This is a genomic window from Oceanicola sp. 22II-s10i, assembly GCF_002210105.1.
GTDB lineage: Bacteria > Pseudomonadota > Alphaproteobacteria > Rhodobacterales > Rhodobacteraceae > Pseudooceanicola.
On sequence record NZ_AQQU01000015.1, the window covers coordinates 1 to 57,671 of the forward strand.

At 66.9% G+C, this 57,671-nt stretch carries 47 protein-coding genes, 1 tRNA gene and 1 pseudogene (1 of these 49 running past the window's edge); 29 read left to right on the forward strand and 20 right to left on the reverse strand.

All coding sequences use genetic code 11. The features are described from left to right. The first annotated feature begins 832 nt into the window (after positions 1 to 832). On the forward strand, positions 833 to 5,419 hold the full coding sequence (locus tag ATO6_RS25340) for a Hint domain-containing protein (RefSeq protein ID WP_141102056.1): 4,587 nt from the start codon (positions 833 to 835) through the stop codon (positions 5,417 to 5,419). Between the two features lie 214 nt (positions 5,420 to 5,633). Here ATO6_RS25340 and ATO6_RS22190 read toward each other — a convergent pair whose 3' ends face one another. From ATO6_RS22190 to xth, 3 genes are read right to left on the reverse strand one after another with little or no spacing between them, the layout of a single operon-like run. Beyond that, positions 5,634 to 6,335, reverse strand: coding sequence for a gamma-glutamylcyclotransferase (locus ATO6_RS22190; RefSeq protein WP_176441061.1), 702 nt, complete (start codon positions 6,333 to 6,335; stop codon positions 5,634 to 5,636). Beyond that, the gene (locus ATO6_RS22195) at positions 6,332 to 6,922 is read right to left on the reverse strand and encodes an NTP transferase domain-containing protein (RefSeq protein WP_254919243.1); all 591 of its coding nucleotides are present in this window, start codon (positions 6,920 to 6,922) and stop codon (positions 6,332 to 6,334) included. Before ATO6_RS22195 ends, ATO6_RS22190 begins: the two co-directional genes overlap by 4 nt. Then, entirely contained in the window at positions 6,919 to 7,701 is a 783-nt protein-coding gene (gene xth / locus ATO6_RS22200; protein ID WP_088626215.1) for an exodeoxyribonuclease III, read from the reverse strand. Before xth ends, ATO6_RS22195 begins: the two co-directional genes overlap by 4 nt. Before the next feature lie 353 nt (positions 7,702 to 8,054). Between xth and ATO6_RS22205 the strand changes: the two genes are divergently transcribed. From ATO6_RS22205 to ATO6_RS22215, 3 genes are all read left to right on the forward strand, one after another. Then, positions 8,055 to 8,702 carry a DUF6749 family protein gene (locus tag ATO6_RS22205; protein ID WP_141102057.1) on the forward strand — a complete coding sequence of 216 codons (648 nt, stop codon included), beginning with the start codon at positions 8,055 to 8,057 and terminating at the stop codon, positions 8,700 to 8,702. Between the two features lie 66 nt (positions 8,703 to 8,768). Beyond that, positions 8,769 to 9,857: a hypothetical protein gene (locus tag ATO6_RS22210; RefSeq protein ID WP_088626216.1), complete on the forward strand. Its 1,089-nt coding sequence runs from the start codon at positions 8,769 to 8,771 to the stop codon at positions 9,855 to 9,857. Continuing rightward, on the forward strand, positions 9,854 to 10,783 hold the full coding sequence (locus tag ATO6_RS22215; protein ID WP_088626217.1) for a DMT family transporter: 930 nt from the start codon (positions 9,854 to 9,856) through the stop codon (positions 10,781 to 10,783). The genes ATO6_RS22210 and ATO6_RS22215 overlap by 4 nt, the downstream gene beginning before the upstream one ends. Positions 10,784 to 10,908: 125 nt before the next feature. Here ATO6_RS22215 and ATO6_RS22220 read toward each other — a convergent pair whose 3' ends face one another. Next, the gene (locus ATO6_RS22220) at positions 10,909 to 11,232 is read right to left on the reverse strand and encodes an iron-sulfur cluster assembly accessory protein (protein WP_088626218.1); all 324 of its coding nucleotides are present in this window, start codon (positions 11,230 to 11,232) and stop codon (positions 10,909 to 10,911) included. Positions 11,233 to 11,336: 104 nt separating this feature from the next. Between ATO6_RS22220 and ATO6_RS22225 the strand changes: the two genes are divergently transcribed. The 7 genes from ATO6_RS22225 to ATO6_RS25210 all read left to right on the forward strand — a co-directional run bounded on the left by ATO6_RS22225 (position 11,337) and on the right by ATO6_RS25210 (position 18,511). Next, complete coding sequence (locus ATO6_RS22225) at positions 11,337 to 12,530, forward strand: deoxyguanosinetriphosphate triphosphohydrolase (protein ID WP_088626219.1); 1,194 nt, start codon at positions 11,337 to 11,339, stop codon at positions 12,528 to 12,530. Between the two features lie 321 nt (positions 12,531 to 12,851). Continuing rightward, positions 12,852 to 14,597 (forward strand): arginine--tRNA ligase, encoded by a 1,746-nt coding sequence (gene argS / locus ATO6_RS22230; protein WP_088626220.1) that lies wholly within the window; start codon positions 12,852 to 12,854, stop codon positions 14,595 to 14,597. Positions 14,598 to 14,757: 160 nt separating this feature from the next. After that, positions 14,758 to 15,732 carry an SPOR domain-containing protein gene (locus ATO6_RS22235; protein WP_176441062.1) on the forward strand — a complete coding sequence of 325 codons (975 nt, stop codon included), beginning with the start codon at positions 14,758 to 14,760 and terminating at the stop codon, positions 15,730 to 15,732. Positions 15,733 to 15,738: 6 nt separating this feature from the next. Next, complete coding sequence (locus ATO6_RS22240; protein WP_088626222.1) at positions 15,739 to 16,734, forward strand: glycoside hydrolase family 3 N-terminal domain-containing protein; 996 nt, start codon at positions 15,739 to 15,741, stop codon at positions 16,732 to 16,734. Between the two features lies 1 nt (position 16,735). Beyond that, positions 16,736 to 17,536 (forward strand): ScpA family protein, encoded by an 801-nt coding sequence (locus ATO6_RS22245; RefSeq protein WP_088626223.1) that lies wholly within the window; start codon positions 16,736 to 16,738, stop codon positions 17,534 to 17,536. An 88-nt stretch (positions 17,537 to 17,624) separates the two neighbouring features. Beyond that, the gene (scpB, locus tag ATO6_RS22250; RefSeq protein ID WP_254919244.1) at positions 17,625 to 18,314 is read left to right on the forward strand and encodes an SMC-Scp complex subunit ScpB; all 690 of its coding nucleotides are present in this window, start codon (positions 17,625 to 17,627) and stop codon (positions 18,312 to 18,314) included. Between the two features lie 56 nt (positions 18,315 to 18,370). Then, positions 18,371 to 18,511 carry a hypothetical protein gene (locus tag ATO6_RS25210; protein ID WP_176441063.1) on the forward strand — a complete coding sequence of 47 codons (141 nt, stop codon included), beginning with the start codon at positions 18,371 to 18,373 and terminating at the stop codon, positions 18,509 to 18,511. Between the two features lie 3 nt (positions 18,512 to 18,514). On the opposite strand, the gene ATO6_RS22255 is transcribed toward ATO6_RS25210, so the two are convergent. Together ATO6_RS22255 and ATO6_RS22260 are read right to left on the reverse strand one after the other, a co-directional pair. Next, positions 18,515 to 19,636, reverse strand: a complete 1,122-nt coding sequence (locus ATO6_RS22255) for an MFS transporter (RefSeq protein ID WP_088626224.1) — start codon at positions 19,634 to 19,636, stop codon at positions 18,515 to 18,517. Between the two features lie 79 nt (positions 19,637 to 19,715). After that, on the reverse strand, positions 19,716 to 20,789 hold the full coding sequence (locus tag ATO6_RS22260) for a 2'-deoxycytidine 5'-triphosphate deaminase (protein ID WP_088626225.1): 1,074 nt from the start codon (positions 20,787 to 20,789) through the stop codon (positions 19,716 to 19,718). Between the two features lie 158 nt (positions 20,790 to 20,947). Between ATO6_RS22260 and ATO6_RS22265 the strand changes: the two genes are divergently transcribed. Further along, positions 20,948 to 22,105, forward strand: coding sequence for a thiolase domain-containing protein (locus ATO6_RS22265; protein WP_088626226.1), 1,158 nt, complete (start codon positions 20,948 to 20,950; stop codon positions 22,103 to 22,105). Next, positions 22,105 to 22,500 carry a Zn-ribbon domain-containing OB-fold protein gene (locus ATO6_RS22270; RefSeq protein ID WP_088626227.1) on the forward strand — a complete coding sequence of 132 codons (396 nt, stop codon included), beginning with the start codon at positions 22,105 to 22,107 and terminating at the stop codon, positions 22,498 to 22,500. Before ATO6_RS22265 ends, ATO6_RS22270 begins: the two co-directional genes overlap by 1 nt. A gap of 983 nt (positions 22,501 to 23,483) precedes the next feature. Here the strand turns inward: ATO6_RS22270 and ATO6_RS22275 are convergent. Then, positions 23,484 to 24,719 carry an MFS transporter gene (locus ATO6_RS22275; protein WP_088626228.1) on the reverse strand — a complete coding sequence of 412 codons (1,236 nt, stop codon included), beginning with the start codon at positions 24,717 to 24,719 and terminating at the stop codon, positions 23,484 to 23,486. Between the two features lie 176 nt (positions 24,720 to 24,895). Between ATO6_RS22275 and ATO6_RS22280 the strand changes: the two genes are divergently transcribed. Then, positions 24,896 to 26,686 (forward strand): cell envelope integrity protein TolA, encoded by a 1,791-nt coding sequence (locus ATO6_RS22280; RefSeq protein WP_088626229.1) that lies wholly within the window; start codon positions 24,896 to 24,898, stop codon positions 26,684 to 26,686. Between the two features lie 63 nt (positions 26,687 to 26,749). On the opposite strand, the gene ATO6_RS22285 is transcribed toward ATO6_RS22280, so the two are convergent. From ATO6_RS22285 to ATO6_RS22315, 7 genes and pseudogenes are all read right to left on the reverse strand, one after another. Then, positions 26,750 to 26,826 (reverse strand) — tRNA-Pro (locus tag ATO6_RS22285). Between the two features lie 977 nt (positions 26,827 to 27,803). Next, positions 27,804 to 28,064: pseudogene (locus ATO6_RS25625) on the reverse strand (MerR family transcriptional regulator); the annotation flags it as partial. Positions 28,065 to 28,073: 9 nt separating this feature from the next. Then, complete coding sequence (ihfA, locus tag ATO6_RS22295; protein WP_088626230.1) at positions 28,074 to 28,379, reverse strand: integration host factor subunit alpha; 306 nt, start codon at positions 28,377 to 28,379, stop codon at positions 28,074 to 28,076. 97 nt (positions 28,380 to 28,476) lie between these two features. Next, positions 28,477 to 29,451 (reverse strand): beta-ketoacyl-ACP synthase III, encoded by a 975-nt coding sequence (locus tag ATO6_RS22300; protein ID WP_088626231.1) that lies wholly within the window; start codon positions 29,449 to 29,451, stop codon positions 28,477 to 28,479. Next, complete coding sequence (plsX, locus tag ATO6_RS22305; protein ID WP_088626232.1) at positions 29,448 to 30,545, reverse strand: phosphate acyltransferase PlsX; 1,098 nt, start codon at positions 30,543 to 30,545, stop codon at positions 29,448 to 29,450. Before plsX ends, ATO6_RS22300 begins: the two co-directional genes overlap by 4 nt. Positions 30,546 to 30,565: 20 nt before the next feature. After that, positions 30,566 to 30,772, reverse strand: a complete 207-nt coding sequence (gene rpmF, locus ATO6_RS22310) for a 50S ribosomal protein L32 (RefSeq protein ID WP_088626233.1) — start codon at positions 30,770 to 30,772, stop codon at positions 30,566 to 30,568. 201 nt (positions 30,773 to 30,973) lie between these two features. Beyond that, on the reverse strand, positions 30,974 to 31,522 hold the full coding sequence (locus ATO6_RS22315) for a DUF177 domain-containing protein (RefSeq protein ID WP_088626234.1): 549 nt from the start codon (positions 31,520 to 31,522) through the stop codon (positions 30,974 to 30,976). Positions 31,523 to 31,605: 83 nt separating this feature from the next. Between ATO6_RS22315 and ATO6_RS22320 the strand changes: the two genes are divergently transcribed. Then, a complete protein-coding gene (locus ATO6_RS22320; protein WP_088626235.1) occupies positions 31,606 to 32,064 on the forward strand; it encodes an outer membrane protein assembly factor BamE in 459 nt (152 codons plus the stop codon). Positions 32,065 to 32,191: 127 nt separating this feature from the next. Next, a complete protein-coding gene (locus tag ATO6_RS22325) occupies positions 32,192 to 32,929 on the forward strand; it encodes a GNAT family N-acetyltransferase (RefSeq protein ID WP_088626236.1) in 738 nt (245 codons plus the stop codon). Positions 32,930 to 33,105: 176 nt separating this feature from the next. On the opposite strand, the gene phaZ is transcribed toward ATO6_RS22325, so the two are convergent. Continuing rightward, positions 33,106 to 34,374 (reverse strand): polyhydroxyalkanoate depolymerase, encoded by a 1,269-nt coding sequence (gene phaZ / locus ATO6_RS22330; protein ID WP_088626237.1) that lies wholly within the window; start codon positions 34,372 to 34,374, stop codon positions 33,106 to 33,108. 109 nt (positions 34,375 to 34,483) lie between these two features. Here phaZ and ATO6_RS22335 point away from each other — a divergent pair, with 109 nt between their 5' ends. The 4 genes from ATO6_RS22335 to ATO6_RS22350 all read left to right on the forward strand — a co-directional run bounded on the left by ATO6_RS22335 (position 34,484) and on the right by ATO6_RS22350 (position 38,635). Continuing rightward, positions 34,484 to 36,316, forward strand: a complete 1,833-nt coding sequence (locus ATO6_RS22335; protein WP_088626238.1) for an alpha/beta hydrolase — start codon at positions 34,484 to 34,486, stop codon at positions 36,314 to 36,316. 127 nt (positions 36,317 to 36,443) lie between these two features. Then, entirely contained in the window at positions 36,444 to 36,887 is a 444-nt protein-coding gene (locus ATO6_RS22340) for a phasin family protein (protein ID WP_088626239.1), read from the forward strand. Positions 36,888 to 37,093: 206 nt separating this feature from the next. Further along, on the forward strand, positions 37,094 to 37,663 hold the full coding sequence (phaR, locus tag ATO6_RS22345; protein ID WP_088626240.1) for a polyhydroxyalkanoate synthesis repressor PhaR: 570 nt from the start codon (positions 37,094 to 37,096) through the stop codon (positions 37,661 to 37,663). Between the two features lie 6 nt (positions 37,664 to 37,669). After that, a complete protein-coding gene (locus ATO6_RS22350; RefSeq protein ID WP_088626241.1) occupies positions 37,670 to 38,635 on the forward strand; it encodes a LysR family transcriptional regulator in 966 nt (321 codons plus the stop codon). A 3-nt stretch (positions 38,636 to 38,638) separates the two neighbouring features. Here the strand turns inward: ATO6_RS22350 and ATO6_RS22355 are convergent, their stop codons facing one another. After that, positions 38,639 to 39,853: a DegT/DnrJ/EryC1/StrS aminotransferase family protein gene (locus ATO6_RS22355; RefSeq protein ID WP_088626242.1), complete on the reverse strand. Its 1,215-nt coding sequence runs from the start codon at positions 39,851 to 39,853 to the stop codon at positions 38,639 to 38,641. Between the two features lie 317 nt (positions 39,854 to 40,170). Here ATO6_RS22355 and ATO6_RS22360 point away from each other — a divergent pair, with 317 nt between their 5' ends. Together ATO6_RS22360 and ATO6_RS22365 are read left to right on the forward strand one after the other, a co-directional pair. Then, complete coding sequence (locus ATO6_RS22360) at positions 40,171 to 41,355, forward strand: TAXI family TRAP transporter solute-binding subunit (RefSeq protein ID WP_088626260.1); 1,185 nt, start codon at positions 40,171 to 40,173, stop codon at positions 41,353 to 41,355. Positions 41,356 to 41,470: 115 nt separating this feature from the next. Further along, on the forward strand, positions 41,471 to 43,438 hold the full coding sequence (locus tag ATO6_RS22365) for a TRAP transporter fused permease subunit (protein WP_254919246.1): 1,968 nt from the start codon (positions 41,471 to 41,473) through the stop codon (positions 43,436 to 43,438). 242 nt (positions 43,439 to 43,680) lie between these two features. Here the strand turns inward: ATO6_RS22365 and ATO6_RS22370 are convergent, their stop codons facing one another. Together ATO6_RS22370 and ATO6_RS22375 are read right to left on the reverse strand one after the other, a co-directional pair. Then, positions 43,681 to 44,076, reverse strand: coding sequence for a hypothetical protein (locus ATO6_RS22370; RefSeq protein WP_088626243.1), 396 nt, complete (start codon positions 44,074 to 44,076; stop codon positions 43,681 to 43,683). Beyond that, positions 44,073 to 44,444, reverse strand: a complete 372-nt coding sequence (locus ATO6_RS22375; RefSeq protein WP_088626244.1) for a nuclear transport factor 2 family protein — start codon at positions 44,442 to 44,444, stop codon at positions 44,073 to 44,075. Before ATO6_RS22375 ends, ATO6_RS22370 begins: the two co-directional genes overlap by 4 nt. A 153-nt stretch (positions 44,445 to 44,597) precedes the next feature. On the opposite strand from ATO6_RS22375, the gene ATO6_RS22380 reads away from it, so the two are divergent. Together ATO6_RS22380 and ATO6_RS22385 are read left to right on the forward strand one after the other, a co-directional pair. Then, on the forward strand, positions 44,598 to 45,365 hold the full coding sequence (locus ATO6_RS22380; RefSeq protein ID WP_088626245.1) for a helix-turn-helix domain-containing protein: 768 nt from the start codon (positions 44,598 to 44,600) through the stop codon (positions 45,363 to 45,365). Positions 45,366 to 45,452: 87 nt separating this feature from the next. Then, positions 45,453 to 46,481 (forward strand): Atu2307/SP_0267 family LLM class monooxygenase, encoded by a 1,029-nt coding sequence (locus tag ATO6_RS22385; RefSeq protein WP_088626246.1) that lies wholly within the window; start codon positions 45,453 to 45,455, stop codon positions 46,479 to 46,481. 9 nt (positions 46,482 to 46,490) lie between these two features. Here the strand turns inward: ATO6_RS22385 and ATO6_RS22390 are convergent, their stop codons facing one another. Next, positions 46,491 to 47,978, reverse strand: coding sequence for a PAS domain S-box protein (locus tag ATO6_RS22390; protein ID WP_088626247.1), 1,488 nt, complete (start codon positions 47,976 to 47,978; stop codon positions 46,491 to 46,493). Further along, positions 47,975 to 48,688, reverse strand: a complete 714-nt coding sequence (locus tag ATO6_RS22395) for a response regulator transcription factor (protein ID WP_088626248.1) — start codon at positions 48,686 to 48,688, stop codon at positions 47,975 to 47,977. The genes ATO6_RS22390 and ATO6_RS22395 overlap by 4 nt, the downstream gene beginning before the upstream one ends. A 74-nt stretch (positions 48,689 to 48,762) precedes the next feature. Here ATO6_RS22395 and ATO6_RS22400 point away from each other — a divergent pair, with 74 nt between their 5' ends. The 5 genes from ATO6_RS22400 to ATO6_RS22420 form a co-directional block, all read left to right on the forward strand. Continuing rightward, positions 48,763 to 49,473: a response regulator transcription factor gene (locus ATO6_RS22400; protein WP_217899050.1), complete on the forward strand. Its 711-nt coding sequence runs from the start codon at positions 48,763 to 48,765 to the stop codon at positions 49,471 to 49,473. Between the two features lie 54 nt (positions 49,474 to 49,527). Continuing rightward, positions 49,528 to 52,242: an ABC transporter substrate-binding protein gene (locus ATO6_RS22405; protein ID WP_088626249.1), complete on the forward strand. Its 2,715-nt coding sequence runs from the start codon at positions 49,528 to 49,530 to the stop codon at positions 52,240 to 52,242. A 191-nt stretch (positions 52,243 to 52,433) separates the two neighbouring features. Beyond that, positions 52,434 to 54,599 (forward strand): calcium-binding protein, encoded by a 2,166-nt coding sequence (locus ATO6_RS22410; protein ID WP_176441065.1) that lies wholly within the window; start codon positions 52,434 to 52,436, stop codon positions 54,597 to 54,599. Between the two features lie 191 nt (positions 54,600 to 54,790). Continuing rightward, positions 54,791 to 56,500 carry a type I secretion system permease/ATPase gene (locus ATO6_RS22415; protein WP_088626251.1) on the forward strand — a complete coding sequence of 570 codons (1,710 nt, stop codon included), beginning with the start codon at positions 54,791 to 54,793 and terminating at the stop codon, positions 56,498 to 56,500. A gap of 30 nt (positions 56,501 to 56,530) precedes the next feature. Next, on the forward strand, positions 56,531 to 57,671 hold the 5' portion of the coding sequence (locus ATO6_RS22420; protein ID WP_088626252.1) for an HlyD family type I secretion periplasmic adaptor subunit. 188 nt of this gene lie beyond the right edge of the window; the window shows 1,141 of its 1,329 coding nt (coding positions 1–1,141); the start codon lies at positions 56,531 to 56,533; its stop codon lies beyond the right edge, outside the window.

Genomic DNA, 57,671 nt, shown 5'->3' on the forward strand with positions numbered 1-57,671 from the left:
CCTTCTCGCTCCGCGGCGGAACCCGCGAAATCCTCCGCGGCATCATCGCGCGCGGGCTGGGACTGCGATAGGCGGCACCGGACCGGGCTGTCGCAGATTGCCGCAGCAGCCCGGTCCGCGGTCCGGATCGGGCCGGAATCCCCGCCTTGATTCGGCCCGATTCGGGATCGGGCCCTTTCGTTAACGCCCTAAAATCGCATCAATTTCACACGTTAACCTCCATTGGTTCCTCTGCAAGAACAGGTATTTGGCGGGGCAATGCGCGTTGGTGGTGAAAAAATGGCACAGTGTCGTCGGGTGCCTGAGTTTCCGGTTTGGAAACCAATCTGTGGATAACCGCCGTCGGATCGGCCCTTCGACCCGGTGTTTCGCGAATATTAACGTTCCGGCGCCTGGTTCGCTTCCTCAGAACGGAAACAGTGCACACGCTCCGGTTGCATATTGATGACCGCAATCAGCCCAGATTTGGGCGGCCAGGGACAGCATCGTGCCACCTTTTCGTCCTTTTCCGCTTTGTTGCGAGGGGCCTCAAAGGTAAACCAGAGATGCCCGACTGGGGGGCACCATTAAGACTGCTGGCCATGGGGCGGCCACCTGAATGTGAAACATCCGAAGGATGTGGAACCTGCCGATCGGACGGGGCGTGTGCCTTGATGTCCACGGCCCAACCGATCGTGTGCCGGGTCCAGTTGGCCCGGAAACCCGGTCGCGCAGGTTCTGTGTTTTCGAGTGTCCATGTTCGGTGATGAAATTTCCGGTTTCGCGATGCTGCGATCCCGGGCCGCAACATCGGAAGGACCGGAAGGTCCCGACGGCTAAGAGGGTGAGATAGATGACGTTCTTTTTCCTTAAGCAAGGCTGCACCAGCCACGATTCCACGTCCGGCGGGTCCAAGCCCGACGGGATCGTCTCGGGAACGACGGGTAACGATACCATCGTCGCCGGTTACACCGACACGGATGGGGACAAGATCGACAGCAACGACGCGCTGCTGCCCGGCGAGACCGGCGACGACGACATCGTCGACGCAGGCGCCGGCGACGACTTCATCCAGTCGCTGAACGGAAATGACGAAGTCTACGCAGGCGGCGGCAACGACACCGTCGAAGGCGGCACCGGCGACGACATCATCTACGGCGACAGCTCGCTCGGCACGACCGAGACGAAAGCCGGCATCTCCCAGGTCTTCAAGTGGTCCAAGCTGCCCGATCCGAACTCCTCGGGTTCGATCGACGACAACGACCCGCTGACCGGCACCCTGACGCAGAACACGGGCGAGGTGAACGTCACCTTCGAAACCGTCTCCACGACCTACACGCCCGAAACCACCTTTGCGGACAACCAGCAGAAGGTCCACTCGATCGACACCGGCACGCTGCCGGAGGCGAACAAGTATTCCTCGCTGGAATCCAACATGAACAAGAGCGGCGAGAGCGCGTCCTACAAGTGGACCTTCTCGCAGCCGGTCGCCGACGTGTCCTTCCGCGTCAACGACATCGACTTCGACTCCAAGGTCGTGGTCACCGCCTACGGCGCTGACGGCAACCCGGTGAACATCTCGGTCCACATCGGCAAAGAGATCAACGGCAACGACCTCGACGGTTCGGACGGCTCGATCACGGTCGAAGCCAAGAGCGGCTCCGCGGGCGGCGACACCAGCCCCGAGAACTCCGCTCTGGTCAACATCGACGGCCCGGTCGCCTACTTCACCGTCACGCACATCCAGAACGGCGGCGAGTCCTCGCAGGTCAACATCACCGACATCTACTTCGAAACCGCCGCTGACGCGGGTGCCGAAGCGGAAGGCAACGACCTGCTCGACGGCGAGGAAGGCAACGACATCATCTTCGGCGAAGGTGGCGACGACACCATCCTGGGCGGCGAAGGCAACGACACGCTCTATGGCGACTACGGCGACGGCGCGTCCAGCATGACCCGCGAAAGCTTCGAATGGAGCAAGGCGCCCGATCCGAACGGCCCCGCGCCGATCGAGCACGGCGACCCGCTGTCCGGCTTCACGCAGGACACCGGCAACGTCGACGTCAAGTTCAGCTACACCACCAACGAGTCCCCGGAATCCACCTACGCGGTCGACAACCAGCTGGTTGACGGCATCATCGGCGAGGGCGGTTCGGTCTACAAGAACTCCTCCATGGCATCGCGCCTCAACTCGGACGACGAGAGCGCAACCTACAAGTGGGAATTCTCGGACGAGGTGAGCAACGTCTCCTTCCGCCTGAATGACGCGGACGAAGACTCCAAGGTCACGATCACGGCGTTTGACGCGGCGGGCAACCCGACCACGATCACCGTCACCCTGGGCAGCCAGATCGACGGCATCGACCTCGACGGCACCGACGGCGTCGTGTCCTTCGAAGCCAAGGACGGCTCGAACGGCAACGACGACACGCCGTCCAGCTCGGCCCTGGTCCACATCACCGGCCCGGTCGCCTACTTCACCGTGACGCACCTGCAGAACGGCTCGGAAACCTCCGAGATGAACATCACGGACATCTTCTTCGATGCTCCGGACGCGCTGGCCGACAAGGGCAACGCGGGCAACGACTACATCGACGGCGAAGAAGGCGACGACGTCATCTACGGCGAAGCCGGTGACGACACGCTGATCGGCGGCGAAGGCGTCGACTCCATCGTCGGCGGCGACGATCAGGACCTGATCGTCGGTGGCAACGTCGGCGACTTCGTCGACGGGTCCGAAGGCGGTGTCGACAACGACACGCTGGACCTCTCCGGTTCCGGCCCACTCAAGGTCGTCTACGACAGCGAAGACCCGAACGCACCGACCAACAACCCGGAAAACGGGGTCGTCACCTTCTTTGACGGCGACGGCAACGCAACCGGCACGATGCGCTTCATCAACATCGAGAACGTGATCCTGCCCGACAACGCGGCCCCCGTCGTCACCGACGAGACCGCAACGATCGACGAGGACACCACGCTCGAGAACTTCGACGTCCTGTCGAACGACTTCGATCCCGAAGGCGGCGACCTGTCCTTCGACGGCACCCCGACGGCCAACAACGGCACCGTCACCGTCAATGGCGACGGCACGATCAACTACACGCCGGATGCGAACTTCAACGGCACCGACACGATCACCTACACGGTCCAGGATCCCGAAGGGAACACCACGACCGGCACCGTGACCGTGACGGTCAACCCGGTGAACGATGATCCGGTGGCGAACCCCGACACGGCATCGACCAATTTCCAGACCGCGGTGACCACCAACGTTCTGGCAAACGACACCGACGTCGACGGCGACACGCTGACCATCTCGGAAACGCCGACGCTGATCTCGGGTCAGGGCACGATCTCCTACGATCCGGCCGGCAATGTCACCTTCACCCCGGCCAACGGTTTCTCGGGCGAAGCGGTGATCGAATACACCGTGTCCGACGGCAACGGCGGCACCGACACCGGTCGCCTGACCGTTATGGTCGGCAAGGCGCCGCTGGACGGCATTGTCGAAGGCGATGACACCGACAACCTGATCGACGTCGACTACGAAGGCGATCCGGAAGGCGACAAGATCGACAACAACGATGCGATCCTGCCGGGCGAAGAGCCGAACGACGACATCGTGACCGCCGGCGGCGGCGACGACACCGTCATTTCGGGCGAAGGGTCGGACGAGGTCTATGGCGAAGACGGCGACGACTACATCGACACCCGTGGACCGGGTGCCGCACTGGATGGCGTCAACATCCTCGGCCAGACGCCGGACCCGGATGAAGAGAACGACCGCGATTATGTCGAAGGCGGCAACGGCAACGACACGATCCTGACCGGCGACGACCGTGACACCGTCTATGGCGGCGACGGCGACGACGTGATCAACGCGGGCATCGACGACGACCTCGTCTATGGCGGTGCCGGCAACGACACGATCACCGACGATCAGGGCTCCGACACGATCTACGGCGGCGACGGCGACGACTCGATCATCGCGGGCATCGACATCCTGTCCGACTACGACGGGGATCAGCCCGGCACGCCGTTCTTCGTCCCCGGCTTCGGTCTGGTCACCTCGGATCCGCTGCCCGATGACAACCGTGACTACGTCGACGGCGGTGCCGGCAACGACACCATCTTCGGCGGCGACGACAGCGACACGCTGATCGGCGGCGACGGCGACGACTCGATCAACGGTGGCATCGACGACGACTACCTGATGGGCGACGACGGCAACGACACGATCATCGGCGGCCACGGCTCCGACACGATCGAAGGCGGCGCTGGTGACGACTTCATCCACGGCGGCGATCCGGCGTTCGAATGGGGCTACGGTGACGACGACACCACCGACATGCACCCGGACAACGGGCGCGACCTGATCAACGCGGGCGACGGCAACGACACCGTCTATGGTGACGACGACGACGACACCATCTTCGGTGACGCGGGCGACGACGAACTGCACGGCGGTCTGGACGAGGATGAAATCCACGGCGGCACCGGCAATGACCAGCTCTTCGGCGACGAAGGCATGGACACGCTGTTCGGTGGCGACGGTCAGGACACGCTGGATGGCGGCGCCGAAGACGACATCATGTATGGCGAAGCTGACGAGGACCTCTTCGTCAACGTCACCTACACCGACGTCAACAACGGCGACCATGTCGACGGCGGCTCGACCTTCACGACGGGGACGGACTACGACACCCTCGACCTGCGCGGTTCGGCACCTGCCGGCGGCCGGCTCGAGATCGAGTACACCTCGGCCGACCGTGAAGACGGGATCGTGCACTACTTCGATGCCTCCAACACCGAAGTGGGCCGCGTCACCTTCGAGGAAATCGAGAACATCGTTCCCTGCTTCACGCCGGGCACCGTGATCGCGACCCCGAAAGGCGAGCGTCTGGTGGAAGAACTGCAGGCCGGCGACCGGGTCATCACCCGCGACAACGGCATCCAGGAAATCCGCTGGGTCGGCGCAAAGGCTCTGAACGGACGCGAACTGGCCGCCAACGCGCACCTCAAGCCGGTTCTGATCCAGAAGGGTTCGCTGGGCCACGGTCTGCCGGAACGCGACATGCTCGTGTCCCCGAACCACCGCGTGCTGGTGAACAACGACAAGACGGCGCTCTACTTCGAAGAGCGTGAAGTCCTCGTCGCCGCCAAGCACCTGACGGGGCTGGCCGGGGTGGATGTGGTGAACGCTCTGCACACCACCTACATCCACTTCATGTTCGACCGCCACGAAGTGGTCCTGTCGAACGGCGCATGGACCGAAAGCTTCCAGCCCGGCGAACAGACGCTGGACGGGATCGGCAACGCACAGCGGAACGAGATCTTCGAACTCTTCCCCGAGCTGAAGTCGACCAAGGGCATCCGCGACTACCACGCGGCACGCCGGACGCTGAAAAAGCACGAAGCGGCCCTGCTGGCCAAGTAATGCAGCGTGCCGGGCCCTCCGGGCCCGGCAACCCCGGCCAGAACGGTGGGGTGCTGGCCTAAGAACTCAGGACCAAGTTGGCCGACGGGGCGCGTCATCAGAACGCGGGTGTGCCGGCTTTTCCTGGGAATAGAAAAGCCCGTGCGGCATATGCACGGGCTTTTCTCTTGTCCGCAATTTCGAGGCGCGCAGGCGCGCGACAGGCTGGCCGACGTCAGTTCTGTTCGGGTGATGCAGCGTCGGGCGGCTCAAGCCGCTCCAGCCGTTCCGCGACCATCTCCTGCAGCCGCCAGATGTGCGGATCGTGGATTCCCGCCTTTTCCAGCTCGATCGCCGTGCGCAACAGGTAATCCGCCATCGTGCCCCGCGTCCCGACCGCATTGGCGAGGATGTCGGCCAGTTCTTCCGGCTCCGGCTCCTGGCAATAGCGGGGGAACGTCGGCTCCATGTGGAAGGCGATGCAGCGGATCGGTCCCTCATCGGTCATGGCGTCGACCCAGCCCGGCGGGTTCGGCGGTTCCTTCTTCAGAAGCTCCGGCAGAGCCTCGTGCCGGTCCTCGTGCCGCATCCGGATCGCGACGCCCCAGCATTCGCCCCCGGCCTCCAGCGCCAGCATCATGCCGGGCCGTTCCGGACTGCCGCGATTGCGCAGCGACGGGCCGAGGCAGAACGACCGCCGCCAGCCCTCCACGTAAGCGCTGCGCCGTTCGACATCGGGAAAGCGCGGGTTCCAGATCAGCGAGCCGATGGCGAAGACCCAGAGCGGTTCGTCAGGGCCAAGCTGGTCGAGGATCGCCGCCGCCGTCCGGTCATACCACGCGTCGTCGGGCGAGGAGATGGTGATCGGCCCCTCGCTGTCCACCGTCGGCGGCAGCCGGTCCACGAGGTCCTGCGTCAGCCGGATCGTCCGTTTCATGCGGTGCCACCTGTGCGCCATGCCGCCCAGTCTTCGGGCGTGTCCAGATCGGTGAGCGCGTGACGACCGGGCAGGGGGAACAGCCGCAGCCGCGCCCGGTGCCGCACGAGCACCTCGCGTGCGCCCTGATCGCCGGACAGTTGGGTCAGTTCCTCGAACAGGTCGGCGGGAAACAGCACCGGATGCCCCGGCGTGCCATCCTGACCGGCCCCGCGCAGGATCTCCGCCCCGTCCCAATCCGCGGCCATCGCGCGGATGTCGTCGGCATCCACCTCCGGCATATCGGCGGGCAGCACCATCAGTCCGGTCGTTCCCGGCGCCACGGCCCGCACACCTGCGCGGATCGACGCGGCCATGCCTTCGGCGGCATCCGGCACCTCGATCCGGGCGACCGGCATCTCGGTCAGCGCCGCGCCGCGCGGATGGGGCAGGGGCGGCAGCGTCACGATCACCGGCAGCCCGGCCCTCAGGCCCGCCGCCGCCTGACGTGCGATCAGGGGCCGTCCGTACACCACCTCCATCAGCTTGTCGCCGCCCCGCATCCGAGAGGCCGCGCCGGCGCCCAGAAGCAGCAGCGTCACGCTCACGCGTCGAGCTCCACCCAGACCGGCACGTGATCGGAGGGCTTGTCGCGTCCGCGCACCTCCTTGTCGATGCCGCAGTCGACCATCAGGTCGGCGCATTGCGGCGTCAGCAGCAGGTGGTCGATCCGGATCCCGTTGTTCCGCTGCCATGCACCCGCCTGGTAATCCCAGAACGAGTAATGCCCCGGCTCGGGGTGCCGCGTGCGAAACGCTTCGGTGAAGCCGAGGTTCAGGATCCGGCGGAACGCCTCGCGCGTCTGGGGCAGGAACAGCGCGTCCTCGACCCAGGCCTCGGGCTTGGCCGCATCCTCGGCCTGCGGGATGACGTTGTAGTCGCCCGCCATCATCGCGGGCTCCTCGGCCGCGATCAGCGCCTCGGCCCGCGCCTTGAGGCGCTCCATCCACGCCAGCTTGTAATCGTATTTCGGCCCCGGCACCGGGTTGCCGTTCGGGAGGTACAGCCCGCACAGCCGCACGGCTGCCTTGTCACCCACCACCGTCGCCTCGATCCAGCGCGCCTGATCGTCCTCATCGTCGCCGGGCAGGCCACGGGTGACGTCCTCCAGCGGCAGCTTGGACAGGATCGCGACGCCGTTGAAGCTCTTCTGACCGTGCGTGACGACGTTGTAGCCCTTGTCCTCGAACAGTTCGGCGGGGAAATTTTCGTCCACCGACTTGATTTCCTGCAGCATGACGGCGTCCGGCTGCGCCTCGTCCAGCCAGCTGAGCAGGGCTTCGGACCGGGCCTTGATGCCGTTGATGTTGAAGGTGGCGATCTTCATTGGCGTCTCCTTTGACCGAGTCCTGACCGAATCCCCCCCGACTCGCAAGACAGGCAGAGAATCGAGTTGACGCGAACCCGCACCCCCCAACTTTGCGATTTGGCACAATAGAGCGTCAGTCGCGATTGCTGCCTGAATCGCGATAGCGTCACATTTTAATACCCGTAAACACAATTCCGGACGGAGATGAAAAAAAATCGATCAGGTTAAAGTTGTTTTGACACAATTGTTTACACGGCATAGTTCAAGTTTGTTTTGCGATCGTCAACCCCCTCTTTCTCAAATTCCATTTTGCGGCTCAGGGGCTGCATGCAAGCGTTTCCTCATCGCAACCAAACCTGAGGAACACGACAATGACCGCTCTCAAGAAACAAACCCAAGCTTTTGAAAACGCTCAAAAGAAAGTCACGAGCCTGCTGGACGGCGAGCACGTGGATCTGTTCTCTTCGGGCTCCGCACCCGTCGCATCGGCTGACGCTCTTTCGGGTGACCTGATCGGCATGTTTTCGTCCGGTTCCGCACCGGTCGCCAGCTCCGCTCTGACCGGCGACCTAGTCGAAATGTTCTCCTCGGGCTCTGCACCGACCGCCTCCACCGCGATCACCGGTGACGCCGTCGAAATGTTCTCCTCGGGCTCTGCACCGACCGCCTCCACCGCGATCACCGGCGACGCCGTCGAGATGTTCTCCTCGGGCTCCGCGCCGACCGCCTCCACCGCGATCACCGGCGACGCCGTCGAGATGTTCTCCTCGGGCTCCGCGCCGACCGCTTCCACCGCGATCACCGGCGACGCCGTCGAGATGTTCTCCTCTGGCTCCGCGCCGACCGCGACCACCGCGATCACCGGCGATGCCGTCGAGATGTTCTCCTCGGGTTCCGCACCGACCGCGACCACCGCGATCACCGGCGACGCCGTCGAGATGTTCTCCTCGGGCTCCGCACCGACCAAGACCACCGCGATCGAAGGTGACGCGACCCACATGTTCTCGTCGGGTTCGTAAGCCTCAGGTTCTCAGGTGCGGTTTGGGGCGGGCAGCCGCCGCCGCTGGAAAAACGGAGATAATCCAATGACCAACGTCGTTCAGCTGACCTTCCCCAACCGCGCCCGGACCCGCGCCGACCGCCTTGCGGCGCTTGCCTCCGCCTTCGCCGACGACCGCCGCTCGCGTGGCGACGTCTTCTGGCTCAAGGAGAATGCGGAGTTCCTGAACATCATGGAATGCACCCAAGCCGCGCCCGACGACCGGGCCCTCGAGGTGCACCGTGATTTCTACGACACGATCGAGAAACGCCTCGCCTTCTTCCCGCAGTATTACCGCTTCCTGCTGTCGATCTGTCTCGATCTCGAGGACCTCGGGATCGGCGGCGACAAGGGCAAGCGGCTGGTGCAATGGACCGCCGATGAGGGCCTAGCCGAGGCCGAGATGTCGGACCTCCAGCGCGCCGAGGCCCGTCGCCTGATGCTGCGTCGCGGGGTCGATCCGCTGGCCAGCGACACCGGTCTGGGCGCCCGCCTGATGGCATTCGCCGGACGCGCCGCCACCTTCGCGATGCCGAACAAGAAGGCAGCTTACGAGCTGACGCACACGATCTTCTACCTGACGGAATATGGCCGGAAATCAATGACTTTCGGCCCAGACGTCACCCGCAGCCTGTCCTTCGCCGGAACGCTCGCCTACCTTGACCAGAACGCCGACCTGCTGGCCGAAGTCTGTGTCGCGATGCGCTTCGCCGGACTCACGCCGCCAGCCATCTGGGAGGCGTGGATCACGGATCACACCGACAGCTTCATCGTGGCCTCGGGCGACCGGGCCGAGCCGGGCCGCGACGACTATCACGAATTCCTGGTCTGCACCTGGGCCACCGCCACGGCAGGGGCCGATCCCTTCGCCCGGCCCGTGAGCTTCGATCGCCTCAGCTTCCATGCTGCGCCGCGCCGGTCGGCCCCACTCCGGTCGATGAGCCAGACCATGCTCGACCTCGACAGCCGCTCGGGCGACTGGACCCGGATGCGCGGGCTGATTGCCAACACGCTCGATCGCGACGCGATGGCAGTGCTGGAAGAGGCCGAGGCCGCCTGCACCGAATTCGACGCCTTCTTCGCCGGTTTCGCCCGCGCCGGAATGGCCAACCCATTGGAAAGGCTCACCGCATGAAGGCTCTCGCGATCAAGAGCGCGGCGCTGACGGGGATGGGACTCGTCCTCGTTTACACCGCGCTGATGTCCTCCGCCGATGCGATCACCAAGTTCCTCGCCGGCGGCTACGCGGCCCCGCAGCTCTACGCTGTGTCGGGGCTTCTCGTCGTCGCGATGAGCCTCGCCGCAGACCGTGCCCGCGGGCCGGATCGGCGTCAGGGCATGCGCACCGGTGTGCCGCGCGCCATGGCTTTGCGCAGCGTGATGACGGTGATCTCGGTCACCTGCTATTTCTACGCCTTCCGCCTGCTGCCCTTCGCGGAAGTCTTTGTTTTCATTGGGATGGTGCCGATCTTCGCCGGTCTCCTCTCGGGTCCGATCCTGCGCGAACACGTCCGCCCAACGGCCTGGATGGCGCTCGGTGCCGGTTTCGTCGGGGTGCTGTGCCTCTTCCCCGAGGGCCTCGCCAATATCCAGTCCGGCCACGCCGTCGCGCTCGCCGCTTCGCTGTCGGGGACACTCTCGATGGTGATCTCGCGCTACATCGGCCAGCGCGAGTCGAACACGCTGGCGCAGGTGCTCTACCCGAACCTGACGCTTGCCGTGGTCATGGCCTGCGCGCTGCCCTTCGTCTGGAAGCCGATGCCGCTGACGGATCTCGGTTGGGCGGTGGCCTATGCGGGCCTGCTGTTCCTCGGGCGCTGGCTGCTGGTGGTGGCACTGGCGCGGCTGGCGGCCTACGTGGTCACGCCGCTGATGAACCTGCAGTTCGTCTGGATGGTGGCCCTCGGCGCCGTGGTCTTCGGTGAAACCGTCAGCCTTCACCTGATCCTGGGGACGGCTGTGGTGATCGCATCCGGCATCTACCTCGTCTACGACCGTATCCTCGCCGACCGTGAAGAAGTGCAGCGCGCGCCTGACGGGAAAATCATTGCAGCGGAGTGAGTTGCCGCGCTGACCTGAGACAAGGCCCGTGTCAGGCGGGCCCTCTCCATTCGCCATGGACACTTCACGTGGCGATACGGATTGAACCTCGCGTCATGCGCGAGGTTTTTCCCGCATCCCATTGATCACATTGAGAAAGACGTCCCGCACCCGCACGAGCTGGTTGCGTTCGGATTGTCGATCACGAAGCGCGCGCCGATCAATTCGTCAGTGAAGTCGATCGTGGCGCCCGCGAGGAACGGCAGCGAAACGCTGTCGACCACGACCTTCTCGCCATGGCCCTCCAGCACCAGATCGTCATCCGCCGGTGCGTCCAGCGTGATCTCGTACTGGAACCCCGAGCAGCCGCCACCCTCGACGGCCACGCGCAAAGCCTGGCCCTTGGAGCCCGCTCCGATCTCGGAGAGGCGGTCATAGGCACGGTCGGTGACGCTGGGCGGCAGGTTCATGGCAAGGCTCCGTTAAGGCGCATCTGCTTTAATGTCTCACATCTGCAATATAAGAGAGGCACCAATGACCGGCAAGGAGGGGCGGAACGCCCCCGGGGACACATATGCGCGCGCGCTACGCCAGCCGCCCGGATCAGACGCGGGGACGCCTGATCGCGGAGGAGGAGAGCACGTTCCGGAGCTGCTTTCAGCGGGACCGGGACCGGATCATTCATGCCTCGGCCTTTCGCAGGCTGAAGCACAAGACGCAGGTCTTCGTGGAGCACGAGGGCGATTACTACCGCACGCGGCTGACCCATTCGATCGAGGTGGGGCAGGTGGCCCGCACCGTCGCGGGCGCGCTCGGGCTCGATCTGGAACTGACCGAGGCGGTGGCGCTGGCGCATGATCTGGGCCATCCGCCCTTCGGCCATACCGGCGAGGACGCGCTGGAGGAACTGATGGCGCCCTATGGCGGCTTCGACCACAACGCGCAGGCGATCCGCATCGTCACCCGGCTGGAGCGCCACTACGCGGAATGGGACGGGCTGAACCTGACGTGGGAGACGCTCGAAGGGATCGCCAAGCACAACGGTCCGGTTTCGGAACCGGTCCCCTACGCGCTGGCGGAATACAATGCGCAGCACGATCTGGAGCTGCACACACACGCCTCGGCCGAGGCGCAGGTGGCGGCGCTGTCCGACGACATCGCCTACAGCAGCCACGATCTGCACGACGGGCTGCGGGCCGAGCTGTTCTCGACCGACGAACTGGCCGAACTGCCGATACTCGAGGATTGCTTTGCCGAGGTCGACCGCCTCTACCCCGGCCTGAACTACTACCGCCGGCGCCACGAGGCGCTGCGCCGGTTCTTCGGGATCCTCGTGTCCGACGTGATCGACGTCAGCCGTGCCAACCTCGCCGAGCTCGACCCGCAGGACGTCTCGGACATCCGGGGCGCGGGGCGGATGATGGTGCAGTTCAATCCCGCGCTGTGGAAGGACCTCAAGGTCATCCGCGAATTCCTGTTCCATCGCATGTACCGCCACCCCGAGGTGGTCGCGGTGCGGGAAAAGGTGACGCAGGTGGTCCGCGACCTGTTCCCGCTGTTCATGGAGCGGACCGACCTGCTGCCCAAGCAATGGCGCAAGGATGTGGAGGCGGTGGCCCGCGACGAGACGGCACTGGCGCGGATCGTGTGCGACTACATCTCCGGCATGACCGACCGCTTCGCGCTGCAAGAACATGCGCGGCTTATCGGTGTCGATGTGCTGGGCCCGCTGCGCAGTTCCGGTCCAGGGCGTCCGGGATTCGGCTGACCTCAAACCGCATGCACGGGCGTGGCCTGCGGACGCCTCCGGCGGGAGTTTATCCGGCCAGCTGAAGCGTGGGGATCAGGGCTCCACCTCCAGGCTTCATCTTGCCAAAAATATGCCCGCCGGAGGCTCCCGCACGCTCCGCCCGCGCGGGGTCTGGCACGGGACCGATCCCCTGCTTCATCTGGCCGGATAAACTCCCGCCGGAGGCATCAAATCTGTTCTCCGACAGCCGCCGCCCTTCTGCGACGCCACGGCGATGCGCGGATTGTTGACCTTGCAGGGCGACGTGATACACCGCGCGCACTCGAAAAGGACATGGCCATGAACCTATTCACCGAGATCCGGGCGCTGGTGATTGCCGCGCTCGAGGACATGCAGGCGGCGGGCGATCTGCCCGGCGGGCTCGACTTTGCCAACGTGGCGGTGGAGCCGCCGCGCGATGCGCTGCATGGCGACATGGCCACCAATGCCGCGATGGTGCTGGCGAAGCCGGCGGGCGCCAAGCCGCGCGATATCGCCGAGGCCTTGTCGGGCCGCCTGTCGGGCGACGCGCGGATCGAGAGCGTCGAGGTGGCGGGGCCGGGGTTCCTGAACCTGCGGCTGGCGGCCTCGGTCTGGCAGGACATGGTGCGCACCGTGATCGCGGGCGGCACGGATTTCGGCCGGTCCGACATGGGTGCGGGACAGAAGGTCAATGTCGAATACGTCTCGGCCAACCCGACCGGACCGCTGCACGTCGGCCACACGCGGGGCGCCGTCTTCGGCGATGCGCTGGCGAGCCTGCTGGCCTATGCCGGGCATGACGTGACCCGCGAATACTATATCAACGACGGCGGCGCGCAGGTCGATGTCCTCGCCCGGTCCGTCTACCTGCGGTATCTCGAGGCGCAGGGCCGCGAGGTCGAGTTCGCCGACGGCACCTATCCGGGCGACTACCTGATCGACGTGGGCCACGCGCTCAAGGACAAGGTCGGCGACGCCTATGTCGACGAGCCGGAAGAGGTCTGGCTTGAGGAGGTCCGCGCCTTCGCGACCGAGCGGATGATGGACCTGATCCGCGAGGATCTGGCGGTTCTTGGCGTCAAGATGGATGTCTTTTTCTCCGAGAAGTCGCTTTACGGCACCGGCCGGATCGAGGCGGCGCTCGAGGCGCTCAAGGCCAAGGGGCTGATCTATCGCGGCACGCTGGAGCCGCCCAAGGGCAAGCTGCCCGAGGACTGGGAGCCGCGCGAGCAGACGTTGTTCCGCTCGACCGAACACGGCGACGACGTGGACCGGCCGATCATGAAGTCGGACGGCGCGTGGACCTATTTCGCCCCCGACATCGCCTATCACTATGACAAGGTCGAACGTGGCTTCGACGCGCTGATCGACGTCTTCGGCGCGGATCACGGCGGTTACGTCAAGCGGATGAAGGCGGCCGTCAGCGCGCTGTCGGACGGGAGGGTCCCGCTCGACATCAAGCTGACGCAGCTGGTCAAGCTGTGGAAGGGCGGCCAGCCCTTCAAGATGTCCAAGCGGGCAGGGACCTTCATCACCCTGCGCGACGTGGTGGACGAGGTCGGGCCGGACGTGACCCGCTTCGTCATGCTCACCCGCAAGAACGACGCGCCGCTCGATTTCGACTTCGACAAGGTGCTGGAGCAGAGCCGCGAGAACCCGGTGTTCTACGTGCAATACGCCCATGCCCGCGTGCAGTCGGTGATGCGCAAGGCCGCCGAGGCCGGGATCGCCCATGACGATGCCATTCTGACGGCCGCGGACCTCTCCGGCCTGACCGATCCTGCCGAGCTGACGCTGGCCCGCAAGCTGGCCGAATGGCCGCGCCAGGTCGAGATTGCGGCCCGGACGCACGAGCCGCACCGGATCGCCTTCTATCTCTACGATCTGGCCGGCGATTTCCACGCGCTGTGGAACCGGGGCAACGACGATCACGCGCTGCGCTTCCTGCAGGAGGGCGATCCTGCCGCCACACAGCAGAAAATGGCCCTGCCGCGTGCCACTGCCGTTGTTATTTCGGCGGGGCTTGGTATTCTGGGCGTGCATCCGGCGGAAGAGATGCGCTGACAATCGCACCGCCGCCGGGTCGAGCAGACGTCAGAAATGACCGAACCGGCACCGGGTCACTCCCGGCGAGCGAGGCGAGATGGCACAGATACAGGCAGACCCCCGTGACGCGGGGGTTGAGGCAATCCCGATTGGAACCATAGTCAATGCGACGGCCGCGGTGCTGTCCCTGGCGCTTGTCCTCGGGGTGGGTGTCTGGGGCTACAAGATGCTGGCGCGGGACGTTTCGGGGGTGCCGGTGATCCGGGCCGTCGAGGGCGACATGCGCATCCGCCCGCAGGAACCGGGCGGCGTGCCCGCCCCGAACCAGGGCCTTTCGGTGAACCACGTGGCCGGCGAAGGTTCGGCCCCGCTGCCCGACCGTGTCATACTTGCGCCGTCGGCCGCCACGCTCCGGGCCGAGGATCTGCCGATGGGATCGCTGCCCGAGCGCCCCGCCGTCAGCAAGTCGGCGGCCAAGGTCGCGACGGCCCCGGCCGCGGAAACCGCGACCGAGACGAAAGAGTCCACCGGAACCGTCGCCGAGGAAACCGATGGCGGGGACACGACAGTGACCCGCGTCGCGATGGAGAAACTGGCCGCGCAGCTCGCGCTCGGTGTCGCGCCGCTGAGCGACACCACCCCCGACGAGGAAGAGACCACCGCCGGGGCCGAGCTGGGTGATGTCGAGACGCCGGCCGAAAGTACCGCCTCGCTCGATGGGCTGTCCCGATCTTTGCGGCCCAAGATGCGGCCGGCCGGGCTCTCCGCGCTGCGACCCGCTGCGGTCACGGCGCAGGCTCTGCCGTCCGGTGGCAATTCGGCGATCGAAAACGCCGTCGCCGCCGCCGTCGCCACCAGTGCCGCGCCGGCCTCGATCGACGTGGACCCGGCGACGCTGCCGGTCGGCACCCGTCTTGCCCAGCTTGGCGCCTTCGACTCCGTCGCGGCGGCCAAGAAGGAATGGGACCGGCTGGACACGATCTTTGCCGACTTCCTCGAAGGCAAGGGCCGCGTGGTCGAAGAGGCCGCGTCCGGCGGCCGCACCTTCTACCGTCTCCGCGCCACCGGCTTCGCCGACCTCTCGGACGCCCGCCGTTTCTGCGCCGCCTTCGTCGCGCAGCAGACGGAATGTATCCCCGTCGTGTCCCGGTAGGCCGCCATGGCATTCGGTGCCACGATCCTTGACGCCGAGGGGCTGACCCTCACCGCCGCCGAAAAGGCGCTGTTCCGCAGCGCCGATCCCTTCGGCTTCATCCTGTTTGCCCGCAACATCGACACGCCTGACCAGGTCCGCGCCCTGACCGCCGAAATGCGCGATGCGGTCGGCCGCGATGTGCCCATCCTGATCGATCAGGAGGGCGGGCGCGTCCAGCGCCTGCGCGCGCCGCACTGGCGCGAGTGGCTGCCGCCGCTCGAACATGTCGAACGGGCAGGGGCCCATGCCGACGAGGCAATGTATCTGCGGTATCGCCTGATCGCGGACGAACTGCGCGCGGTCGGGGTCGACTGCAACTGTGCCCCGCTGGTCGACGTCGCCTCTGACGAAACGCACCCCTTCCTGAGGAACCGCTGCTACGGCACGGACCCCGAAGAGGTCGCGGCGATCGGCCGGTCCGTCGCCGTCGCACACCTGGCGGGCGGTGTCCTGCCGGTGGTCAAGCACATCCCCGGCCATGGCCGCGCCGTGGCCGACAGCCATCTCGAACTGCCGGTGGTCGATGTCAGCCCGCTGGACTGGGCGACCTCGGACGCGGTGCCGTTCCGCGAGTTGAATGACCTGCCGCTCGGGATGACCGCGCATATCACCTTCCCCGCGTGGGGCGATCTGCCCGCCACGCTGCATGCGCCCATGATCGAGACGATCCGCCGGGACCTCGGGTTCGACGGCCTGCTGATGACCGACGACATCTCGATGAAGGCGCTCAAGGGCACGCCCGCCGATCTCGCCCGTGCCTCGCTCGACGCGGGCTGCGACGTGGTCCTGCTGTGCAACGCCGACCTGGAGACGCGGACGGCCGTCGCGGATGCCTCCGGCCGCATGGGACCGGAGGCGCAGGCGCGCGCCGAGCGGGCGATGGCCGCCCGCCGTGAACCGGACCAGATTGACATTCCCGCCATGGAGGCCAGACTCGCGGCTCTCTTGAGCGGGGGCTGACGTGGCCGAGGACACATTCGAGGAAGACAAGCTCTCGGTCGAGGAACGCCTCGCCGCCGAGGCGCTGATCGTCGATGTGGACGGGTTCGAGGGGCCGCTCGACCTGCTCTTGACGATGGCGCGGACGCAGAAGGTCGACCTGCTCAAGATCTCGGTCCTGCAACTCGCGCGCCAGTATCTGGGCTTTGTCGAAAAGGCCCGCGAACTCCGCATCGAACTGGCCGCCGACTACCTCGTCATGGCCGCATGGCTCGCCTTCCTGAAGTCCCGCCTGCTGCTGCCGCCCGACCCGACCGAGGACGGCCCCTCGGGCGAGGAACTGGCGGCGCACCTCGCCTTCCAGCTCGAACGTCTCGCCGCGATGCGGGACGTGGCCGCACGCCTGATGGGCCGCGACCAGCTTGGCCGCGACTTCTTTCCGCGCGGCATCACCGAGGACGTGACCCGCGTCCGCAAGGTGACCTATACCGCGACGCTTCTGGATCTCATGCAGGCCTATGCCCGGATCCGCACCAAGGACGAATTCCGCCCCTTCGTCATGGACCGCCAGCACATCCATACGATGGAACAATCGCTGGAACGTATGCGCCGCCTGATCGGTTTTGCCGGCACATGGACCGATATCGCCACCTATCTGCCCGACGACTGGAAGACCGACCGCATGAGCCGCCGGTCCTCGCACGCCGCCACCTTCGCCGCTTCGCTGGAACTGGCCAAGGAGGGGCTGGTCGAGATCCGGCAGAGCGACACCTTCGGCGCTATCCAGCTGCGCCGCCGCGAACGCCCGCGTGGCGAGGGTTGATTAGGTGTGCGCTTCGGTGCAGACACGCGTTTCCGCGTCGGTGCGACAGGCCGATGCGTTTCCGACGTGATACCAGCGTGATACCGACGTGACAGATCGCCCCGAAACCGATGAAACGGCCGACCAGCCGATCCGCGACACGCTCTTCGAAGCGCCGCCCGAGGCGGAGCAGGAGCGCATGGTCGAGGCGATCCTGTTCGCGACCGCCGATCCTGTGACCGTGGCCGAACTGAACGCCCGGATGCCGCATGGCGCCGACGGTGCCGTGGCGGTTCAGGCGCTCAGGAAACGCTACGAGGGGCGGGGGATCAACGTGGTCCGCGTGGGCGAAGGCTGGGCGATCCGCACCGCGCCCGATCTCGGGTTTCTCATGCAGAAGGAAACGGTCGAGACCCGCAAGCTCAGCCGCGCTGCGATCGAGACGCTGGCCATCGTCGCCTATCACCAGCCCGTGACCCGCGCCGAGATCGAGGAAATCCGCGGCGTCTCGGTTTCGCGCGGCACCGTGGACCAGCTGCTGGAGCTTGACTGGATCCGCTTCGGCCGCCGCAAGATGACGCCGGGCCGCCCGGTGACATTCGTCGTAACCCCCCATTTTCTGAACCATTTCGGGCTGGAGAGCGCCCGCGATCTGCCAGGGCTCAAAGACCTCCGGGCGGCGGGTCTGCTGGACAACCGGCCGCCGCCGGGAACCGGCATGGAGGACGAGGAAGACGGCGACGACGCCGGGCAGGTGGACATGTTCCGGCCCGGAGAAGACCCGCAGGATGACGAATAAGGCCCTGAAAAAGGCGGGATCCTGCGTTATATTGTGATTTGAGACAGGAGAGCACGATGGACCTCAACCGCATCATCAACATGGTCATCAACCAGGTGATCCGCCGCATCGTCGGCAAGGGCGTCAATGCCGGCTTCGACAGAATGTCGGGCAAGGGCCGCAAGCAGCCCAAACAGCGTCAGCACGACGACTACTGACAATCAGCCCCTGATCCGGGTGGCCTCGACCGCGCCCGCAAGGGCGAGCGCGCAGGACCCGGCTGCGCAGGCGGCGAACCCGCCCGCGGCATAGGGCCACTGGAAAGCCAGCGCGCCCAGCATTACCGCCAGATATGTCTGGGCCGAGTTCAGACCCAGCACCGCGCCCCGCTGCCGGATGTCCAGCGCGGCAAGGCGCGAGATGGCGAAATTCAGCGCGGCGTGCTGCGTGATCCCCCAGAACAAAGCTATGAATAACAGGGCGGTATAGCCCGAACCTGTCACGGCCATCGCGCCGTAGGTCAGGGCGAGTCCCCCCATGCTCAGCGCCCCCGCAACCCGTCGCGGCAGGCGGTCGAGCATGTTGTCCAGGAGCAGCGACAGGCCGAACCCGGTGCCGTAGCACAGCGTCACCCAACCCGCCCCGTCCGCGCCCCGGCCCAGCACGTCGCCCACATGCGCGCCGAGGAAGGCGTAGGTGCCGTAGAAGGACAGCATCATGCAGAACGCGCCGAACAGGGCCGGCCAGATGCCCGGCACCTTGAGCGCGGTCAGGGGCGAGGTCGGCTGCCCGCGGGACACCTCCAGCGACAGGCGGCGGAGCAGCAGAAGCACCACGAGGTCGAGCGCGAAGAATGTCGCGTAAACTGTCCTCCAGCCGAGGTATTCCGCGACGAAGCCGGACCCGGCGACACCCGCCGTCAGGGCCACGACCCATCCGCTCAGCACCTTGCCGACGGCCCGGTTCTCCTGCCCCTTGGGCACCACCTGCGGTGCAAGGCCGTAGATTGCCGGCAACGCCATGCCGGAGCCGACCCCGGCGATGGCCTGCGCCAGCGCCAGCCAGACCACGCCCGGCGCGGCGGCCGACAGGCCCAGTCCCACGATCTGCACCACGAGCGCCTGCATCAGCGCCCGGTCCGCCCCTATCGCGTCCCCGCGCGGGGCGAGGAACAACGCCGAGAACATCGTCGCCAGCCCGAAGGCCGCGCCCGCGCGCACCACGGCCACCGGCGCGACGCCGAGATCGGCCGCCACGGCGGCCGTAATGGGCGCCAGCACCATCGACACGGCGCCGACGACCGCGATGGCCGCGATGAGCAGGGCAAGGGGGCTGAGACGCATGGGGGGCCTTGGAAAACGCGCGCCGCCCGACACTACGGGCGGCGCGCGGGAAAGGGAAGGCGGTGTCCGGCTGGCCCGGTTACGCCTTGAAATGCTTGGAAAGTTTCAGCCCCTGGCCCTGGTAGTTCGACGCGATCCCCGCGCCGTAGAGCGTTTCGGGCACCTCTTCCATCCGCTCGTAGATCAGGCGTCCGACCACCTGTCCGTGCTCCAGCACGAAGGGTGCTTCGTGGCACCGAACCTCGAGCACCCCGCGCGATCCCGCGCCGCCCGCCTCGGCCCAGCCGAAGCCGGGATCGAAGAAGCCCGCGTAATGCACGCGGAACTCGCCCACCATGGCGACATAGGGCGCCATCTCGGCGGCGTGGTCGGGGGGGATGCAGACGGCCTCGCGGCTGACGAGGATGTAGAACGCGCCGGGGTCGAGGATGATCTGGCCGTTCTTGCTGCGCACCTCTTCCCAGTAATCCGCGGGGTCGTAATACCCGATCCGGTCGAGGTCGATGATCCCCGTATGCGGCTTGGCGCGGTAGCCGACCAGATCGCCGCTCTCGGGGCGCAGGTCGACGGAGAATCCCAGCCCCTCGTCGATCACCGCCTCGCCGTCCACCAGTGGCACCTTGCCGTGCAGCGAGCGCAGCGCTGCATCGTCCAGCCGCGCCGCGCCGTCGCGGAAGCGGATCTGGTTCAGCCGCATCCCCGGCCGCACGAGGACCGAGAAGGAGCGGGGACAGATCTCGGCATAGAGCGGGCCGTTGTAACCCTCGGGGATCCGGTCGAATTCCTCGCCCCCGTCGGTGATCACCCGCGTCAGCAGGTCCAGCCGCCCGGTCGAGCTCTTGGCGTTCGCCGCCGCCTCGATCCCGGAGGAAAGCGCGAGGCTCTCCATCAGCGGCACGACATAGACGCAGCCCTTTTCCAGCACCGCGCCCTGCGTCAAGTCGACCTGGTGCATCTCGAATTCCGCCAGCCGCTCGGCGACGGTCCGTCCGTGCCCGGTCAGGAACGACGCCCGCACGCGCCACGCCCGTGTCCCGAGCCGCAGGTCGAGGCTGGCCGGCTGGATCTGCGCGTCGGTGATTCCGGGATCGGCCCGGATCTCGCCCGCGTCGATCATCCGCCGCAACCGCTGGCTTGCACAGATCCCGCTCATCCCGTCCCTTTCGCTGGCATCCGCCCGCCGGGCAGATCGGAAGCTGACACTAAAGCCATAACATATGGATGAAAAGTACGACCGGAATGGGCCAAGCGTTCTGGACATTGACCGATCGGCAAGTAGGATCGGCAGCGATCACGGGAAGAGGACAACCGATGAGTGATATCAAACGCAAAGCCTGCATCGTGGGCATTTACGAATATCCCCTCAGAAAGTGCCCCGACCAGTCCATCTGGCAGCTGCATGCCGATGTCGCGGACGGTGCGCTGAAGGATGCGGGGCTGAGCTGGGAAGATGTCGACGGCTACTTCTGTGGCGGCGACGCGCCGGGCGGGGCGATGGCGATGGCCGAATACCTGGGCCTGACCAACCAGCTGACCCATTACGACACGACGGACACGGGCGGGTCGTCCTACGTCATGCACGTCGGCAAGATGGCCGAGGCCATCGTGATGGGCAAATGCAAGGTCGCGCTCTGCACGCTGGCGGGCAAGCCCCGCACCGCGCCGCCGACCCCGCGTGTTCCGGGCTTCGAGCAGGGGTTCGAGACCGGCTACAACGGCTCTCCGCCGAACCTCTACGCGCTGGCGGCCCGCCGCCACATGCACGAATACGGCACCACGTCGGAACAGCTGGCGTGGATCAAGGTCGCGGCCTCGCAGCACGCGCAGTACAACCCGCATGCGATGCTGCAGGATGTCGTGACGGTCGAGGACGTGGTCAACTCTCCGATGATCGCGGACCCGCTGCACATGTTCGACTGCTGCGTCGTGTCCGAAGGCGGCGGCGCCTTCATCATGACCACCCCGGAAATCGCCAAGTCGCTGGGCAAGCCGATCGTGAACGTCCTCTCGGCGGCGCAGTTCCTCAAGGGGCAGGCCGGTGGCAAGGACATGGACCTGACCACATCGGGTCTGGCCGTCTCCGGTCCCAAGACGCTGGAACTGGCCGGCGTGACCACGGCGGATATCAAGTACGCCTCGATCTACGACTCGTTCACCATCACCGTGCTGATGCAGATCGAGGACATGGGCTTCTGCAAGAAGGGCGAGGGTGGCAAGTTCGTCATGGACGGCAACCTGATCTCGGGTGTCGGCAAGCTGCCGTTCAACACCGATGGCGGCGGTCTGTGCAACAACCACCCCGTCAACCGCGGCGGCATGACCAAGGTGCTGGAGGCCGTGCGCCAGCTGCGCGGCGAGGCGCATCCCAAGGTGCAGGTGCCCAACTGTGACATCGCCCTCGTCACCGGGATCGGCGGGACGCTGACCGTCCGCCACGGGTCCGCAGCAGCAGTACTGGAGCGTGGATAATGGTCGAGATCATTCACAAATACCCCAAGGTCGCCAAGAACGAGGAAACCACCTACTTCTGGGAGCAGGCGAAGGAGGGCAAGTTCATGGTCCGCCGCTGCCCCGAATGCGGTGAGATCCACTGGTATCCGCGCACGCTCTGCCCGCTCTGCCACAAGGCCGAGACCAAGTGGGAAGAGCATTCCGGCGATGGCGAGATCTACACCTGGACCGTCATGCGCAAGTCGCCGACCGGGCCGTTCGCGCTTGGCTATGTCAAGCTGGACGGCGGGCCGTATGTTTATGTCCGTTTCCGTGACGGCGTGACCGACGGGCTGGAGATCGGCAAGCGGGCCAAGATCGTCTTCGACAAGATCAGCGACGACGACGTCTACATGTTCGCCGACCTCGCCTGAGGGTTTGGAAATTCGAATGGAAAGGGCGCGCCTGCGGGTGCGCCCTTTTTTCGTCGGGCTGCCCGGGTCGGGTGAAGCCGTGGATGATGCGCCGCGTCCGAGGTCTGCCCTGGATCCAGCGGGTCGGTGGCCTGCGACCCCGGCCCGATCCAAGCGCCCCGCCCGGAACAGCCACGCAGTGGCCCGGGCAGCGCATGGCCGTCCCGGCGGCCGTGCGCTTCGTCACCGCCAGCGCGCGGATCGGACGGCGCGCGGGGCGTTGCCATAAAGCGCGGACCGGTGGCGTTGCGGCGCAAGGCCACGGCCATGCGATACCCTCTGTCAGTCTTTTCTCGAAGGTAGAGGGAGGCGCTTTCTCTTTCTCCGATCCAAGCACCCCGCCCGGAGCAGCCAGGCAGTGGCCCGGGCAGCGCATGGCCGTCCCCACGGCCGTGCGCTTCCTCACCGTCAGGGCGCGGATCGGACGGCGCGCGGGGCGTTGCCATAAAGCGCGGACCGGTGGCGTTGCAGCGCAAGGCCACGGCCATGCGATGCCCTCTGTCAGTCTGTTCTCGAAGGGAAAGGGAGGCGCTTTCTCTTTCTCCGATCCAAGAGCACCCCGCCCGGAACAGCCAGGCAGTGGCCCGGGCAGCGCACGGCCGTCCCCACGGCCGGGTGCTTCTTTACCGCCAGTGCGCGGATCGGACGGCGCGCGGGGCGTTGTCATAAAGCGCGGACCGGTGGCGTTGCAGCGCAAGGCCACGGCCATGCGATGCCCTCTGTCAGTCTGTTCTCGAAGGGAAAGGGAGGTGCTTTCTCTTTCTCCGATCCGAGCACCCCGCCCGGAACAGCCAGGCAGTGGCCCGGGCAGCGCATGGCCGTCCCGGCGGCCGTGCGCTTCGTCACCGCCAGCGCGCGGATCGGGCAGCAGGGGTGGTGTTGTCATTAAGCGCGGACCGGGGCCGTAGCAGCGCCCGACCACGGCCATGCGCTGCCCTCCGGCGTCACTCGGCGGCGACGCCGCCCGGTATGCCCGGTGCCACCCGTGCCCGCCCCAGCCGGGGATTCAGCCGTCCGGCAATGGCCCAGCCGATCAGGCAGGCCGACCCGGCCACTGCGAATATCCCGGCGATCGGCGCAACCAGCAGGACCAGCCAGGCCAGACCCGGCGTGGCGATCCCGGACACGTCGCGATAGGACGAATAGACCGCCGACATCTCGGTCCGTTCCGACGGCTTCACCGCCATCAGGAACGGCAGACCTCCGCAGACGTCGAGCAGGATCAGGAAGAAGCTGGCGGCGAACAGGCAGCACACAGTCACCCAGGGCAGGCCCGAGCCGACGGTCGCCGCGATGAACAGCACCGCGGTCGCCATGAACCCGGTCCGCACCCCCGTCCGCACCGACCGCGCTTGCAACCAGCGCAGGATCACCGGGGCGAGGAACAGCGCCGCGTTCGTGACCGACAGGAGTCGCCCGCCAAGCTGGTCGCCCAACCCCTGCGACACGGCGAATATCGGCAGGTAGACGATATAGGCCCACCACCCGGACGAGCGGATCACGGCAAAGAGCCAGCCCGCCACCAGCCGGGGCTGCGCGGCGAAGCGGCCGAGGAAGGCGACCGGGTTGGGTGCAGGCCGCGTGGCCCGCGTGATCAGCTTGCCGTTGCCAAGCCGCATGTAGAGGAACATGCCCAGCATGGCCGAGGCCGCGACGGCGGCGATCAGGAACGGCGCCGGACGCCACCAGCTCCACAGCGCGACGCCCAGCACCGGGCCGACAGTCCAGCCGAGCGCCGAATAGAACATCTTCAGCGTCTCGTTCCGCCCCAGCTCCACCCGTGCGATGTAGTCGAGCACATAGGCGTTGAAGCAGACGAAGGTGATGACCGTCGCGAAGGAGTTCATCGCCAGTGCCAGAACGATCGCCTGCGGCGGCCCGAAGATCGCCACCAGTGCGCCCGCGACATAGAGCAGGGCGCCGATGGAATAGATCCAGCGGCGCGGCACGTAGCGGTTCAGCCAGGGCACCATCAGCCCGGTGCACAGCGACACGATCCCGACCGCGAAATAGACCGAGCTGACCAGCGCGGCGTCCTTCAGAGCGTCGAACATGGCGACCGGAAAGACCGAGATCAGGATGCCCCGCGCCGCTGCCTCGAACCCGGCGATACGGGCGAAGCCGGCCACCGATGGGGCAGGGGCGTGGCGAAGCCACTCGGGGATGCGTCGTTCGAACATGGGTGCAGTCTCTGCCTCGCATCAACAGGAGGGTGACGTGCCGGTCTGATCGGCGGGCGACATGGAAGTGCAATCCGCGACACAATTCGTGGCGAGGGTGGTCTGGGATCTGCGACCCAGGGGTTGATCGGCAGTTTTCCGCTGTGTTTCACTGACGCATGTCTCGCCGAATTGCCTTGAAAGTTCCGGGGGATGCCGACGCGCACCCCTATTATCTGATCTCGATACGAGCGGGCGGCACACGACTGGCAAAGGGCGAGGTCTTTGCCGTGCTGGAGAAGGCCGGCACCGGGCGGCGGACCGAACTGGCTGTGCCGTTCGACGGCGAAGTCGAGGAAACGCGGACCGCCGTGAACACGCTGCTGACGGAGCCCGGAGCGCCGCTGGCGGTGTTCCGGCAGGTCGTGGCCTCGGACGAGGAAGGCTCCGACGACGCAGACCGGCAGGCGAAGGAGCAGGCTGAGCCGGAGCGGCAGGCGGCTGAGAATGCCGAGGCGGAGCGGCGGGCGGAAGAAAAAGCGGAGGCGGACCGGCGGACCGCGGAGCGGCAGGCGCTGGAACAGGCGGAGGCCGAACGCCAAGCTTTGAAGCGCGCCGAACTGGAGCGGCAGGGGGGGGGAAAAGCCCGTGCCGAGGCGGAGGCGCGCGACAAGGCCGAAGCTGAACGGCGTGAGGCGGAGGCGGCGCAGAAGGAACGATATCGCCAGCGCGAAGAGGCCGAGAACCGGCGCACCAAGCGCGTGGTGTTCCCGCTGCTCCTGCTGGGGTTCCTCGCGGTCGGCACGGGTGGTGCATGGCTGACGGGCGCGTTCGATCCGCCGCAGGGTCGCGCTTCGGCAGGCCCCGACTACGGAAAGACCGAGGCGCAGCTGGCCGCAGAGGCGCAGCGGTCCGCCGAGGATGACGCGCGGTTCCAGGCCGCGCTGGACGCGCCGCGACTTCAGCGCGAACAGGAAGAAGCCGACCGCCGCGCCCGCGCGGCGGCCCGGCAGGACGAGGCCGAAAGGGCGCGCCAGGCCGAAGAGACGCGAAAGACGCGATCCGGCTTCCACGTCGTCAAGTACAGCAGCGGAGCGACCTACCGGGGCGAATTTCGCGACGGCCTGCGGCATGGCCAGGGCACATACGAGCATCCGGACGGCAACCGCTATGACGGGGAGTGGCAGGCGGGAAAGAAGCACGGGCAGGGGACCTACCGCTATGCCAGCGGCAACACCTACACGGGGGATTGGGAGAACGGCCAGCGGCACGGGCAGGGTGTCTATACCTTCACGTCGGGCACCGTCTACGAAGGACATTTCAAGGAGGGGAAGCCCCGCGGCGATGGCGAGGCGCGCATCCGCAACGGCAATCGCTTCAAGGGCCATTTCCTTGGCGCGTTCGGCGACGCCAGGGGGGTGATGTATTTCGCCAGCGGCGCGGTGCGGAAAGGCTGGGTCAAGGACGGCAAGTTCCACAGGCGGAATCCCTTCCCCGGCACCGGTATCCGAAGCAGCGTCATCGACCGAAGTGCATCATCGCGGCAGGCCGGGGACCTGCGGACGCGGGCCGAGATCGCCAAGAACATCCCGCGCGGGCACGAGTATTTCTTCATGGTCAAGCCGCGGGGGCGTGAAATCGGCACGGTCCGGGAGCTCGGGAGGGACGAGACGCGGGTGATCGCTTCGCGGCAGGTCTATGTCCTTCAAGACCGGTCGGGCTGGAAATGCTGGAGAGCGAACCCGATTTTCGGCTCGCACGTGGTGATGTTCGTCGGCGACCACCAGATGGAGCGCTGGCGCGAGAGCGCCGAGGCGGATGCCGGCAATGACGAAAGGACATGGGTGACAGACAGCGAGTCGCGGGCCCTGTCGTTGATGAGGGAGGATGCCGAGGAGATGGAGGAGGAGTTCCGCCGGGGCGACCGCGTGGATCGAAGCCCGACCGCCGTGCGGTCGACGGACAGCCCGCCGGACCCGGAATGCTGACCGCTGGGCCCGGACACCGGCGCCCTTGACCGGGGCGGACAGCTGATGACGTCGGTAGATGATTGGTCGGGCTAGCAGGACTCGAACCTGCGACCTTCCGTCCCCCAGACGGACGCGCTACCAGGCTGCGCTATAGCCCGACGTGACGGGGTTCCTATCAAATCTGACTGCAAGGGCAAGGGCAAATCGCCCGGCCCCGCGCTTACATCGGACGGCGGCTGCGGGCCCAGTCGGCAAGCTGCTGCAACAGCGGTGCGATCTTGGCCGCGCCCTCGGGTGACAGCGGCGGACGGCGCGAGGCGATCACCGCCAGCGGACCTTCGGGAAGGTCCTGCGTTGCCGGTTCTGCGGGATCCGTCTCGGGCAGGTCCGTGGACGCCGCGGGCGCCGGAACCGGAGTGTCCTCGGGCAGAGGGGCAGCGATTTCCGCGACTGGCGTCGGCTCGGGCGTCGGCTCGACCGGTTCAAGCGCGGTTTCGGCTGGCGCTTCTGCCGGCGGCTCCGGCGTGAGGTCGGAAGCGCCGGGGGTGGTATCGTCGTGCAGTTCCGGTTCCGGGTCCACCGGGGCCATGTCGGCAGAGACCGGTTCGTCCTGGATTGTGCCGTCGGCCTCCGTCTCCACCTTCGCGGGGACATCGAACCCGCTGCTCTCGCCATCATCGCGGGTATCGGCTGCGGCTGCTGCATCCCCGCCGGTTTCGTCCAGCGCCTCAGCGTCGGCACGGTTAGACAGCGTGTCAGTTTCCGGCGACGGCGCACGGCGGGCCTCCATCGCCTCGGCACGCTCCTTGACCGCGCTCAGGTCGAAACTGCGCTGATCGGCTCCGTCATCCTCTTCCCAATGATCGGAGGGCGGCATCGGGGGCATCGGCGGCATCCGTTCAGCGCGTTCGGCGGCGGTTTCCGATGGCTCGGCTTCTCCGCTGTATTCGGGCGGCTCGTAGTCCGGGATGGCATCGCCGTCGTCCGGTTCTTCGGCGACCGGTGCGGGTTCACGTGCGGGCGCGGCGGGCGCCGCCGACTCGCCGCCGCGAAACGGCAGGACGGTCGCGGGCGGCTGTTCCGATTGCTCCACATCGAAGGCAGCAGGCGCGTCGTCGTCGCCCAGCGGACGCGACAGGCCGGCCACATGGGCCGCACCACGGTCACGCAGCAGCTTCTGCACGCCCTTTATGGTCATGCCCTCTTCGTGCAGCAGGTGCTTGATCCCGCCCAGCAGTTCCATGTCCGCAGGCCGGTAATACCGGCGTCCGCCAGCCCGTTTCACAGGTTTGACCTGCGTGAACTTGCTTTCCCAGAACCGAAGGACATGGGCCGGTGTATCCAGCCACTCCGCCACTTCGGAGATGGTGCGAAACGCGTCCGCCGATTTTGCCATGTCGCAGCCTTACTTGCGTCGATTGCCTTCGGCGACCTGCTCTTTCATGAGCTGCGAGGGACGGAAGGACAGCACCCGGCGCGGGTTGATCGGCACTTCGGTCCCGGTCTTGGGGTTGCGGCCGATCCGGGCGGCCTTTTCCCGGACCGAGAAGGTCCCGAAGGAGGAAATCTTGACCTGTTCGCTGCGAACCAGCGCGTCGGACATATGTTGCAGAACGGATTCAACCAGTTGCGCGGATTCGTTGCGGGACAGGCCGACCTCGCGGAAGACGGCTTCGCTCAGATCCATGCGTGTCAGTGTCTTTTCGCTCATCCCAATTCCCCTCTGTGTTCCACAACCATAGGGCGGGCGGAAAAACCGAGTCAATAACGGGTGGTTAGCCGGTAGAGTTTATGTGCGGTTTATTCGCCTACCACCGCAGCACCACGGCGCCCCAGGCCAGTCCGCCGCCGATGGCTTCGGCCACCAGCAGGTCCCCGGGGCGAATCTTGCCCTGCGCGACGCCCACGGACAGGGCGAGGGGAATCGACGCCGCCGAGGTGTTGCCGTGGTCCTGAACGGTCACGATGACCCGGTCCATCGGCACGTCCAGCTTCTTGGCGGTGCCCTGGATGATCCGGATGTTGGCCTGATGCGGCACGATCCAGTTCACGTCCGCATGGGTCAGCTTGGCCTTCTCCAGCGCCTTGTCCGCCGTCGAGGCCAGCTTCTCGACCGCCTGCCGGAACAGCGGGTTGCCCTGCATCCGCAGCTTGCCCGCCGTGCCCGAGGTCGAGACGCCGCCGTCGACATAGAGCATCTCGCGGTATCGGCCGTCGGAATTGAGGTCGGTGGACAGGATCCCCCGGTCCGCCGAATTGCCGGACCCCGACCGGGCCTCGAGCACCAGCGCGCCTGCGCCGTCACCGAAGAGGACGCAGGTGGACCGGTCTTCCCAGTCCATGATCCGGCTGAACGTCTCGGCCCCGATGACCAGCACGCGTTCGGCCTGGCCGGACACGATCAGCGCGTTCGCATTGGCCAGCGCATAGATGAACCCGGCGCAAACGGCCTGAACGTCGAAGGCGAAGCCGCGCGTCATGCCGAGCCCGCTCTGCACCATAGTCGCGACGGAGGGGAAGGTCAGATCCGGGGTCGAGGTGGCGACGATCACGGCGTCGATCTGGTCGGGCTGGATCTCGGCCATGGCCAGCGCCTTGCGCGAGGCTTCGACCGCCATCTGAGAGGTCGTCTCGCCCTCGGCTGCGAAGTGCCGCCGCTCGATCCCGGACCGGCTCCGAATCCAGTCGTCCGAGGTGTCGAGCTTGTCTTCGAACCAGGAGTTTTCGATAATCTTTTCGGGCAGATAATGCCCGATGCCCGTCGCCACTGCGCGCGTCGTCATGCCGTCCCGCCCCCCTGCGTCCCGGCATCCTGTGCCAGCGCGGTAGAGGATGCAACCCGTGCCGCGAGCTTGTCTCCGAAACCTGAACGGGCGAGCAAAAATGCCAGTTTCACGGCAGCCGAGATACCGGTCGCGTCGGCGGAACCGTGCGATTTCACGACCGTCCCGTTGAGGCCCAGGAACACGCCGCCGTTGACCCGGCGCGGGTCGATCCGTTTCTGCAGCCGGCGCATCGAGGTCAGCGCCAGCACCGCCGCGATGCGGGACAGGGGCGAGAACTTGAACGCCTCTTTCAGCAGGTCGCCGATCAGCTTGGCCGTGCCTTCGCCTGTCTTCAGCGCGACGTTGCCGGTGAAGCCGTCGGTCACGATCACGTCGCAGGCGTCGCCGGGAATGTCCCCGCCTTCGACGAATCCCACGAACTTGAACTTGCCGCGCTCTTCGGCGGCGGCGATCAGGTCGTGCGCCGCCTTCAGCTCGGCCCGGCCCTTGTGTTCCTCGGTGCCCACGTTCAGCAGGCCGACACGGGGCAGGTCGATATGCTGCGAGTTCCGGCAGTAGGACGCGCCCATCAGGGCGTATTGCAGCAGGTCGTGTTCATCTGCGCGGATGTCCGCGCCCACGTCCAGCATCACGTTGAACCCCTGCGGATTGCGCGAGGGCCAGAGGATCGCGATGGCGGGGCGGTTGACGCCTTCGAGCTTGCGCAGGCGGATCATCGACAGCGCCATCAGGGCGCCGGTGTTGCCGCAGGACACGCAGACCTTGGCCTCGCCCGACCGGACGCTGTCCAGCGCGGACCACATCGAGCTGTCCTTGCCGTGGCGCATCACGTGGCTGGGCTTGTCGTGCATCGTCACGACATCGGCGGCGTCGCGGATGTCGATGCGGTCGGCCAGCCAGCGGCGGCGGCCGATCAGGCGCTCCAGCTCGGCCTTGCGGCCGTGCAGGATGAAATGGATGTCGGGGTTCTTCTTGGCAGAACGTGCGATTCCGGCGACGACGGCAGCCGGACCGCGGTCGCCCCCCATGGCGTCAACCGAGATGACGACGCGCCCCGTGTCCGGGGCGTCGTCCGTCTTGATGCCGGTCATTCAGACGCCCGCCGAACGGCTTACGCCGCGTCTTCGTCCAGGTCGATCTCGTCGGCCTGCGCGACGACTTCGCGATCGGCATAGTGGCCGCAGGCGCCGCAGACGTGATGCGGACGCTTCAGCTCGCCACAGTTCGGGCACTCGTTCGGGTTCGCGGCGACCAGCGCGTCATGGGCGCGGCGGTTGTTGCGGCGCGACTTGGAAACTTTGTTCTGTTGGACAGCCATGTCACAACCTCAGTTCATACAGTGGGCCGCAGCCCGGTTTCGCAAAGGGCCCTTTCGGACCCGCACATCTCTCTGCGTGGCTCTTAGTCCGGCCAAGGCCCCGCATTCAACCCCAATTACGGATGAGCGCGCGAAAATACTCCCGGCGCCTGTCATTGCAAGCGATTCTTTGCCTCGCCCGCCGTGCGGCAGTGTCACGTCCTAGTCATCGCCGCCCAGCTTGTCTTTCAGCGCCTTCAGCCCGGCAAAGGGTTTCACGTCGTCGTCGGTCATCGGCGCCACGCCGGGCCCGGAGAACACCTGCGCCGTGGCCTCCACGCCCTCGGCCCGCGGATAGGGGGGCAGGGCGAGCGACAGCGCCTCGGCCATCACCGCCGCCGGGTCGATCCGGTCGCCGAGGGGCTCGACCGTGTCGTCCTCTGGCATCTCCATTTCCTCGGGCAGCTCGTCGAGGGCGGGAACGCCGGGCACGAAATGCCGCTCCACATCCTCCTCGATCCGGGTCGTGACGGGGGCGAGCGTGACCACGCAGGGCTGCACGACCGTCGCGCCGAGCCGGCCGGTCAGGCGCCAGCCGCGGGCACCCTCGGGCGCGATCTCGCCGGCAAAGGACAGTTTCCGCAGGCCGTCGAGACCAAGATCGAGCTTCAGCGCCTCAAGTTCGGCGGGGCCGGGGCGCAGCTCGAACGCGGTCGGGCGGGCGGTCGAAAGCTCGGACACGCGATAGGTCCGGTGCTGTGGATCGGACATGGGCGTTCATCCTTTCCTGTTCGGAAATTGCGCGTTATGTAGGCCAGATAGAGGGCCGTAAGGGTCGGGGCAAGAGGACGCATATGTCGGGCTTCGTGAAATGGGTGGTGCGGTCGGGTGCGGCGGTTGCTCTTGTGGCGACCGTGGCCTGTACTCCGCTTTACCGGGATCACGGCTACGTGCCGCTGGATGAGGACCTGCAGACCATCGTCGTGGGGCAGGACACCCGCGACAGCGTGGTCGAAAAGCTCGGGATGCCCTCCACTGGCGGGGTGCTGAACGAAAGCGGCGCCTACTACGTCAAGAGCCGTTTGCGCACCATCGGCCCGGCCAAGCCGGAAGTGGTGGAGCGGCAGGTGGTCGCGATCAGCTTCGGCGCGGGCGGCCGTGTCTCCAACGTCGAACGCTTCGGGCTGGAGCGGGGCAATGTCGTGCCGTTGACCCGCCGCGTGACCTCGTCCTCGATCGACAACAAGAACTTCATCCGCCAGCTGCTCGGCAACCTCGGCCGCTTCTCGGCCGGCGACTTCCTGGACCAGTGATGGCGGACCTGTGACGCGGCGGTTCGTGGCACCGGCATTGCCCGCGCCGCGTCATGACCGCGTCACATCTTGTGTGCCAGATGGCGCTGCCCATATTCTCGGGCACGGGCCACTGAGGACGCGCACGATGCTGTCGCTGACCAAGGGGCGCTACCGCGCCCGCTTCGCCGAAACCCCGGACGACCTGCTGGCCGCGCAACGGCTGCGGACACTGACCTTCCGCGGCGATGCGGATGCGCCGCTGGATGCCGACGCCTTCGACGCCATCTGCGCCCATGTCCTGGTCGAGGACACCCGGTCGGGCGAACTGGTCTGCTGCTTCCGAATCCTGCCCCTCGCGGCGGGGCGCGAGATCGACCGGAGCTATTCGGCGCAGTATTACGAGCTGTCGGCCCTGCGCGACTTCGACGGGCCGATGGTCGAGATGGGGCGATTCTGCATCCACCCCGACCGGCGCGACGCCGACATCCTGCGTGTCGCATGGGGCGCGATGACCCGCTACGTGGACGACAACGGGGTCGAGATGCTGTTCGGCTGCTCGTCCTTCCACGGCACGGATGCCGAGGCCTACCGCGATGCCTTCGCGATGCTCAAGGAACGCCACCTCGCCCCCAAGCGCTGGCTGCCCCGCGTCAAGGCGCCCAAGGTCTTCCGCTTCGCGCAGCGCCTGCGCCGCAAGCCGGATCTCAAGCGCGCCGCCCTCGCGATGCCGCCGCTGCTCAAGACCTATCTCCTGATGGGCGGCTGGGTTTCGGACCACGCCGTCGTCGACACCCACATGAACACGCTGCACGTCTTCACCGGCCTCGAAATCCGCGCCATCCCGGATGCCCGTAAACGCCTGCTGCGCACCGCCGCAGGCTGACAGACCCCTCGCCGGACCCTTGCGCGCCTGACGCTGTCAGGGCACGGCCCCATGCTTCTTCTGGTTCCAAATGCTTTCGGGGGGAATCGGCCCAGGGGGCCGATGGGGGGCAGACAGCCCCCCGCGCCCTCACCGCCCGGCCACCCAGCCGGGCAGGGGCGGCCTGCCTCAGCCGGTCACTTCGCCACGGACAGCTTCGGCTTGGACTTCGGACCCGGCGCGTTGCTGTCGATGAAGTCGAGCACCAGCGGACGGATGTTGTTGCGCCAGGACTTGCCGGCGAAGATGCCGTAGTGCCCCGCCGCCGGTTCGACATGCCAGGCCTTCTTGTCCTCCGGCAGCCCCGTCAGCAGCCCGAGCGCGGCCTTGCACTGGCCGGGGGCCGAGATGTCGTCCTTCTCGCCTTCGACCGTCTTGACCGCGACATTCGTGATCGCCCCGATGTCGACCTTGCGCCCGGCCACGGTGAACGCGTTCTTCGCGATCTCGCGTTCCTTGAAGATGCGGTGCACCGTCGTCAGGTAGAACTCCGCCGTCATGTCCATGACGGCCAGGTATTCATCGTAGAAGCGGTTGTGCGGGTCGTGATCCGACGCCTCGCCCCGCGCGGTCCGCATGATCTGGTCCGTGAAGGCCTTGCCATGCCGGTCCATGTTCATCGAGATGAACGAGGTCAGCTGCAGCAGACCCGGATAGACCCGCCGGCCGACGCCCGCGTACTTGTAGCCGACCTGCTGGATCATCGTCTCTTCCAGCTGGCCCATGGTGACGCGGTTGCCGAAATCGGTGACTTCGGTGGGGGTGGCGTCCGGGTCGATCGGGCCGCCGATCAGGGTCATCGTGCGCGGCTGCGCATCGGGTTCCTGCTCGGCCAGGTAGGCGGTGGCGGCCAGCGTCAGCGGCGCGGGCTGGCAGACGGCGATGACGTTGATGTCGGGGCCGAGCGCCTTCATGAAGTCGACGAGGTAGAGGGTGTAATCCTCGATGTCGAACTTGCCCGCCGAGACGGGGATGTTCCGCGCGTTGTGCCAGTCGGTGATGTAAAGCTCGCAGTCCGGCAGCAGCGACTGCACGGTCGAGCGGAGCAGGGTGGCATAGTGGCCCGACATCGGCGCGACCAGCAGGATCCTGCGGTGTTTCGTCTCGCGTCCGGCCACCTTGAAGTGGATCAGGTCGCCGAAGGGCCGTTCCACCACCTTTTCAGTGGTGACGAGGTGGTCACGTCCGTCGGCGCCGGTGACGGTGTGGATACCCCAGTCAGGCTTGGCCACCATGCGCTTGAAGGTGCGTTCGGTGACCTCGCCCCAGGCCGCCAGCAGGTTGAGCGCGGGGCTCGGGACCATGGCGAAGGCGGGGTAGGAGGCGAAGGCCTGCGCAGTTGCGCCAAGCCATTGGTTGGTGTTGCGCACGGTCTCCATAAGATCGTAGGTTGCCATGTAGCGCATGTATGTCTCCAATCGGTTCGGGCGAGCCTGGCTCCACCGTCGCTTAGCCCTCCCGTCAGGCGACATGGTGCGATGCTGCACAGCAGCAATCTAGGGGGGAATTGCACCAATGACAACTCGGGACCAGCAGGACGGTAAAGCTACCCCTGATGCCGAACATCTGGAACGGCTCACGGAAAACCTTTCGCGGGTCGAGGATTTGTCGCAACGGCTGATCGCCGCGATCTCGGGCCGCAACGCGCCCCGGCCCGAGCTGAACCAGCCGGATCCGGAGGTCTTTTCCAAGGCCGTCGGCGCCTACTGGTCCGAGATGATGCAGAACCCAGCCAAGATCTTCGAGCACCAGCTCGATTACTGGGGCAAGTCGGTCAAGCACTACCTCGAGATCCAGAGCCAGATGGCGCAGGGCAAGCTGGCCCCGCCCGAGGACGAGACGCCCGATGACCCGCGCTTTGCCAACCCGGCGTGGAAGACGCACCCCTATTTCAACTTCATCAAGCAGCAATACATGCGCAATGCCGCCGCCGTGCGGCAGGCAGTCGAGGATGCAGAGGGGCTGGAGCCGGTCGAGCGGCGCAGGCTGAAGCATTTCAGCCAGCAGATCATCGACATGATGGCGCCGACGAACTTCCTCGCCACCAACCCCGACGCGCTGGAACGTGCGGCGGCGACCGAGGGGCAGAGCTTGATCGACGGGCTGGAGAACCTCGTCCGCGACATCGAGGCCAACGATGGCGAGCTGCTGGTGCGGCTGTCGGACGAAAAGGCGTTCCAGCTGGGCGGCAACATCGCCGCGACGCCGGGGCAGGTGGTCTACCGCAACCACATGATCGAGCTGATCCAGTATGCGCCCGCGACCGAGAAGGTGCATGCGATCCCGCTCATCATCTTCCCGCCGTGGATCAACAAGTTCTACATCCTCGACCTCAAGGAGCAGAACTCGCTGATCAAGTGGATCACCGAGCAGGGCTTCACGCTGTTCGTGGTGTCCTGGGTCAATCCGGACGAAAGCTACCGCAACACCGGGCTCGAGGATTACATCGAGGACGGCTTCCTGGCCGCCGTTCGCGAGGTGAAGGAGATCACCGAGCAGGACCAGGTGAACGTCGTCGGCTACTGCATCGGCGGCACGACCCTGGCGATGACGCTGTCGCTGATGAAAAAGCGCGGCGATACCTCGATCAAGTCCGCGACCTTCTTCACCGCGCTGACGGATTTCGCGGAGCAGGGGGAATTCACGCCCTTCCTGCAGAACGACTTCATCGACGGGATCGAGGCCGAGGTGGCCGAGCAGGGGATCCTGCGCAGCCATATCATGGCGCGGACCTTCTCGTTCCTGCGCGCGAACGACCTCGTCTATCGTCCCGCGATCCGCAGTTACATGATGGGCGAGGCGCCCCCGGCGTTCGATCTGCTCTACTGGAACGGGGACGGGACCAACCTGCCGGGCAAGATGGCGGTGCAGTATCTGCGCAAGCTCTGCCAGAAGAACCTGTTCACCACCACCGGCCTGCCGCTCATGGGCGAGACGCTGCACATCTCGGACGTCGATCTGCCGGTCTTCGCCGTCACCTGTGAAACCGACCATATCGCCGCGTGGAAGGACTGCTATCGCGGGATGCAGATGACCTCGACCGATGACATGACTTTCGTCGTTTCGGAATCGGGGCACATCGCCGGAATCGTGAACCCGCCGTCCAAGAAGAAATACGGCCACTACACCAACCCCGACATGAAGGGCGCGGCGGATGTCTGGTTCGAGGGTGCGGAGTTCACCGAGGGCAGCTGGTGGCCCCGGTGGGGCAAGTGGCTGGCCAAGCGGTCGGGCAAGAAAGTCGAGGCCCGGACCCCCGGCGACGCGACTCACCCCGCGCTGCTTCCGGCCCCCGGCAGCTACGTGATTCCCCAGCGTAAGGCACAGGAAGCGGGCGCATCCCGCTGAAAATCCTGATTTTTGCTGCAGTGCAGAAATTTCACTTGAAATGCTGCGCCGCAGCATGCATATTCCTTCTCAACGAACACATACCGGGCCCCACGGACCCGGAAGGCCAGAAAGAAGGAATTGACCAATGGCAAAGACCCAAGACTTCACCGCCATGATGAAAGACATGATGGGCGCGTTCCCGGTGGATACCTCCGCCTTCGAAGGCGCGTTCAAATCCCAGGCTTCCCTCGGTGAGAAGCTGTCGGGCGTGTACCTCGAAGCCGCTGACAAGTCGGCCGAGATCACCTCGAAGTGGACCAAGGACACGATCTCCAAGATGGGCGAAATGACCAAAGCCAAGACCGAGCCGGCGGACTACGCGAAAGCGATGACCGACTTCGCCTCGTCCTACGCTGAAATGTCGGCCGAGCACATGGCCGCTTTCGCCGAGATCGCGAAGAAAGTTCAGTCCGAAACCGTCGAGCTGATGATGGCTGCCGGCAAGGACATGTCCGAAGAAGCGTCGGCCACCATCCAGAAGGCCACCAAAGACGCGACCGCCGCTGCCAAGAAAGCAGCCGCGAAGTAATCGCAGAATCTGCACCCCCTTGCTCCTCCCTTTTCCCGGGGGTGCGGTAGGATCGGGCGGGCCATTCGGCCCGCCCGTCTTCGTTTCAGGACCGACAATGCCGCGCTGCACTGACCGGAATCCGAACTTCACGCTGACGTGACGCTTTCCTTTTAAGATTTCGTGCCCTACGCTTCGCTGCAGTGCTGCATGATCGGAGAACTGCCGTGGCCGATACCGAAAAGACGCTGCTCATCAAACGCTATGCCTCGCGCCGGCTCTACAATACGGAGACGTCCGATTACGTGACGCTCGAGGATATTGCGAGTTTCATTCGCGAAGGCCGCGATGTGCAGATTGTCGATCTGAAATCCGGCGACGACCTGACCCGGCAATACCTGCTGCAGATCATCGCCGAACACGAAGGGCGGGGCGAAAACGTCCTTCCGCTGGCGGTGCTCACCGATCTCGTGCGCAGCTACACCACCTCGGCCTCGACCGTGGTGCCGCAGTTCCTGCAGATGTCCTTCGACATGTTGCGCGACGGCCAGTCCAAGATGATGGAAAACATGACCACGATGAACCCGATGGCCAAGATGCCGGGGTTCGAGGCCATGCAGGCCCAGCAGGAGGCGTTCCTGAAGGCGATGACCGGCGGCTTCTCGGGCAACTGGCCGGGCGCTGGCGCTCGCGAGGAAAAAAAAAGCCCTGAAAAATCCGACAAGGGCGAAGACCTCGACGCGATAAAGAAGCAGCTGGCCGAACTGCAGAAGAAACTCTCCGATCTCGACGGCTGATCCGTCGTGGCGGAAGGCGCAGGACGGATCACCCTTTGGGGGATCGAGGTCTTCGTGGCCACCGCCGAGGAACGCTCGATCTCGGCCGCTGCGCGGCGTCTGGGGGCCAGCCCCTCGGCCGTGTCGCAGCAACTGACCAATCTGGAAACCGAACTGGGCGCGACCTTGCTGCTCCGCAATGCACGGCCCGTCGTGCTGACCGCGGCGGGCGAGGCGTTCCGGCGTCGTGCCGAAACGATCCTGAACGAGGCCGCGCAGGCCCGCGCCGAGGTGCGGGGCGAGGGCGGCGCGGGCCTGTCGCGGCTGCGGCTCGGAATGATCGACGATCTGGAGGCGGATATCACGCCCCGGCTTCTGACCCGACTGGCCGGACAGCAGCCGACCTGCCAGTTCCTGCTGGAAACCAACGCCAGCCACGTACTCTACGACCAGCTGGACGCGCAGGCGCTGGACCTTGTCGTCGCCGCCGAGATGGGACCGGCACCGGCCTGGGCCGAGGTGCATCCGCTGTGGTCCGAGAACTTCGTCATCGCGGTGCGCGAGGGTGATCTCGATCCTTCGGGTCCGGTGCTCGACCAGCTGCGCAACCGGCCGCTGGTGCATTACACCACGCGCCACCACATGGGGCGGCTGGTCGCGTCGCACCTGACCCGACTGGACCTGACGCTGGCGCACCGGTTCGAACTGGACAGCTATCACGCGCTGCTGGCGATGGTCGGGCAGGGCGAGGGCTGGACCATCCTGCCGCCGCTGGCCCTGATGCGGGCGCGGCGGCTGTTGCCGGGGCTGGCGATCCATCCGCTGCCGTTCGCGCCGCTGACCCGCCGCATCGTGCTGACCGCACGGGCCGGTATGCTGGGCGAGTTGCCGGAACGGGTGGCGGACGAGATACGCACCCTGCTGCAGGAGGTCGTGCTGGCCCCGGCGGAAGAGGCCTATCCCACGCTCAAGGGCACCGTGCGGGTGCTGTGACGCTCAGGTGCCGAAGCGCCGTTCCGCGCCCATGACGTCCTCCGCCGCGCCGGTGATGGCGGCGGCGATGATGTCCAGCTCGGGCTGTGTCAGGCGGGCGGGCAGGCGGGTGTCGCAGGCCTTCATCAGCATCGCACGGGTGCGGGGCAGGTCGGGTGTCTCGCCCAGGAACTGCCAGTTCCAGAAGGCCCGCGCATTGTCCGTTGACAGGCCGAAGACCTGCACCGACACGCCGCGCGCCTTGGCTGCATCCTGAAACGCCAGCGTCTGAGCCTCGGTCAGCCCGACGAGGTTGAACTGGAGCGAATCCGGCGCGCGTTGTTCGGGGCCCAGCTTCTCGGGCACGTCGATCCACGGCGACGCGGCGATCCGGGCCGCGACGTAGTCGTAATTGCGCCGCCCGTCACGCACCCGGCGCGGCACCTCGGCCAGCTGGGGCCGGACGATGGCGGCGGCGAGGTTCGACAGCCGGGTGTTGTAAAGCGGCAGCCGGTTCTGCCAGCGGGCGAAGGCCCGCGCCAGGTCGTCGGAGTTCTCGCCCGGCCGTGCCTTGTGCTTCTGCCAGTTGTGCTCATAGGCGCCCGACATGATGACCGCCCGCGCCATCACCTCCGGGTCGTCGGTGATCAGCACGCCGCCTTCGCCCGCGTTCAGCAGCTTGTAGCTCTGGAACGAAAAGCAGCCGATCCGGCCGATCGTCCCGATCTTGCGCCCGTGCCATGTCGTTCCCAGCGAATGCGCCGCGTCCTCGATCACCGGCACGCCCGCCGTGTCAGCCAGCGCCATGATCGCGTCCATGTCCGAGGTGTGTCCCCGCATGTGCGAGATCATGACCGCGTCAGCCCCCGGCAGCTTGGCCGCGAAATCGTCCATGTCGATGCGGTAGTTGTCGCCCACCTCGACCAGCACCGGCGTGCAGTCGGCATGGACGATGGACGAGGGCACGGCGGCAAAGGTGAAGGCCGGGATCAGGACCTTTGCCCCGCGCGGCAGGTCCAGCGCCTTGAGCGACAGGAACAGCGCGGCCGAGCACGAGGCGACGGCCAGCGCATACTTCGCCCCCATCATGTCCGCGAATTCCCGCTCCAGCAGCGCGACCGGGGCGTCCTGCGGGGCGGTATACCGAAACAGGTCGCCCGATTGCAGCAGCCGCGCAATCTCGGCCGCGGCGGCTTCGGGGATCGGTTCGGCATCGTAGACGTTGGGGGGCAAGGTCATATGTTCAAGAATCCCGAAAAACTGTTTCGGAATTTCTAAATCATCGGGGCCTCATAGCAAAATGAAAACTCCATGACATTGCAGGCCCGATCTGGCCCGGCGGAAAATTATTCCGCAACTTCAATGACCCTCTGCCATGTTTATGCAACCGGTATGCATCGTCCTTGACGTAAAGGGATTTCCGCTCGTAAATTTTACCTGTCGTTCGGTGAATTTCCCCGTGTGCCGCCTCAGGAGGAGGGGCCGGCATCACAATGAAGGGGAAGGCCGGGCCATGTGGCGACCGGATGAACCGGGCGCCCATCAGGGAGGAAAGCATGAAAAAGACGAATTGGCGCGGACTCGCGTCAGGCTTCGCTGTCGCCGCCGCACTGGTGGCGGGATCGGCATCCGCGCAGGACTACAAGTGGCCGCGGCTGCTGGTGATTGGCACACCATCCACATCGACCGGGTCGTTCGCCTCGACCAACGGCTGGGGCCCGGTGCTGCAGCAGGAAACCGGGATGACGGTGCGGATCGTGCCGACCGGGTCCGAGCCCGAGCGCTACAACCGCCTCGTCAACCGCGAGGACATCCAGATCTCGTCCGTCTCGGCCTCCGAGATGCGGTTCCAGATCGAGGGCATCCTGGCCTATGCGTCGGTCCCGGCGAAATCCATGCGGATGATCTGGCACCACAACGACACGCCGTGGGGCTTCGTAACCTCGGGCAAGGGCGACGTGCAGGCGCTCGAAGACCTCAAGAAGGGCGGGCTGCGGTTCGCGCAGGCCGCGTCGTCGCCCGCGATGACCGAAGCGGTCAAGGTCGGCATCCCGGCCTATCTCGGGATGACGCAGGAAGAGGTGGACAGCAAGATCACCTACATCCCGACCTCGTCCTACGGCGAGAACTGCAAGTCGGTGGTCGAGGGCAAGGCGGACATCGCCTATTGCTCGCCGATCTCGTCGGTCCTGTCGGAAATGGAGGCCGCGCCGGGCTCGATCCGCTGGCTGCCGATGCCCGCGGACAATCCGGGCTGGGACGCCTATCTCAACATCAACCCGATGCTCGTGCCGTCCGAGATGACCGTCGGCGTTTCGACCGCCAAGGGCGTGCCGGGGGCGACCTCGAACTTCGTCTACACGGTGCCGACCAGTGCCGATGCGGACTTCGTCTACCACATGGCCAAGTGGTTCGACACCAGCTTCGACAACTACGCCAAGACCCACATGCTGGCCGCACGGATGAGCCGTGACCTGTGGCGCGGCTACCTCGACCGGACCCCGATGCCGGTGCACGAGGGGACCGTGCGTTACCTGAAGGAAATCGGCATCTGGACGGATGCGGACGACGAATGGAACCAGGCTGCGGCCGAGAAGATGGACGCATGGATCGCGGCACGTGACGCGGCACTGAAGGAGGCGCGGGACAACGGGGTCGAAATCCAGTTCGAGAACCCGGACTACCTCGCCATCGTCGAGAAGCACACCAAGGATCTCGAAGGCTTCCGGTCGCGTCTCTGACGCGGCCCGCCATCGGAGAGCTTCAAGACCCCCGCCGCGCGCGCCATCCGGCCCGCGGCGGGGCGCTCCGCAACAAGGACGCGCGGTGTGACCGCGCCCAGCACCGGCTTCCGACATGACACAGAACCCAAACACTCCGGTCGACTCCGCCACGCCGGCGAATGTCGACGAGGATCAGATGCCGCAGGGTGAGATCACCCGGCTCGGCGCACTCTATTCATGGCAGAGCATTCTCTTCGTCGTGCTCTGCGTCATCGGCCTCGGCATAGGCATCTGCTTCATCTTCGGCGTGAAGATTGGCGGCAGGATCATGCTGGAGGCGCAGTATTACTGGATCTTCATCGGCCTGTTCGGCGCGGCGGCCTTTATCGCCCTGCCAGCGGTGAAGGGACAGAAGTCGGTGCCATGGTACGACATGGTGGCGGCGGTCGCGATCATGGGGATCAGCTTCTGGTTCTCGACCTACGCCTGGGACATGGTGCAGGCGGGCTGGGCGAACATCCCGGCCGGGATCATCATCTACCTTCTGATGCTGGAGATGGCGCGACGGGCCGGGGGCCTGCCGTTTCTGCTGGTGGTCATCATCCTCGGGCTCTACCCGCTGATCGCGGACCGGATGCCGGGCGTGATGATGGGCATTCCCTACAGCTTCGACCGGATGATCGAATACCACGTCTTCAACACCGAGGGCCTGATGGGGATCACGACCAAGGTCGTGGCGGAAATCATCCTCGGCTTCCTCGTCTTCGCGGGCATCCTGCTGGCGACCGGGGCGGGCGAGTTCTTCATCAACCTCGCGAACGCGGGCTTCGGCAAGTATCGCGGTGGCCCGGCGAAGGTGTCGATCGTGGCGTCGGGCTTCTTCGGCTCGCTGTCGGGCTCGATCTTCTCGAACATCGCGGGGACCGGGTCGATCACCATCCCGACGATGAAGAAGGTGGGCTATCCCGCGCATTACGCCGGCGCGATCGAGGCCTGTGCCTCCACGGGCGGCGTCGTGATGCCGCCGGTCATGGGGGCCATCGCCTTCGTCATGGCGATCACCATCGGTGTCGACTACGCGGTCGTCATGGTCGCGGCGATCCTGCCGTCCTTCCTCTACTACTTCGGTCTGATGTTGCAGGTCGACGCCTACGCGGCCAAGACCGGGATGAAGGGCCTGCCAGCGGATCAGCTGCCGAAAGGGCGTGACGTCATGAAGCGCGGCTGGCCCTACCTGCTGGTCCTGATCTTCCTGACCTGGGGCCTGCTCTACATGAGGTGGGAATACTACGCGCCGTGGTATGCCTGCGTGCTGATGATCGCGCTGTCGTTCCTGCGCAAGGACACGATGATGACGCCGAAGCGGCTGTTCGAGACGATCCGCTCCATCGGCGTCCTGATCGCGCAATCGGCGGCGATCATCCTGCCGATCGCCTTCGTGGTGTCCGGCCTGACGATCACCGGGGTGACCGGGGCGATGACGTCGAGCCTTGTCCAGATGGGCGGCGACAACGTCTACCTGATCATCGCGCTCGGGGTTCTGGCGTGCTTCGTCATGGGCATGGCGGGTCTGGCCATCGTGGCCTACATCTTCCTTGCCGTGACGCTGGCGCCCGCGATCATCGAGATCGGTGGATTGAACGAGGTGGCCGTCCACTTCTTCATCATCTACTACGCGATGCTCTCGGTCATCACGCCGCCCGTCGGGGCCGCCGCATTCCTCGCGGCGACCATCGCGGGGGCCAAGCCGATGCAGACCTCCTTCACGGCGATGCGGCTGGGGATCGTGATCTACTTCGTGCCGCTGTTCTTCCTGTTCGAACCCTCGCTGGTTCTGCAGGGCGACCTGACGCCGCTGATCTACGTCCTGCCCTCGGTCATCGTGGGGATCATCATCCTCGCGGGCGGGCTGGAAGGCTACCTGCTGGGGGTCGGCCGGGTCCGCAGCGTGCTGCGGGTGCCGCTGGCGATCTCGGGCTTCGCGTTCAGTTATCCGGGGCTCTACGGCACGATCGGGGGCGGCATCGCCTGCCTGATCTTCGTGGGGCTCGTGTGGATGGACAACAAGAAGGTCGCCGCGGGGGCAGCGCCAGCCGAGTAGAGCGGGGAGAGAGAATGTGAAAGGGCCCGCCAGGAGACCGGCGGGCCCTTTCGCTCTGAGTGCGAAGCCGCGTGTCGTCGGGCCGTGGTGCGGCGATCCGACCTCTGAACGGCGGCGCTTTATGGTGGCCAGGTCAGCCCGCCATTCGAGCGTAACGCCAGCGGTGACCAGATCGCCGTGCCGGGGGGCGGCCCGGCGATACGCGGCGGCCTTCGGCCTTGAGTCCGCGTCTGGCGCTCAGCTCATACCGCCTGCGCGCTCTGGCTTAGACCGCGTGCCTCCACCAACAGCAGCGGCAGCACGCCCGCCGCCTGCACCAACACGAAGGCGGTGCCCCAACCATTCCCCGCCAGCCCGGCCAGAGCGACCAGCACGCTCGCCACGACCCAGCCGACGTTGCCCGCGACGACCAGCACCAGCAGCCCCCGCGCCAGCGGCCGTCGCCACGCCGTCAGCGCCATGAGCAAAGCCGCCGCAACAAGGATCACCGCGCCCCACGTGACCAGCCACCCCGGCAGCCCGAGACCCGTGGTCAGCCAGCCCCGCGCCAGCACGCAGAAGACCGCGAACACCGCGCAGATCCCGGCATCCAGCCAGAGCACTCCGCGCAGCCGCGCCTCACTCCCCGCCGCGCTCATGCCGCGATCCCCGAGGGCACGAGGTCGAAGAACCCCGTCACCGCCACGATCCGTCCGTCGCGCAGGGTGGCGAAGTCGGTGCCCCGCACCACCGGCGCATCCCCCGGCGCGGCCATCGACCAGCTGAAGCGGACCATCTCGCCGAAGCCGTCCGGCTGCCCCGCCACGGCGAACTCCATGCCCGGATAGGCGTCACGGACCGCCGCGATCATCGCGCCGATGCCTGCGTGCCCCTCCGTCCGGGTCATCGGGTCGGCAAAAGTCGCGTCTTCGGACCAGAGCGCGGCGATCTTCGCGGCCCGCGCATCGTCGTCGGCGGTGTTCCAGACCTCGATATAGGCCTGCGCCACGTGTTTCGGATCGGTCATCTCATTCCCTCCTGTGCGTTCGGAATGGACAAAGACTGACCGCGCCCCGCGCTGAAACCGATGGTGTCCGGGGTCATAACCGCACCGCCCGTCGCACGCCCTATTACCTCGGACGTCATTGATCGGCCCCGCGCCTCGGGTATCTTCCGCCCCATGACACAGCACGCCCCCATCGGTGCCCTGATCCGCGGCTGGCGGCAGAGCCGCCACCTCAGCCAGCTCGCGCTTTCCGCCGAGGCCGAGGTCTCGCAGAAGCACCTCAGCCATATCGAGAGCGGCCGCGCCGCGCCCTCGCGGGACATGGTGCTGCGGCTGGCCGAACACCTCGAGGTGCCGCTGAGGGACCGCAACGCGCTGCTGGTCTCGGCAGGATTCGCGCCGGTCTACCGCGACCGCCCCCTCGACGCGCCGGACATGGCGGTGGCGCTGGCGGCGGTGAAGACGGTGATCGACGCGCATGCGCCGTTCCCGGCGCTGGCCTTCGACCGAACGTGGACGATGGTCATGGCCAACGACGCCGTGCCGATCCTGCTCGATGGCGTCGATCCCGCGCTGCTGGAGCCGCCGGTGAACGTCGTCCGGCTGGCGCTGCACCCCAAGGGGCTGGCTGCCCGGCTGGTGAACCTCGGCGAGGTCCGCGCGCATCTGCTGGAGCGCCTGAAACGCCAATGGCGCCAGACCCGCGACCCGGCGATCCGCGCGCTGATCGACGAGGCGGCGGGCTATCCCCTGGGCGATCCCGGTCATGCCACGCCCGGCGCAATCGCGCTGCCGTTCCGGCTGCGGACGGGGCAGGGGGAGCTGTCGTTCATCACCACCACCACCGTCTTCGGCACCGCGACCGAGGTCAGCCTGTCCGAACTGGCGGTCGAGGCGTTCCTGCCCGCCGATCCCGCCACCGCCGCCGCGCTCAGGGCCTGATCCCTGCCGCACACCGCCTGTGCGGGGCAGGGGGCTGGTGTTCGCTGTCCGGATGACTACCTCTGTGCCACCAGTTCAGGAGGCATCATGGAAGTCGGGCTCTACACTTTCGGCGACATCGGCAAGGATCCCGTCAGCGGCAAGACGGTCGACGCGCGCACGCGGCTCGACAACCTGATGGAAGAGATCGCGCTGGCGGACGAAGTCGGGCTCGACCTGTTCGGCCTCGGCGAACACCACCGGCCGAACTACGCCATTTCCTCGCCCGCCACGGTTCTGGCCGGGGCCGCGACGATCACCAAGAATATCCGCCTGTCCTCCGCCGTCTCGGTGCTCAGCTCCGACGACCCGATCCGCGTGTTCCAGCAGTTCACCACCGTCGACGCGCTGAGCGGCGGGCGGGCCGAGCTGATGGTCGGGCGCGGCAGCTTCATCGAGAGCTTTCCGCTCTTCGGTTACGACCTGCGCGACTACGACACGCTGTTCGAGGAAAAGCTGGCGATGCTGCTGGCCGTGAACGCTGAGGAAAAGCTGGTCTGGGAAGGCGGCAAGCACACCGCCCCGGTCGAGGGGCTGGGCGTCTATCCCCGCCCGGTGAACGACCACCTGCCGATCTGGATCGCCGCGGGCGGCACGCCGCAGAGCATGGTCCGCGCGGGCGCGCTCGGCCTGCCGCTGGCGCTGGCGATCATCGGGGGCGAGCCCCGGCGGTTCGCGCCGCTGGCCGATCTCTACCGCCGCGCGGCCGAGAAATACGGGAACACCGACAAGGCGCGCGTGTCGCTGAACGTCCACGGTTTCGTGGGCGAGGACGGCAAGGCGGCAGCGGAGGTGTTCTATCCGGCCCAGAAGGCTGTGATGGACCAGATCGGGCGCGAGCGGGGCTGGGGTCCGCAGAGCCGGGCGCAATTCGACGCCTCGATGGGGCCGGACGGAGCGATGTTCGTGGGCGAGCCTGCAAAGGTCGTGGACAAGATCCTCGGGCTCAAGGAGGACCTGGGGTTTGACCGGGTCTGCATCCAGATGGCGATCGGCGTCATCGACCACGCCGAGATGCTGAAGGCGATCGAGGTGCTGGGCACCAAGGTCGCGCCGGAGCTGCGCAAGGCGGGCTGAGCGACGCGTTCAGCCCTGCAGCCGCGCGAGGCAATCGCGCACGTCCGACACCGAGAATGGCTTGACCAGCAGCCGGATCCCGGCGGCGTCGAGATCCGCGCCGGTGCGGTCGGGGTCGCCGGTCGCCAGCACACAGCGGCCTGCCAGCGCAGGCCGTGCGGTTATGGCCCGCCGCAGCAGTGTCAGTCCGTCCAGTTCGGGCATCCTGTAGTCCGCCATCACCACGTCGAACGCCTGCGCCTCGAACCGGGCAATCCCTTCGCGAGCGCCGATGGCGAGCAGCGGTGAATGACCGAGGGCGGTGAGGATGTCGGCAAGGCTCGCACCCACGTCCGGTTCGTCATCCACCACCAGCACCCGGAGCCCCGCCGCCGGTGCGGCGAGCGCTTCGGCCTCCGTCGCCAGTGGCAGGAACATGCGGAACGTGACTCCGCCGGAGCCGTCGCAGATCAGCCGCCCGCCATGCGCCTCGGCGGTCTCGCGCGCGATGTGCAGCCCGATGCCGGTCCCGGCCCCGGCGGGATCGACCGGGGCGAATGCCTCGAACAGCCGGGACAGCAGGTCGGGCGACAGGGCGGGGCCGGTGTCGGCCAGTTCGATCATCGCGAAGCCGTCGCGCAGATGCGTTTCGGCCCGGATCTGCCGCAGCCCCTGGCCGGCGCCGATCCGGGCCTGCAGGAAGACCAGCACATGCGCCAGGGATTGCGCGACCAGGTCGTGATCGACATCCACGGGCAGCGGACCCACGGGGGCGGGTGCCAGCGTCTCGATCCCGACGCTGCGCCGTCCGTAGGCCGTCAGGTCCAGCGCGTCGCGCAGGATCTCGGCGGCATCGGTGCGCGCCCGCTGGGTCGGACGCTGGCGGGCCATCGCCATGAAGCTCTTGAGGATGCGCGCGCAGCGTTCCGAGGCATTGTGGATGCGCTCGGCCCGGCGGGCGGTCTCGGGGTCGCGGGCCTTTTCCGCCAGCAGCGTCGACTGGGCGAGGATCACGGCCAGCGGGTTGTTCAACTCATGCGCCACCCCGCCGAGCAGCGTCCCCAGGGCCGACAGCTTCTCCAGACCCTCGAGCCGGCGCCGCTGTTCCTCGGCCGCCGCCGCGGCCGCGCGCCGTTCGGTCAGGTCGCGCAGGTGCGCGGCGAACAGGCGGCGGTTCGGCAGACGCGCCTCGGTGATCGTCATCTCGACCGGCAGCACGGTGCCGTCCCGCCTGATCGCCTCGATCTCGATCCGCTTGCCGATGATCCGGCTCTCCCCGGTCTCGACATAGCGCCGGTAGCCCGCCGCATGGCGATCCCGCATGGCGGGCGGGACGACGAGATCGGACAGCGGGCGTTCCAGCGCTTCGGACCGGTCGTAGCCGAAGAGCTTCTCGGCCATTGGATTCCATTCCACGACGCGGCCGTTCTCGTCCATGACGATCACAGCGTCTAGCGCGGAGGCCAGCAGGGCCTCGGCCAGCAGGCCGCTGGACCGGGCTTCGGCGATCTGTTTCATTCCTGTCCCTCCGGCATGAAGCGGTAGCCTTCGCCCCGCACAGTCTGCACCACGCCTGCGACGCCGTTGTCGGCCAGCTTCTTGCGGATGCGGGTGACGCGGATGTCGATCCCGCGCCCGTCTGCGCCGCTGCCGAGGAGCCCGGCCAACTGGTCGCGGGAAAGAACCCGGCGCGGACGCTGGGCCAGCGCCAGCAGCAGGTCGAATTCGCCCGCCGTCAGGTCCACGACCCCGCCATCGGTGCGCCTGAGCCGTCTTGCCGCCACATCAATGGACAGCCCCCCGACCGCGATGTCCGCAGCCGCAGCCGCGGCATTTGCCTGTGCCACCGGCGCGGCCACGGGCATGTCGCCGATGCGGCGCAGGACCGAACGCACCCGCGCCAGCATCTCGCGCAGCTCGTAGGGCTTGGTGACATAGTCGTCGGCGCCCAGTTCCAGACCAATGATCCGGTCGACGGGCTGGTCGGCGGCGGTGGCAAAGATGATCCCGGCGCGGGACTGCGACCTGATCCAGCGGGCCAGCGACAGGCCGTCCTCGCCCGGCATCTGGATGTCGAGCACGGCGAGGTCGACGGTCCGGGCCGCGAACAGCGCCCGGCATTCCGCCGCGTCGCCGGCCTCCAGCACTTCGTAGCCCTTGTCGCTCAGGTATTCCGCCAGCGCGGCGCGCAGGTCGGGTTCGTCTTCGGCTATGGCTATGGTCGTCATGGCGTAATCCGCTGACTTGACGGGTTTCCTACCCGTTGCAATAACGATTCGATCATCATCTGTGGCAAGACCCCATGTCGCGTGGCGCGCTGATCTACTTGATCGAGGATGAAGCGGGGCTCGCCGAGGCCTGCGCGGAATACCTTGCCGACCGCGGCTTCGACGTGCGGGTTGGTCACAGCGGCGAAGATCTCGACCACCTGATGGCCCGCGCCGGTCCGCCCGATCTCCTGATCCTCGACTACGGCCTGCCCGGCGAGCACGGCAGCCAGATCCTGGGCAGGCTGGCCACCGGCAAGACCTTTCCGATCCTCGTCGCCTCGGGTGAGGGCGACGCGATGGAGCGGGTGATCTCGCTGGAGCTCGGGGCGGACGATTTCCTCGTGAAACCCTACGAACTGCGCGAACTGGCCGCGCGGGCGGCGGGGCTGCTGGCGCGTTATGGTCACGCGGAGCGGCGGCTGGTCCGGTTCGAGACCGTGACGGTGGACCTGACCGCGCAGCAGATCGTCCTGAACGACCGGGCCGAGGCGCTCGGCCCCGGAGAGGTCGCGCTGATCCGGGCCTTTGCGGACCGGCCCGGCCAGTTGCTGAGCCGGCAGGACATCATCGAGCTTGCCCCCGCGGACGACAGCGAGGTCTACGACCGCGCCATCGACACCCGCGTGTCGCGCCTGCGCCGCAAGCTGGCGACGGGGGCGATCCGCACCGTGCGCGGGCACGGCTATGTCTATGAACCCGTGACCGGGGCGCTGACGGCGCCGGACATCGGGCGGGAAGAGTAGGCTGCGGGTCATGGTCAGGGTTCCGGTCGTCATGAGTGTCTTTGTCGCGCGCGGATGTTTCTGCTTTTCGTCGCGCCCACGCCGGGGCCGGTCGGCATGAACGCGACACAGGCTGTGATCGACCGCCCCAAGGGCGCGGAATGGCGTTGGACGCCGCAGGACGATGCGCTGCTGCTGGGGCCGGATGCGGCGTTCCTGTGCGCGCTGCCGGAACAGACGACGGGTCGGGCGATGGTCAGCCGGCTGCATCCCGACGATCAGGCCCGGCATGGGGGCCTGATCCGCGAAAGCCTGCGGACCGGCGCGGATTTCGCCTGCGCCTCGCGCGTGATGTCGCCCGGCGGCGGCTGGCATTGGGTCAACATGACCGGGCGGACCACGCGGCAGGGCAGCCGCGTGACGGGCATCGCGGGAACGGCTCAGGCGCTCGACCAGTATGCCCGTCCGGAACCGGGGCTGGCCCGCATTTTCGCCGATATCTGGGGGGCGGGTGTCGCCGCCATGGAGGAACGCGAGCTTGAACTGACCCGCCGCCTCGCCGCCGAAAGCGCCAATTACACGCAGCGGGAGTTTCTGGCGACGGTCAGCCACGAGATACGCAACCCGCTGAGCGTGATCTTTGCCAATATCGGCCTCCTGCGCGCCCATGCGGAACGGGCAGGGGACCTGCCCGCGCTCGACAGGCTGTCGACGCTGGAATCGGCGGGGCGGCACCTGCGCGATCTCGTGACGGACATCCTCGATCTGGCCAAGGCCGAGGCCGGGCATATGGAGCCGGACCTCGCCGCGTTCGACCTCGACCAGCTGCTGGAAGAGATCGAGGACATGGCGATCACGCTGACCCGCGACACGGGGCTTATGTTCCTGCTCGACAGTCCGGGCGATCTGGGGGCCATCACCTCGGACCGGGTGAAGCTCAAGCAGATCCTGCTGAACCTGATCGGCAACGCCATCAAATTCACCGAGCGCGGCCGTGTCACGCTGGAGGTCACGTCAGAGGCCGGGCAGATCGTCTTCGAGGTTCACGACACCGGCCCAGGCATTCCCGAGGACCGGCTGGAACTGCTGTTCAAGGCCTTCAGCCGCGTCGGCGGGTCCAAGTCCCCGCGCGCGGGGGGCACGGGGCTGGGGCTCTATATCTCGGAACGGATCGCGCGGCAGCTCGGCGGGCGGCTGTCGGTGTCGAGCCGGGTCGGCGAGGGCAGCACCTTCGACCTGACCCTGCCGCGGGTGATGTCGCTGTCGCCGGTGCATATTCCGCAGCTGCGGGAGGAGGACCGGCTGGTCATCGGCCATACCGAGGATCTCGGTTCGCTCGACCCGCATCACCAGTCGCGCAACACCAACGAGATGATCGCGCGGCACAGCTACGATGCGCTCGTGGGGCTTGCGGGGGACGGGAGCCTCGTGCCGGGGCTTGCCGCGTCATGGCGCCCGCTGGCCGAAGGACACGGCTGGGAGTTCGACCTGCGGCGGGACGTGACGTTTCACGACGGAAGCCCGTTCGACGGCGCGGACGTTCTGGCCAGCTTCGCCCGTGTGCGGCGCAGCGGCAGTCCCTTTGCCGCCGTCCTCGTACCCGTGGTGGCCGAGGAGCTGCCGGATCCCTACCGGCTGATCCTGCGCACCGAGGCGCCGATGCCGCTGCTGCCGGCCAACCTCGCCCGGCTGTTCATCCTGAACCGCGCGCAGGCCGAAACACCGACTTCGGCCTTTGACCGGCTGGAGGTGATGAACGGGACGGGCCCCTACCGGCTGACCGCACGCCCCTCGGACCGCGTCCTGCGGTTTGCCCGCAACGACACATTCCGGGAAGGGCCGCAGCCCTGGCAGGAGGTGGAGTTCCGCCTGATCGACGAAAGCGGGTCGGCCAGCATCGCCGCGCTGCTGGCGGGCGAGGTCGACCTGATCGACAACGTGACGCCGGAACAGCTGGTCGAACTGCAGTCGCGCACGGACGTGGCGCTCTACGGGTGTCCGACGAACCGGGTCTGGTATCTCTATTTCGATCAGGTGTCCCAGACATCGCCCTGGCTGACAGACAGCCGGGGGCAACTGCTCGACACCAATCCGCTGCGTGACGTGCGGGTGCGGCGGGCCATATCGCATGCCATCGACCGCGCGTTCATCTGTTCCAAGATCATGGCCGGGCAGGCGCATCCGGTGGGTGACATCGCAGGGCCCGGCGTATTCGGCACCGATCCGGCGCTCGGGCCGCCGCCCTACGATCCCGCCGGTGCGCGCGCGTTGCTGGCCGAGGCCGGCTGGCCGGACGGTTTCGGCATCACGCTGCACGGGTCGCGCGACCGCAGCTTCAATGGCGCGACCGCGCTGCGTGCCATCGCGCTGATGCTGAACGCCATCGGCATACGCGCACGGCCCGAAGCCATGGGCGCGCGGGACTTCTATGCCCGCGCCGCGCGGCGCGAATTCTGCATGGGCCTGTCCGGCTGGGGCTCGGTTACGGGCGAGACGTCGTATACCCTGCACAACCTTCTGACGACCCGCGATCCCGCGCGCGGAATGGGGGCGGTCAACCGGGGCGGCTGGTCCGATCCCGAGTTCGACGCACTTGTCCGCTCCGCCCAGATCGAAATGGACGCGACCCGGCGGCTCGGTCTGCTGCGCGCCGCCTCGGCCCGTGCCATGGCGGATGTCGCCGTCGCCCCGATCTGTTTCCGCTCCACCACATGGGCCACCAAACGCGGCATCGTCTACGAACCGCAGACGGACGGCAGCACCCTCGCGATGGCCACGATCCGGACCTGAACGGTTCGGATTGTTTCGGCGGAAACGCGGCGGCCCTTCCGGCCGCAGGCATGTTTCTGTCCGGAAACATAACCCCGTATCCACGAAACCGGCCGCTTCACAGCGCGGCAGATTGGCGAAACGCCACAGCATCAGAAACGGGTCATCGAAACACCCCGCCAGAGTGCGGGTCCAATCACAGGATGACCAAAATGCCTATTGAAACCAAATTCCTCCGCTTTCTGGACGGCACTGTCTGGAACTTTCTCGGAACCGAAAACTCCGATGCGATCGTAGAGAATGGCGAGAATGCGCTCTTCCTGGCCGGCGACAACGTCATCGACGGCTACGGTGGCAACGACTGGCTCGAAGGCGGCGCCGGCAAGGACACGATCCGCGGCGGCTCCGGCTCGGACACGATCTTCGGCGGCACGCATGACGACAAGCTGTTCGGCGGCTCTGACAATGACCTGATGTATGGCGGCAGCGGCAATGACTACCTCGATGGCGGCACCGGGTCCGACAGCCTGTACGGCGGGCTCGGAAACGACACGCTCGATGGCGGTGCGGGTGATGCGGCCAGCCACTACGACAGGCTCGAAGGCGGCGACGGCCATGACGTCTACCGCATCCGCGATGCACGGGACGTGATCTATGGCGAACAGTCCTACGCGACCTCGACCAGCCACGACATGATCCAGCTCTACATGAACTTCTTCAACATGGCCGACGCCCGCGGCGCCAAGGCGGTCGAAGACATCAACGTCATGGGCAACGTCCTGAACGGTGCGTCCGTGAACGGCAACGCCCTCGACAACGAGATGCGCGGCAACGTGGGCAACGACACGCTGTCCGGCGGGTCGGGCAACGACGAGATCTTCGGCAAGGGCGGCAACGACAAGCTGAGTGGCGGGATCGGCAACGATTTCCTGAGCGGTGACGCCGGCAACGACTTCATCGACGGCGGCAACGACCAGGACACGATCTACGGCGGCTCGGGCAACGACAGCCTGTGGGGCGCTTCGGGCAACGATGTGATCTACGGCGGCTCCGAGGACGACGTCCTGAAGGGCGAGGACGGCAACGATTATCTCGATGGCGGTTCCGGCTTTGACAGGATGGATGGCGGCGCGGGCAACGACACGCTGAAAGGCGGCGAGGACATGGCCGGCGGCGAGGGCAACGACACCTTCTATGTCGTCGATGACGCGCAGATCGTGACCGAGGCGCTCAACGAGGGGCAGGACGTCGTCCGCACCACGCTGACGGAATACACCCTGGGCGCCAACCTCGAAGAACTGGTCTACGAAGGCGACGTCTCGGCGACGGTGTCCTTCGAGGGCAATGCGTCCGACAACTACATCAGCGCGCGGAACTCGGCCCATGCGATCCTGTGGGGTGGCGACGGCTGGGACGACCTGCACGGGTCCAACACCGGGTATGACCAGCTCTACGGCGGCTCCGGCGACGACGTGATCTACGGCTACGGCGGCGACGATTTCATCAACGGCGGTACCGGGCACGACTACATGCGCGGCGGCACCGGCAACGACACCTACGTCGTCGACAGTAACCTCGACCGGATCATCGAATACGCGAACGAGGGCTACGACATCGCGCGGATCACGAACCAGTACTTCAAGCTGCTGGACACCTCGATGGTCGAGGAACTTCAGGCCACGACCAACAACGGGCACATGATCGCGGGCAACATGTACGCCAACACGATCCGCGGCCTGAACGGCGAGGACGTGCTGCAGGGTTTCGACGGGAACGACTACCTTGTCGGGAACGGCGGCAACGACAGCCTCGACGGCGGGTCCGGCAATGACACGATGCTGGGCGGCTATGGCAACGACACCTACTGGATCGACAGCCAGTACGACAAGATCGTCGAGTATTCGTCGGGCGGGTTCGACACGGCCTACATCAAGAACAGCTACTACTCGTTCATCGGCAGCGAAAACGTCGAACGCATGATCGCGTCGAGCAACTGGAACACGACGATCCATGGCACCAACGGCCACAACCGGATCCTGGGCGGCGCCAAGAACGACCTTCTCAGCGGTCGCGGCGGCAACGACAACATCCACGGCGGCGGCGGTGCGGACAGGGTCTATGGCGGCACCGGCAACGACCAGTTCATCTTCCAGAACAACCGGTCGAACACCGGGTCCAAGGTGATGGACTTCGTGCACGGCGAGGACAAGATCGTTCTGGACAGCGACGGCCAGTGGGGCTGGGCGGCCATGGGCAACGGCACCGTGGTGATCCAGTCGGGCAATGGCGGCGGTTCGATCACCGTCTATGCCGACAACCTCTACTACGGGTCGGACATCCAGCTGATGAGCGACTCGACCATCGCCAACCTGATCTGAGCGGAGAGCGGCCGGCGTCCCCATTCCCCGGCCGAACCTCCCGCCAGCGCGCCCTCCCGGAAACGGGGGGGCGCAGTGCGTTTCGGGCGGGCGCGGTGTGGCGGAAACATTGGAAACACTCGGCCCACCCGGACAACATCGCGACGAAACGCTGACGGGCGACACCGGGGCATCGGCAAGAGGAGAACGCCATGCCCCGCACCACCCGAACCCGTCCCGGCCTGTCCGCCCTGCGCCCGGCGCTCGTCGCCGTCGCGCTGCTGTCGGTGGCCCTGAACCTGCTCGCGCTCGCGGGCGCGTTCTACTCGATCCAGGTCTTCGACCGCGTCTTCACCAGCCGCAGCGAAGAGACGCTGCTGATGATCTCGCTGCTGTTCGGCGGAATCCTCGTGGTGCAGGCGATGTTCGACCGGATGCGCGGCGGCATCGTCGCGGCGCTCGCCGGCTGGCTGGACGCGGCCATCGGGCCGGAACTGGTCCGCAGCGGGCTGAAGGACAATGCCGCCGACGGCGCCACCGGGCTGCGCGACCTAGCCGCGCTGCGCAACGGCCTGTCCGGACCCGCCTTCCTCGCGCTGGCCGATCTGCCCTGGGCGCTTGGCTTCGGCCTGCTGCTGGCGTTGCTCCATCCCTGGCTGGGGCTGCTGGCGCTCGGCACCGGGGCGATCCTGCTGGGCCTCACCGTCGGGTTCGACCTGTGGAGCCGTCCCCACAACCGCCGCATCGCGGCAGAGCAGGGGGCGGCGGCGGAGTATGTCGCGGCCGCCGGGCGCGCCGCGACGGCGGTCGAGGCCATGGGCCTGTCTGACCGCATCGCCATGCTCTGGTCCGATCGCAATGCCCCGAGCCAGGATCTGGCCAACCGTCTCGTCCGCCGTGCGGCGACCGTCCAGGCGCTGGTCCGGATGACCCGGCTGGCGGCGCAGATGGCGGGCACCGGCCTTGCCGGGCTGCTGGTTCTGGAGGGACGCCTGTCGATGGGCGTGGTCGTCGCCGTCACGATCCTGCTGGCCCGCGCGCTGGCGCCGATCGAACAGATCGCCGGCGGCTGGCGGTCGCTGGCCGAAATGCGCGCGGCCCGGACCCGGATCGCCGACCGCATCGCCACCCTCGCGACCGAGGCCGCGCCGATGGAACTTCCCGCGCTGGAAGGCCGGATCCATGCCGAAGGCGTCTCCTTCGCCGTGCCGGGCCTGCGCATGCCGATCCTGCAGGACCTGTCGTTCGACCTTCACCCCGGCGAGATCCTCGGCGTGATCGGGCCGTCGGGCAGCGGGAAATCCACCCTGTCGCGGCTGATCCTCGGCCTCGACACCCCGAACGCGGGCCGCATGACGCTGGACGGGCAGGACGCCGTTCAGTTCGACCGGACCCGGCGCGGCGACGAGATCGGCTATCTGCCGCAGGACGTGCAGCTGCTGCCCGGAACCGTGGCCGAGAACATCGGACGCCTGTCCGCCAGCGCCGACCAGATCGTCGCCGCCGCCCGCCTCGTCGGGGTGCACGAGATGATCCTCGCCCTGCCGAACGGCTACGACACCATGCTGGCCGAAGGCGGGCGTCCGCTCTCGGGCGGGCAGCGGCAGCGGATCGCGCTGGCGCGGGCCGTCTGCGGAATGCCGCGCCTCGTCGTGCTGGACGAACCGGACTCGGGCCTCGACCCGCAGGGCGAAGCGGAGCTGGTGCGCACCCTGCAGGCCCTGCGCGCGGCCGGTTCCACCGTCATCCTCATCGGCCACCGCATGGCCGCCTTCCGCGCCACGGACCGGCTGATGGTCCTCGACGCCGGTCGCATCGACCTGATCGGTCCGCGCGCCGAGGTGATGCAGGCCATGCAGACCCGCGTTGCCGCGCAGCGCCCCGCCGCGCCGGACCAGACCATCACGGCCCAGGCCGTCTGACCCCCAACACGCCAACAAGGAGATCCCGAAATGACCACGCTGACCTACACCCACGCCCGCCGCGACCGTCCTGTTCCGACGCTCCGCCCGCGTATCCGCAGCCACCTGATCGGGGCTGGCCTGCTGACCCTGATCGCCTTCGGCGGCTTCGGAAGCTGGGCCGTGACCGCCCCGATCGCCAGCACCGTGATCGCCCCCGGCAGCCTGACCGTCGCGACCGAGCGGCTGGACCTGGCCCATCGCGAAGGCGGCCTGATCGCCGAGGTCTTCGTGCGAGAGGGACAGACGGTCCGGCAGGGCGACCTGCTGATCCGCCTCGACGATGTCGACAGCCGCGCCGCACTTGGCGAATGGCAGGACCGCCGCCGCATGGCCCTCGCGCAGCGCGCCCGGCTGGTGGCCGAGCGGGACGGGCTGATCGCGATGCCCGAGGTGCCGGAACTGGCGGGCGATGCCGAGGCCGCCGATGTGCTGATGTCCGAGGCGCGGCTCTTTTCCGAACGGCGCGAGGCGTTTCTGGCGGAAATGGCGCTGATCGAGGCCGAACGGGCCGAGGCGCAGGCCCGCGCCGCGCAGGCCGCCGCACGCTCCGACAGCCTGCGCGAGCAGCTTGCGCTGATGGAAAGCGATCTGGAGGCGACGCGGACGCTCATCGAAAAAGGTCTCGCCACACGCTCGCGGCTGACCCAGCTTCAGCGCGGCGTGGCGGATGCCAGCGGCATGATCGCCGTCCTCGCCGCCGAGGCGCAGGCCGCGTCCAAGGCGATCGAGGCCATCGCCCTGCGTCGGGCCAAGCTGCAGCAGGCGCGTGTCAGCGAGGCCGCGGCGCGGCTGACCGAGGTCGAGGCGACGCTGCTGCAGGCCAACCGGCGGCTGGCGCCGGGCGAGGACCGGCAGGCCCGCCGCGACCTGCGCGCGCCGGTCGACGGGGTGGTCCACGCGGTTGCCTTCCCGGCCGCCGGATCGGTCGCGGGGGCAGGGGCGCGCCTTCTGACGCTGATCCCGTTGGACAGCCGGATGGAGGTGGAGGCGCGGGTCAGCCCGACCGACATCGACCGTCTGTCCGAAGGGCAGGCGGCGCGGCTGCGGCTGACCGGTCTGCCGGCCCGCACCACGCCCGAGATCGCGGGCCGCATCGTCGCCATCGCGCCGGATGTCACGACCGACCCGC

What these genes read in the sequence shown, in the direction of transcription:
- ATO6_RS25340 (WP_141102056.1), top strand. Translation starts at nt 833, where the DNA reads ATGACGTTCTTTTTCCTTAAGCAAGGCTGCACCAGCCACGATTCCACG.
- ATO6_RS22190 (WP_176441061.1), bottom strand. Translation starts at nt 6,335, where the DNA reads ATGAAACGGACGATCCGGCTGACGCAGGACCTCGTGGACCGGCTGCCG.
- xth (WP_088626215.1), bottom strand. Translation starts at nt 7,701, where the DNA reads ATGAAGATCGCCACCTTCAACATCAACGGCATCAAGGCCCGGTCCGAA.
- ATO6_RS22205 (WP_141102057.1), top strand. Translation starts at nt 8,055, where the DNA reads ATGACCGCTCTCAAGAAACAAACCCAAGCTTTTGAAAACGCTCAAAAG.
- ATO6_RS22210 (WP_088626216.1), top strand. Translation starts at nt 8,769, where the DNA reads ATGACCAACGTCGTTCAGCTGACCTTCCCCAACCGCGCCCGGACCCGC.
- ATO6_RS22215 (WP_088626217.1), top strand. Translation starts at nt 9,854, where the DNA reads ATGAAGGCTCTCGCGATCAAGAGCGCGGCGCTGACGGGGATGGGACTC.
- ATO6_RS22220 (WP_088626218.1), bottom strand. Translation starts at nt 11,232, where the DNA reads ATGAACCTGCCGCCCAGCGTCACCGACCGTGCCTATGACCGCCTCTCC.
- ATO6_RS22225 (WP_088626219.1), top strand. Translation starts at nt 11,337, where the DNA reads ATGCGCGCGCGCTACGCCAGCCGCCCGGATCAGACGCGGGGACGCCTG.
- argS (WP_088626220.1), top strand. Translation starts at nt 12,852, where the DNA reads ATGAACCTATTCACCGAGATCCGGGCGCTGGTGATTGCCGCGCTCGAG.
- ATO6_RS22240 (WP_088626222.1), top strand. Translation starts at nt 15,739, where the DNA reads ATGGCATTCGGTGCCACGATCCTTGACGCCGAGGGGCTGACCCTCACC.
- ATO6_RS25210 (WP_176441063.1), top strand. Translation starts at nt 18,371, where the DNA reads ATGGACCTCAACCGCATCATCAACATGGTCATCAACCAGGTGATCCGC.
- ATO6_RS22255 (WP_088626224.1), bottom strand. Translation starts at nt 19,636, where the DNA reads ATGCGTCTCAGCCCCCTTGCCCTGCTCATCGCGGCCATCGCGGTCGTC.
- ATO6_RS22260 (WP_088626225.1), bottom strand. Translation starts at nt 20,789, where the DNA reads ATGAGCGGGATCTGTGCAAGCCAGCGGTTGCGGCGGATGATCGACGCG.
- ATO6_RS22265 (WP_088626226.1), top strand. Translation starts at nt 20,948, where the DNA reads ATGAGTGATATCAAACGCAAAGCCTGCATCGTGGGCATTTACGAATAT.
- ATO6_RS22270 (WP_088626227.1), top strand. Translation starts at nt 22,105, where the DNA reads ATGGTCGAGATCATTCACAAATACCCCAAGGTCGCCAAGAACGAGGAA.
- ATO6_RS22275 (WP_088626228.1), bottom strand. Translation starts at nt 24,719, where the DNA reads ATGTTCGAACGACGCATCCCCGAGTGGCTTCGCCACGCCCCTGCCCCA.
- ihfA (WP_088626230.1), bottom strand. Translation starts at nt 28,379, where the DNA reads ATGAGCGAAAAGACACTGACACGCATGGATCTGAGCGAAGCCGTCTTC.
- ATO6_RS22300 (WP_088626231.1), bottom strand. Translation starts at nt 29,451, where the DNA reads ATGACGACGCGCGCAGTGGCGACGGGCATCGGGCATTATCTGCCCGAA.
- plsX (WP_088626232.1), bottom strand. Translation starts at nt 30,545, where the DNA reads ATGACCGGCATCAAGACGGACGACGCCCCGGACACGGGGCGCGTCGTC.
- rpmF (WP_088626233.1), bottom strand. Translation starts at nt 30,772, where the DNA reads ATGGCTGTCCAACAGAACAAAGTTTCCAAGTCGCGCCGCAACAACCGC.
- ATO6_RS22315 (WP_088626234.1), bottom strand. Translation starts at nt 31,522, where the DNA reads ATGTCCGATCCACAGCACCGGACCTATCGCGTGTCCGAGCTTTCGACC.
- ATO6_RS22320 (WP_088626235.1), top strand. Translation starts at nt 31,606, where the DNA reads ATGTCGGGCTTCGTGAAATGGGTGGTGCGGTCGGGTGCGGCGGTTGCT.
- ATO6_RS22325 (WP_088626236.1), top strand. Translation starts at nt 32,192, where the DNA reads ATGCTGTCGCTGACCAAGGGGCGCTACCGCGCCCGCTTCGCCGAAACC.
- phaZ (WP_088626237.1), bottom strand. Translation starts at nt 34,374, where the DNA reads ATGCGCTACATGGCAACCTACGATCTTATGGAGACCGTGCGCAACACC.
- ATO6_RS22335 (WP_088626238.1), top strand. Translation starts at nt 34,484, where the DNA reads ATGACAACTCGGGACCAGCAGGACGGTAAAGCTACCCCTGATGCCGAA.
- ATO6_RS22340 (WP_088626239.1), top strand. Translation starts at nt 36,444, where the DNA reads ATGGCAAAGACCCAAGACTTCACCGCCATGATGAAAGACATGATGGGC.
- ATO6_RS22355 (WP_088626242.1), bottom strand. Translation starts at nt 39,853, where the DNA reads ATGACCTTGCCCCCCAACGTCTACGATGCCGAACCGATCCCCGAAGCC.
- ATO6_RS22360 (WP_088626260.1), top strand. Translation starts at nt 40,171, where the DNA reads ATGAAAAAGACGAATTGGCGCGGACTCGCGTCAGGCTTCGCTGTCGCC.
- ATO6_RS22365 (WP_254919246.1), top strand. Translation starts at nt 41,471, where the DNA reads ATGACACAGAACCCAAACACTCCGGTCGACTCCGCCACGCCGGCGAAT.
- ATO6_RS22370 (WP_088626243.1), bottom strand. Translation starts at nt 44,076, where the DNA reads ATGAGCGCGGCGGGGAGTGAGGCGCGGCTGCGCGGAGTGCTCTGGCTG.
- ATO6_RS22375 (WP_088626244.1), bottom strand. Translation starts at nt 44,444, where the DNA reads ATGACCGATCCGAAACACGTGGCGCAGGCCTATATCGAGGTCTGGAAC.
- ATO6_RS22380 (WP_088626245.1), top strand. Translation starts at nt 44,598, where the DNA reads ATGACACAGCACGCCCCCATCGGTGCCCTGATCCGCGGCTGGCGGCAG.
- ATO6_RS22385 (WP_088626246.1), top strand. Translation starts at nt 45,453, where the DNA reads ATGGAAGTCGGGCTCTACACTTTCGGCGACATCGGCAAGGATCCCGTC.
- ATO6_RS22390 (WP_088626247.1), bottom strand. Translation starts at nt 47,978, where the DNA reads ATGAAACAGATCGCCGAAGCCCGGTCCAGCGGCCTGCTGGCCGAGGCC.
- ATO6_RS22395 (WP_088626248.1), bottom strand. Translation starts at nt 48,688, where the DNA reads ATGACGACCATAGCCATAGCCGAAGACGAACCCGACCTGCGCGCCGCG.
- ATO6_RS22400 (WP_217899050.1), top strand. Translation starts at nt 48,763, where the DNA reads ATGTCGCGTGGCGCGCTGATCTACTTGATCGAGGATGAAGCGGGGCTC.
- ATO6_RS22405 (WP_088626249.1), top strand. Translation starts at nt 49,528, where the DNA reads ATGTTTCTGCTTTTCGTCGCGCCCACGCCGGGGCCGGTCGGCATGAAC.
- ATO6_RS22410 (WP_176441065.1), top strand. Translation starts at nt 52,434, where the DNA reads ATGCCTATTGAAACCAAATTCCTCCGCTTTCTGGACGGCACTGTCTGG.
- ATO6_RS22415 (WP_088626251.1), top strand. Translation starts at nt 54,791, where the DNA reads ATGCCCCGCACCACCCGAACCCGTCCCGGCCTGTCCGCCCTGCGCCCG.